Here is a 42545-nt window from a genome sequence, read left to right as displayed (position 1 = left end):
GGCGCCAGTGCCGCGCGGCGGCCTCCGCCGTGCTGCCGTCCGCCGTGCCGCTCCGTTCGGCCTGCCGGCCGGCCTCGGCGTGACCCTCCGCCACCCCCGGCGCCAGCGTCAGGGCGCGGGCGAGCGCCGCGGCGGCAGCCTCCGGCCGCTCCTGCCGGCGCTCGGCCATGGCCAGCAGCCGCCACGCGTCGTCGCGGCCGGGGCGCTGCTCCAGCGCCCAGCGGGCGAGGCCCGCCGTTTCGCCGGGGTCGCCCGCCTCCAGCCGCCCGACGGCCGCGGCCAGCACCTGGTTCAGCAGAAGCTCCAGATTGCCGGTGACCGCGGCGTCGGCGCAGCCCAGCGCCAGCAGCGCCCGGTAGAGCGCCGCCGCCAACCCCAGCCGCCCGGCCTTGTGGTGGTCGACCGCCTGCGCGAAGAGCGCGCGCCGCGCCGCCTCCGCCCCGGCGCGCAGCTCCGTCAGCATGGAAGCTGCGCCGTCAGCCGGGCGATCTGCTCCGCCCAGCTCCAGGACCGCATGCGGTCGGCGGCCGCGGCGCCGCGCCGGCGCGCCTCCGCCCGGTCGGTATGGATCGCCTCCAGCGCCGCGACCGCCTCGTCGGGGTCGGATTCGCCCCAGCCCTCGGTCCCCGGGCAGCGGTCCGTCGGGGGCACGGGCCCCTGGCGGAGCAACGGGTAGCAGGCCGTATCCCCGGCAGGATCGGCCGCCGCCGGATCCGGGGCGATCAGGTCGAGATGGCCGGTGTTGGCCGACAGCACGGTGGGCAGGCCGCAGGCCATGGCCTCCATGGCGACGAGGTTGGTGCCGCCCTCGCAACGGTTGGTGAAGAGAGCCGCGTCCGCCTCGCGCAGCAGCACCGGCAGATGCCGCTGCGGCACCAGACCGCAGTCGATGACGGAGCCGGGCGGCAGCCCGTTGGCCTGCGCCCAGCCGGCGATGTCCAGCCCGCCGCCGGGCAGGAGCGCCGGGTCGCCATCCACCAGACCGCCGGCCGCCATGCCGATGCCGAGCTGCGGGAAGGGGTTCTGCCAAGCGGTCAGCAGCAGCGCTTCGGGGTGGCGGGCGTGGAAGCGCCGGAAGGCGGTCAGCGCGATGTCCTGCCCCTTGCGGTGCTCCAGCTTGCCGCCGGCGAACACCACGAAGCGGTCGCCCAGCAGCCCGGCCTTCGGGGCAGGGTGGAACAGCGTTCCATCCACCCCCTGCGGGGCCAGAACCACATTGCCCAGCCCCAGCCCGCGCAGCACCGCGGCGTTCCAGCCGGAGCCGGCGACGACCCGGTCGTAGGCGGCGGCGCGCTCCAGCGCCGGGCGCGAGAGGGCGGTGTTCTCGAAGAAGACCACCCCCACCTCGTGGCGGCCGGCGAAGCGGGCGGGGACGATGGGCTGCATGTCGAAGGCGAGCCCGCGCAGCACCGTGGCGTCGAGCTTCAGGGCATGGCCGGGATGGGCGGCGGCCAGCGCGTCGAGCCGCCGCTGCTCGGCCAGCGCCGGGGCCAGCAGCCGGGCGTGCAGGGGCCCCAGGTCGAGATCCATCGGGGCGGCCAGGGGAACCGCCGGCCGCCGGCCGGGGCGGGCGCAGTCCAGCGCGAGGTTGAGCCCGAAGACCCCCCAGCCGTAGGCCCCGCCGATCCGCCAGTCGATCCCGATCATGCCGCCCTCCGGGCGGATGCCCGCGACGGCGGCACCGCCCACCGTATGGGAGCCTGAGGTGTCAACGTCCAGGGCCGTTGATCTCAGCCCTTTTCCGCTGCCAACGTGTGCGCCACCAGCGCGTTGGCGTGGCCATGGCCCATCGCGTGGTCGTTCTTCAACATGGCGACCAGTTCCATGTGCTTCGCGGGCAGGTGTCCGCGGATGATCGCCTGCCACTCCGCGATGGACTTTCCGTATTTCTTCTCGATGGACGGGAAGTAGGAAGCCGGTCCCTTCACCGGTTGATCAGCCATGGCCCGTGGTGCTCCACATTGTCCGGGGGCGGTTGGTCAGGCCAGCAGCGTATCCAGCACGCGGTCCAGGCTTTCCTCCCAGGGCGGCAGGGCGATGCCGAAGGCGGCCTGCAGCCGGCTGTTGTCGAGGCGGGAGTTGGCCGGGCGCGCGGCGGGGGTGGGGTAGTCGGCGGTGGTGATCGCGGTGAGCCGCGGGCGCCGGCCGGTCTTCTGGTCCAGCCGCTGGAAGATGCGCTCGGCGAAGCCGTGCCACGTGGTCACCCCGGCCCCTGTGCAGTGGTAGATGCCCCAGGGGACGGTGGCGGGGTTTTCCCGGATACGGGCGACGATGGCGAGGATGGCGGCGGCGAGGTCGCTTGCTGCGGTGGGGGCGCCGTGCTGGTCGGCGACCACCCGCATCTCGTCGCGCTCGGCGCCGAAGCGCAGCATGGTCTTCACGAAATTGGCGCCGTGCGACGCGTACACCCAGGACGTACGGAGGATGACGTGCTGCGCGCAGCCGGCGCACACGGCGATCTCGCCGGCCGCCTTGCTGGCGCCATAGACGCTGACCGGGCCGACCGGGTCGTCCTCGGTGTACGCCCCGTCCTTGCCGCCGTCGAAGACATAGTCGGTGGAGACGTGGATCAGCGGGATGCCGCGCCCGGCGCAGGCAGCGGCCAGCCGGCCGACACCGACGGCGTTGACCGCCCAGGCGGCGGCGCGCTCGCTCTCGGCTTTGTCGACCGCGGTGTAGGCGGTGGCGTTGACCACCAGATCGGGGGCGTGGCGCTCCACCGCCGCCTCCACGTCGCCCGCCCGCCCCATGTCGAAGTCGGGGTAGGCCTCGCCCGCCAGCTCGGTGCCGGCCGGCCAGGAGGCGGTCATCAGCTCGTGCCCGAGCTGGCCGGGCGTGCCGAGGATCAGGATCTTCATGCCGTGGCCTCCGCGCTGGTCAGGCCCAGCCGCTCGCCGCGGTAGGAGCCGTCCATCACCGCCTGCCACCAGGAGCGGTTCTCCAGATACCAGGCCACCGTCTTGCGCAGCCCGCTCTCGAAGCTCTCCTGCGGGCGCCAGCCCAGCTCGCGCTCGATCTTGCCGGCGTCGATGGCGTAGCGCTGGTCGTGGCCCGGCCGGTCGGTGACGAAGGTGATCAGCCGGTCGTGCGGCGCGCCCGCGGGGTTCATCTCGTCCAAGAGCGCGCAGATGCCGCGCACCACCGCGATGTTGGTGCGCTCGTTGAAGCCGCCGATGTTGTAGCTCTCGCCGATCCGGCCCCGCTCCAGCACCAGCCTGAGTGCGCGGGCGTGGTCCTCCACATAGAGCCAGTCGCGCACGTTGTCGCCCTTGCCGTAGACCGGCATCGGCTGGCCGTGCAGGCCCTTCAGGATGACCAGCGGGATCAGCTTCTCCGGGAAATGGTAGGGGCCGTAGTTGTTGGAGCAGTTGGTGACCACCACCGGCAGCCCGTAGGTCTCGTGCCACGCCCGCACCAGATGGTCGGACGACGCCTTGCTGGCCGAGTAGGGGGAGTTGGGGCTGTAGGGCGTGGTCTCCGTGAAGAAGCCCTCGGCCCCCAGCGAGCCGAACACCTCGTCGGTGGAGATGTGGTGGAAGCGGAAGGCGGCGCGCTCGGCCTCCGGCAGGTCCAGCCAGTAACCGCGGGCGGCCTCCAGCAGGCGGAAGGTGCCGACCACGTTGGTCTGGATGAAGGCACCGGGCCCGTCGATGGAGCGGTCGACGTGGGATTCGGCGGCCAGATGCATCACCGCGTCGGGCCGGTGCTGGGCGAACACCCGGCGCAGCTCCTCGCCGTCGCAGATGTCCACCTTCTCGAAGGCGTAGCGCGGGTTCCCTTCGGCCCCCGGCAGCGAGGCGGGGTTGGCCGCGTAGGTCAGCTTGTCGACGTTGACGACGTGGGCGTCGGTCTCCGCCAGCAGTTGCCGGATCACGGCCGACCCGATGAACCCGGCCCCGCCGGTGACGAGGATGCGCTTCATGGAAACCCCCTGGGAACCGGGATCAGGCGTGGTGGAACCAGTCGGGAAGATCGGCGAGACGAGGATGCAGTTTGTCCTTGTCGGACAGGCGCGCTTCCGCGGCCGCGACCGGCCAGTCGATGCCAAGGTCGGGGTCGTTCCACAGCAGCCCCTTGTCGTGCTCGGGGGAGTAGAAGTTGCTGACCTTGTAGAGGACCTCGGTGTCCGGCTCCAGCGTGCACAGCCCGTGCGCGAAGCCGATGGGGATCAGGATCTGGTTCCAGTCCGCCGCCGAGATGCGGGCCGACACGTGCCGCCCGTAGGTGGGGGAGCCGCGGCGGATATCGACCGCCACGTCCAGGATGGCGCCGCGCACCACCCGCACCAGCTTGACCTGGCCGAAGGGCTCGGTCTGGAAATGCAGGCCGCGGATGGTGCCGGGTTCCGCCGACAGCGAGTGGTTGTCCTGCACGAAGTCGAAATCCAGCCCCGCCGCCTGGAAGGCGCGCCGGCTGTACGTCTCCGAGAAGAAGCCGCGGTGGTCGCCGAACTTCCTGGGCCGGATGATCTTCACGTCGGGGATGGCGAGCGCTTCGATCTCCATGGGTCAGGCACCTTCCTTGGCGGGGTCTTCGACTGTGGTCGCTGCGGGCAGCCATGGCTTCGGCAGGCGGGGCGGGAACGCCAGGCTGAAATCGCCGGCGTCCAGGGTCAGGTTGGGGTTGTAGTAGGGATCGTTCAGCAGGGTGCGGCCCCAGCGCGCGTGCATGTGCCGGATCTCGCCCATGAAGCGGTTGATCTTGTCGGGCGCCATGTCGGACCCGCGGGATGCGGATTCCAGATGGTACAGCTCGGCGTGCGGGGTCCACACCACGAGGTGGCCCGCTTCCCGCACCTTCAGGCAGAGATCGACGTCGTTGAAGGCGACGGCGAGGTTCCCGGCGTCGAGCCCGCCCACCGCGTCGAACACCGACCGGCGCATGACCAGACAGGCGGCGGTCACCACCGACATGTCCTGCACCAGCCGCAGCCGGCCGAAATGGCCGGGATGCTCGCGCGGCAGGTGCTTGTGGATGTGGTTGGCGACCCCGTTGATGCCGGTCACCACGCCGGCGTGCTGGATGGTGTCGTCGCCGTAGTAGAGCTTGGCGCCGACGGCCCCCACTTCCGGCCGCACGGCGTGGCTGACCATCTCCTTCAGCCAGCCCGGCTCGATCACCTTGATGTCGTTGTTGATGAGGCCGATCAGCTCGCCCTTCGCGTGCTCCACGCCGAAGTTGTTGATGGCCGAGAAGTTGAAGGCTCCCTCGTAGCGCAGCACCCGCACCCGGGGCCGCCCCTCCAGCGCGGCGAACCACTCCAGCGTCGCCGGTTCCTCGCTGTTGTTGTCGAGGATCAGGACCTCCAGGTTCGGATAGTCGGTCCCGTCGAGCAGCCCGTCCACGCACTGGCGCAGCAGGTCGAGCTTGTCGCGCGTCGGCACCAGGAGGGAGACCAGCGGCAGCGGGTCGGGCAGCGGGTAGGCGATGCGCGAGTACCACTCCGCCCCCGGCGCCGGCTCGACGCGCGCCGGCACGCCGATCCGGTCGAAATGGTCCTGCAGGGCGCGGCGGGCGGCGTTCGTCGCCGTCGGCAGCGCCGTGGTGGAGAAGGAGGAGGAGGAGGAGAAGACGCGCCAGTGGTAGAGGATGTGCGGCACATGCCGGATCCGCGCCGCCTCGGTCTTCTCGACCGCGCGCAGCACCAGGTCGTAGTCCTGGCTGCCCTCGTAGCCCACCCGGAAGCCGCCGATCGCCTCCAGCAGCGTCCGGCGGAACACGCCGAGGTGGCTGATCATGTTCTGGCCGCAGAACAGGTCGTAGTTCCAGTCGGACTTGAAGTAGGGGTCGTAGCGGACGCCCGCCTCGTCGATCTTGTCCTCGTCGGAATAGAGGATGTCGAGGTCGGGGTGGTTCTCGATCTCCAGCGCCACGACGTAGAGCGCGTGCGGCGGCAGCTCGTCGTCATGGTCCATCAGGGCGACGAACTCGCCGGTGGCCAGCTCCAGCGCGGTGTTGCTGGCGGCCGAGATGTGGCCGTTGGCCGGGCGCCGCACGACCTTGATGCGCGGGTCGCGGCGGGCGTACTCCGCCAACGTCGCGGCGACGTGCGGGGCGGTGGAGGCGTCGTCGGCGATGCACAGCTCCCAGTGCGGGTAGAGCTGGTCGATCACCGTGTCCAGCGCGCGGCGCAGGTAGGGGTCCGGCGTGTTGTAGACCGGCATGACGATGGAGATCAGCGGCTTGCGGGTCAGCCGGGCGATGCCCTCGGCGATGGCCCCGCGGTCGTGCGGCGACAGCGTGTCGTAGAGCTGCACCCAGGTCGGGTAGTCGAGCGCCGCCCCCTTGGGCATCAGCTCCTGGACCAGCTTCTGCTTGGCCACCGCCAGCCCGTTCTCGCGCAGCAGCCGCATCGCCTCGCCCATGCGGCCGCGGTAGAGGCCGAGCGCGCGCCCCAGCACCTGGAGCTTGCCGATCTCGCGGACGGTGACGTTGTCGATGGCGAAGCGGGCGGGCCGGTCGGTCGGGTCGAACCGCAGCCCCTTGGTTTCGGCCGGCAGCAGCAGCACCGTCTCGACCGTTCCCGAGGCCACCGGAGGCAGGCGGATGGTGCCGCCCTCGCCGAAACCGTTGCCGGTGTCGATGTAGAGCAGCGGCGCCAGCGGCACCGAGGTTTCGGTCACGCGGAAGGACAGCAGGCACCAGCCGGTCGGCGGCCGTCCCTGGTCCGAGGCCAGCCGGAAGGCGGGGTCCACCCCGGTGCTCTCGAAGGCGCCGTCCGCCACCCGCACGTCGTGCAGCGGGGTCAGCATCATCCGGTGCAGCCGCGACCGGTGCAGCCGCCGCAGCCGCAGCGCCAGCCGGCCGAGCCGGCGCACCGGGGCCGACAGCTTCCAGGAGGTGGAGTGGTAGACCGCGTGGAGCTGCTGGTGGGCGTTGCGCAGCATCGTCTCCATGCCGGCCACGCCGGCGCGGAGGTTGTCGATCTCGCCCTGGAGGGCGTCGATGGTCCGGTCCCGCTCGGCCACCGCGCCCAGCGTCCGGCCCAACTCCCCGTTCAGCCCGGCGATGCTGGAGTCGCGGTCGGCGACCCAGCCTTGCAGGGTGGCGATGGAGCCGTCGCGCTCGGCGACCGTGGTCATCAGCCCGCGGATCTCGTCCATGCGTCCGGCGATCTCGCCCTGCAACGCGGCGATGGCGGAGTCGCGGTCGGCGATGCTGGAGTCGCGGTCGGCGACCCAGCCTTGCAGGGTGGCGATGGAGCCGTCGCGCTCGGCGACCGTGGTCATCAGCCCGCGGATCTCGTCCATGCGTCCGGCGATCTCGCCCTGCAACGCGGCGATGGCGGAGTCGCGGTCGGCGATGCTGGAGTCGCGGTCGGCGACCCAGCCTTGCAGGGTGGCGATGGAGCCGTCGCGCTCGGCGACCGTGGTCATCAGCCCGCGGATCTCGTCCAGCTTGCCGCGCACGCTGTCGTGCAGCCCGGCGATCTCGGCCCTCAGCGCCTCGATCTCCGCGGCGCGCTGCTGGGCCTGCTGGGTGTTGACCACCCCGCCGCCCAGCCGGTCGAAGAAGGCGCGGATCCCGCGCAGGCGGGGGCCGTTTTCCACCTGCGCCGCGAACAGCCAGCGCAGATCGTCCGGCAGCTCGTCGCCGACGCCCAGCACGCCCAGCCCGTTGGAGTGCAGGAAGGTGAAGTGGGGATGCTGCGCCGACAGCTCTTCCCACAGGCGCCAGACGCCGAAATCGTCCTTGCGCACGTTGGTGTCGTGGAACAGCACCACGCCGCGGCGGCTCAGCTTCGCCCGCCAGGTCTCGAAATCGTGGCGCACCGCCTCGTAGGTGTGCAGCCCGTCGATGTGCAGCAGGTCGATGGTGCCGTCGGAGAAATGCCCGGCCGCCTCGTCGAAGGTCATCCGCATCAGGCGGGAGAAGGCGCCGTAACGGGGATCGTGGAAATCCGCCAGCGCGCGGTGGACCTCGTCCCCGTAATAGCCGGCCTGCGGGTCGCCGGCCCAGGTGTCGACCGCGAAGCAGGCGGTCGGCAGCTCCAGATGCTTCACCGCCTGGCAGAAGGCCGCGTAGGAATTGCCGGTGTGGGTGCCCAGCTCCACGAAGGTACCGGGATTCAGCGCCCCGGTGATCCAGAAGGCGAAGGGCACATGCCCCAGCCAGGAGGGCGGGGCGACGATGAGATCCGGTACGAGGAGGCTGATCGGGCGCGAAAGGCGCGAAAGCGTGTCGGAATCCTGGTCCACCACGTGCAAATCCACCGAACGCCTCTCGCTCTTGCGGGGCCGCCCGCAAGGACGGCGGCCTCTTTTTTCCATGAGCCGGACGCGCGTGCGCCGCGGAAGCCCCGCCCGCGCCGCTTCCGGCCGCGGACAGGGATACGCCGTCCGGCCCGTCCAATGCAAGCCGGCCGCTCAGCCCCCTCCGGGTGCCGCGGCGGGAACCGTCACGCCCCCCGGTGGCTGCAGCTCGGTCACCGCGCCGTCCGCCGACAGGGCGAAGACGCGCACGGCCGTCCCCTCGAAACGGCCGGCGGGGACCGGCACCGCGAAGCCGGCGGCGGCGAAGCCGGGGGCGCCCAGCGCCGCGGCGACGTCCGGCCGCAGCCTCCCGGGCAGCGCGATCCCCACCACCCGGCCGCCGGCCACCGCCGCGACCAGGGCGGCCGGCTCCCGCCGGCCGAGGTCGGCGGCCCAGCCGGTGATCACGGGGGTGCCGTATTTCAGGAACATCACGCTGTCCGCCCAGCCGGTCAGCCGCGCGGCGTCCGGGGTCAGGGGCGGCTCGGTGCGCAGCGTGGCCCCCTCCAGCGTGGCGGCCATCACCCGGCGGCGCAGCTCGCGCGTCGCCCGCTCCCCCGCCGTTCCTTCCATCAGGGGCCGGGCGAAGGCGGCGTCCATGCGGCGGGCGACCGCCAGATAGGGGGCGATGTTGCGGGGGGAGACGGTGGGGCAGTAGAGCGGCCGGTCCTCGTCGCCGTCCTGCAGCCAGACGGCGAGACAGGTGGCGGCAGCGTGGTCGCGCGCGGCCGCCACCTGGTTCAGCCGCGAAAAGTCCCAGCGCGCCAGCGACGGTTCCAGCCGCCGGTCGGGCGAGTGCGGGTCGAGCGGGTGCAGACCGAGCAGGTGCAGGCCGAGGATCGCCACCGCCAGCGCCGCACCCGCGGCGAGCCGCAGCGCCGGGGCCGGCAACAGCCGCATCCAGGCGGCCATCAGGGCCGGCAGGGCCAGCACCACCGGGAAGGCGTAGCGGGGCGAGGCGCCGCAGCCCATGATCACCACCCCGCCGTCGCCGCACAGGTGGCTGCGGCCGACGGCGGTCGCCAGCGTCAGCAGGATGCTGCCGGCCAGCAGGGCGGACAGCACGAAGGCCGGGGCGGCCCCCCCGTCCCCATCCTCGTCCCCGTCCCCGTCCTCGTCGTCGTCGTCACCCCGGCGCAGCAGCGGCAGCAGCAGCGCCGGCACGGCGAAGGCCAGGAACAGCGCCGCCCCGACGGCCAGCCGCGCGTAGGGCGCCACCACGTCCGTCGGTGCGTCCGCCGGCACCCCGGCCGCCGCGGCGAAGGCGCCCAGCACGAAGAACCAGAAATCCTTCTCCCACGGCCACACCAGCGCCTGCTCGGTGTGGTTGGCGTAGGAGCCGATGAAGGTCAGGGCGAACATCAGCAGCGTCAGCGCCACGCCGCCCAGCACCGCCACCCGCACCCGCGGGTCGGCCAGCAGCGCCCGCGGGGTGAGCCGTCCGGCGGCCAGCGCTCCCAGCAGCGCCGCCCCCGCCGATCCCAGCAGATAGGAGGAGCCGAACACCCCGGTGCCGCCATAGCCCAGCAGCAGCAGCCCGGCCAGCCACCAGCGCCGCGCCGCCATGGCGTACAGGAAGCCGAACAGGCACAGGAAGATGAAGGGCTGCGCCAGCCCCATCGCCTGGTAATAGAAATATTCGGCGTTGGCGGTGCTGACCAGCAGCAGCCCGGCCGCCGCCACCGGCACCGCCTCGGCGGCGGAGCGCACGCACACCCGCAGCAGCAGCGCCGCGTAGAGCGCCAGCATGGCGCCGTAGACGATCCAGCCGAGCAGCCGGAAGCCCACGAAATCGACGCCGATCACCCGCCACAGCGCGTGCGTCAGCAGCTTGAACAGCGGGGCGACGTGGTCGCTGTCCTTGGCGAGCAGGCTGTGCAGGGTCAGCGGCTGCTGCACACCCTGCGCCTCGCCGAAGAAATAGCCCCAGTCGTCCCAGTAGGGGATGCCCGTGCTGACGTGCAGGTTCAGGCCGAACTCGCACAGATAGAGCACGACGGCGAGGCCGAGCAGGGCGCCCGCCAGCAGCCGCGCCGGAAAGGCGCCGCCCGCGCCGTCACGGTGCACCGCCCGCGCCGTCACGGCGTCCCCGCATCGATGGCGATGTCCAGCATGGGGATGCCGACCAGCCCGCGGACGACGTGGCTGGCGTGCACCTTGAAGAACAGGGCGTCGTCGATCCAGTGGTGCTGCACGTGGTCGGCCTGGGTGCCCTCGGCCAGCGCCACGGTCACCGCGAACTCGCCCGACGGCAGGTAGGGCATCTGGAAGCGGAAGCGGGCGGTGAAGCTGGCGCCGGCCGGCACGCTGATGGGGTCGAGCTGGTAGGTCAGGTGGGTGTTGTCGCCGAACAGGGTCTGGCCCAGCCGGTCCTTCACGTAGAAGCCGACGATCGGGCGGAACAGGTCGCGCTCGGCCCGGCAGGTCACCGCCAGCACCACCTCCTCGCCGCCCTCCAGCGCCGCCGGACGGCCGCCGCCGGCGTCCAGCAGGGCGACGCCGGTGATGCTGGCTCCGCGCTCCCCGAACCACGGGCCGCTCTCGTCGAAATCGAAGATCTCGATGGCGTTGCGGTGCTCCGACGCCTTCAGCAGCTCGGCCCGCGCGTCGGTCACCGGCTGGTCCGGCCCCTCGCGCCGGCTGCCGCCGATGCGGAAGCCCGCGGCGTCGTCGCGGGTGCCGTAGAGGTCGGCCAGATAGCGGTGGCAGACGTCCTTGGCCGGCCCCACCTCGCGCAGGGTGCCGCGGTCCAGCCACGCCACCCGGTCGCACAGGTTCACCACCTGGCCGGTGTCGTGCGACACGAAGAACAGCGTGCCGCGCTCCTTGAAGGCGCGGATGAAGCGCATGCATTTCTGGGTGAAGGCGGCGTCGCCCACCGACAGGATCTCGTCGACGATCAGGATGTCGGCGTCCACATGCGCCGCCACCGCGAAGGCGAGGCGGGCGTACATGCCGCTGGAGTAGAGCTTGACCGGGTGCTGGATGAAGTCGCCGATGCCGGCGAACTCGGCGATGGCCTGGAAGCGCTCGTCGATCTGCGCCGTCGACAGACCCAGCACGGAGGCCGCCAGATAGACGTTCTCGCGGCCGGTGAATTCCGGGTTGAAGCCGGCCCCCAGCTCCAGCAGCGCGGCGATCCGCCCGTTCACCGTCACCCGGCCCGAGGTCGGCGTCAGCGTGCCGCAGACGAGCTGCAGGAAGGTGGACTTGCCCGAGCCGTTGCGCCCGATGATGCCCACCGTCTCGCCGCGCCGGACCGTCAGGTCGACGCCGCGCAGCGCCCAGTATTCGTCGTAGTAGCGGCGGCGGCCGCGCACCAGCATCTGCTTCAGCCGGTCCTGCGGGCGCTTGAAGATGGCGTAGGCCTTGCCCAGCCCGACCGCCTCGATCACCGTCTCCCCAGGGACGATCCCGTCAGACGACATCGGCGAACCCCCGGCGGGTCTTCACGAAGAAGGTGTGGCCGAGCCACGCCCAGACCAGCGAGCCCAGGCAGACCAGCGTCCATTCCACCGGCGGCAGCCCGTGCCCCCAGAACATCACGTCCTTGGAGCGCTCCAGCAGGATCGCCAGCGGGTTGGCCAGGATCACCGCCTGCACCTCCGCCGGCACGGCGGAGACCGGGTAGAAGATCGGGCTGAGGAACATCATCACCGTGACCAGCACCGTGACCACCTGCCGCAGGTCGCGCAGGAACACCCCGGCCGCCGACAGCACCCAGGCGAGCCCCAGCGTGAACAGGCACAAGGGCAGCAACACCAGCGGCAGCAGCAGGACGGTGAGCGGCGGCGGCCCCATCACCACCAGCGAGAACACCGCCAGGATGACGAAGCCGATGGCGGCGTTGAACAGCGCCGACAGCAGCACGACCACCGGCATGATCTCCAGCGGGAAGACCACCTTCTTGATGTAGCTGAGATTCTCCAGCATCAGGCCGGGCGCCCGGTTGGCGCATTCGGCGAAGATGGTGAACAGCACCATGCCGGAGAACATCAGCACCGCGAACTCCGCCGTGCCGCCGCCGCCGCTGCCCCAGCGGGCGCGGAAGATCATCGTGAACATGAAGGTGTAGGCGGCCATCATGATCAGCGGGTTCAGCACGCTCCACAGCAGCCCCAGCGCGGAGCCGCGGTGGCGCGCCTCGATGTCGCGGCGGGCCAGCCGCCCGATCAGCGTGCGGTGGTGCCAGACGGTGAGGAGCGGGGCGAGCGGACCGGTGCCCGCGGCCAGGGGCCGTCCTGTGGATGCGATCGGCAAATCGAAGCGTGTCCCTGCTTGCGGCGGCGCGACCATAGCGCCGCCCTTCCGCCCGTTCAAGCGCTCCCCCTTGCCGCTCCCCCTTGCCTCTCTTGCCGTGGCGTCTGGGAATTGTATGGTGTCGGCCGCCCGATGGAGCGATCGGCAGCGGGCAACGGAGCGGCGATGAACGACGACACTTTGGTCCGGGCCGCGCGCCGCGATCCCGGTGCCGTCTGCGCCATCGCCCTGGAGCGGGCGCGGGCCGGCGAGCTGGAACTGGCGATCCGGCTCTGGCGCGCGGTGCTGGCGGCCAGCCCCGGCCATGCGGAGGCGGCGGCGCTGCTGCCGGACGCCATCGACCGGCTGCTCAGGGCGGGCTTCGGCCGCCACCGCGCCGGGCGCCCGGACGAGGCCGAGCCCTTCTACCGCGCGGTGCTCCGGAACGATCCCGGCAACGCCGACGCGCTGCACCTGCTGGCCCTGGTCGTGGCCCCCCGCGACGGCGTGGAGGCCGACGCCCTCTACCGGGCGGCCTTCGCCGCCCGGCCGGAGTTTCCCGAAGCGCTCCACAACCACGCCCGTTTCCTGACCGCCACCGGGCGGTACGATGCCGCGGTGGCGGTGCTGCGGCGCCTGCTGGCGATCGATCCGCAATGGCCGGACGGTTGCCATGCCCTCGGCATGGCGCTCAACGGCGCGGAGCGGGGCCGGGAGGCCGTTCCATGGTTCCGGCGCATGCTGGTCCTGGTCCCCGACCATGTGGAGGCGTGGCTCAGCATCGCCTCCTACGATGACCGTGCCGGCCGGATGGAGGAGGCGCTCGGTGCCTACCGCGGTGCGGTGGCCCTGCGGCCGGATCTGGAGATGCCGCATTTCATGCTGGCCCACGCGCTGCTGAAGCTGGGCCGTCCGGCCGAGGCCGCGGGGTCGCTCGGCCGTTGCGACCGGCTGGCACCGGGCGACCACCGCAACGCGCTGTCGCTGGGCATGGTGCTGGAGGCGCTGGAGGACTGGGACGGGGCGGAGGCCGCCTACGCGCTGGCCGTCCGGCTCTGCCCCAGCTCGGGCGAGAACTTCACCCTGCACGCGCTCCTGCGGCTGCGCCGCGCCTTCGACTGGCCGGAGAAGCCGCGGCTCGCCGCGTCGGGGGCCCGGGTGACGATGACCACGCTGGGGCGCAACGGCCGCTTCGGCAACTCGATCCTGCAATACGCCTTCCTGCGCCTGTACGCGGCGGAGCACGGGATGGCGTACGAGGTGCCGGAGTGGGTCGGCCGCTACCTGTTCGATGGCAACGACCCCTGGCCGTCGGCTCCGCTGTCGGTGCTGCACGAGGCGGACGCGCGCTTGGCGGATTCGCTGGCCCGGCGGATTCCGCTGGTCTACCGGAACTACAATCTGCTCGGGCATTTCTGCTACCCCACCGCGGCGATGGCGCGCCACCGCGGGCTGTTCCGCGACATGCTGGCGCCCAATCCGGTGCTGCGCCCGCGGCTCGACCACGCGATGGAGCGGCTGCGCGGGATGGGGCGCACGGTCGTCTCCGTCCATCTGCGGCGCGGCGACTTCGGCCAGGGGCCGTTCTGGATCGCGCCGGAGGCGTGGTACCAGGCGTGGCTGGAGGAGCATTGGGCCGGGCTCGACGCCCCCGTGCTCCACCTCGCCACCGACGAGCCGGCGCTGGCGGAGGCCTTCGGCCGCTACCGGCCGGTCGTGCCGGCCGATCTGGGCGTGTCGCTGCCGGGGGCGGACTTCTACCTGGATTTCCACATCCTGTCCTGCGCCGACGTGGTGCTGATCTCCAACAGCACCTTCTCCTTCACCGCCACCATGCTGAACGCCGCCCGCGACGGCGGGGAGGCGCGCCGCTTCCTGCGCCCCGACCGCGACCGCCGCTGCCTCGTCCCCTACGACCCCTGGGACGCCGACCCGCCCCAGCTCTTCCGCCCGTCGTGACGGCCGGGGGGCTCACCCCGGCAGGAAGGCGCCGTGCAACTCGCAGAAGCGGGTCGATACGGTGGCGGTGGGCAGCGCGTAGCCCAGCCAGTTGCGGCTTTGCAGGGCGAGCCCCGGATCGGCGGCCCGGCGCTCGTGGTCGGCCCGCGACAGGGCGGCGAAGCGCCGCTGGAATTCGCCGGGATGCCCCGCGGGGTCGGCCAGGAAGGCGATCATCTCCTCCGTGATCTCCACCAGCTCGTCCTCGCCCAGGGACTCCAGCCGGATGCCGGCCAGGTCGTAGTCGCGCCGGGTCACGAAATCGCAGACCCCACGTTCGAGGATCTCGGCGTAGGACAGCAGCCGCGGCCGTGGACCGCCGACATCGTAGCAGCGGCGGAAGGCGATCAGTTCCGGCCCGACATGGAGGTTGCAGAAATAGGGTGGGGCGTTGAGCGCCAGGACCGGCTTGCCCATGGCGCGGGCCAGCGAGCAGGGGCCCGACATGCTGGCGATCATGAAGTCGCAGCGGTCGATGGCGGCGGGTTCGAGCAGATGCCGGTAATGCTCGCTGAAGGGCGCGTCGATCACCCGCCCGCCGAGGTCGGGCAGGCGTGGCATCGTGCGGTCGCCGATCCGCACCACGTGGTAGCCGCGGCCGGTCAGGTGGCGGATCGTCCTCACATAGTCCCGGATGTCCAGGTTGCGGAAGTCGAAATGGGTGTCCCCGCCGTAATAGCCGGCGGTGCGGACATGCAGGACGACCAGCCGGGCGTCCTCCGGCACACCCATCCGGGCCAGGAGCCGGGTGCCCTCCGCGCGCTCGTCGTCGGTGAGCGCGAGGAAACGCGGCCGGTTGCCCGCCAGAAGGTGGTTGTGGAAGGTCCGGAAGAGCTGCAGGTAGGACCACAGGAGATAGGTCCGGTTGCCGCGTTTGGCGACGCCGATATCGAGATCGGACATCATGACCGTGATGCTGTCGGTCTCCACCACGCGGACATTGCGCATGCACAGCGCGAAGACGCTCTGGTTGATCCGCTCCACCGGCGTCAGCGGCGACACCACCAGGACGATCTCGTCGAAGGAGTCCTGGAACAGCGTCTTCAGGTAGAACAGCTCCTGGGTGATGTGGCCGATCGCCACGCTCCGGGCGAACAGATAGACGAGCGTCCTGGGCGCCGTCCCCGCGTCGGGCGGGAGGAGGGCGTCGATGTGGTTGAGGACCTGGGCCGCCGGCACCATCCCGGACAGGGTGTCGATGTCGGGCCTGTAGTACACGTTGACGAGTGCCCACGCCCTTTGCAGCGCCTCCCGGACCCGGCCCCGTGCGTGCTCCAGGGACACCAGCAGCTTGCAGACCGACGCCGAGCGCGGGTTGAGTGCCAGCGCCTGGCGGGCATAGTCTTCGGCCTTGTCGAGCAGGCCGAGCCGGGCGGCGGAGTCGGCCGCGTTGACGAAGACCGAGGGTTCCCGGAGGTCGCCCGCCAGCGCAGCCTCGAACGCCGCCAGCGCCTCCCGCAGGGCGCCGCGGTGGTGCAGGATCAGACCCAGCTCGAAATGGAAGACAGGATGCCCGTTGTCCTCTAATGCCCGCAGGCAGGCCGCCTCCGCCTCCGCCGGCCGGTTCAGTTCGACCAGAATCCTGATGAGCCGGCGGTGCGGTTCGATCAGCGCCGGTTCCAGTCGGCACAGCACGTCCAGCCGGATCACGGCGTCCGACGCGCGTCCTTCATCGCGGTCGCGGGTGGCCTCCTGGAGAATGGTCTGGGCTGTGGTCATGTGGTGGCCGCTGTGGACGTGGGGGGATCCTTGGAACGACAGGCTGGGTTCTAACCCGTGGCCTGGGGGTTTGAAAGTGGGGATGGAATTGGGTCGTCATCCCGGCGCGCTTGACACCCGGCCTTCCGGCGGAGGATCAGACGGCAGCGAACCGTCGGCGTCCGGCCCGGGCCGGCCCGCAGAACAACCGGAGACGAAGCCGATCATGGCCGACAAGGGCGTCCTCTACATCGTCTGGGGCGAGCAGGGGCGGGCGCTGATGAACCGCTCGCTGGCCTCGCTGCGTCAGTACCACCCCGACCTGCCGGTGCATGTCGCGACGCTGCCGGACGGGCTGGACCCGATGCAGGGCCTGTTGCAGAAGGCCCGGATGCTCGACCTGTCGCCCTTCGCCACGACGCTGTTCCTGGATGCCGACACGGTGGTGCTCGGCAACCTCGATTTCGGCTTCGCCCAGGCCGACCGGTTCGGGCTCGCCTGCTCCATCTGCGAATGCCCGTGGGCGCGGCGCTACGGCGGGCTGGACGGTGATATCGTCGAGTACAACACCGGGGTGGTCTTCTTCAGCCGCAGGGCCGCACCGGTGTTCGAGGCGTGGAAGACGCTGGCCCCCACCCTCGATTCGTCCTTCCTGCACGTGCCGCCGGGGCAGCGGGTCGTCGGCCGCATGCCCTACAACGACCAGGCGTCCTTCGCCAAGGCGGTGGACCGGACCGGTGTGCTGCCGGCGGTGCTGCCGCTCAACTGGAACTACCGGCCGCGCTGGCAGCATTCCTTCTTCGGGCCGCTGAAGATCTGGCACGACTACATGGACGTTCCGCCGGTGATCCGCGACACCAACGCCTATTACGAGACGCACGGCCGCGACGCCGTGATGCAGTGCGTGACGCTGCCGTTCGAGGCGCTGGCTCAGGGCGGCGGGGCGTCGTCGTAGAACCAGCCGAGCCGGCGGTAACGGTCGGGGTCGCGGCGGAGCGCGGCGGGGAAGCCGTCGTCGAGTGGCACCGCACGGAATTCCCCGCCGTAGCCGTGCGAGCCGTCCATCAGCGCGAAGATGCCGTGGCCGGAACGCAGGGCGGCGCGGATCGCCGCCGGGTCCTGCTCGGCCAGCCCGGTGTATTCGCTGTGCGCGTAGGAGCGCAGCTTGCCGATCACCTTCTCGATGCCGCCCAGCCAGGAGAAGTGCCAGCCGCAGCCGTAGAGCAGCGTGCCGTACTTGGCGATGGCCATGAAGCGGGCGAGGTCGGGGCCCATGGCGCGCAGCAGGCCGTAGGGCAGCGAGATCAGCTTGTGCCATTTGTAGCTGCAGCGGAAATCGACGAAGCCGCAGTAGTAATCGACCGACAGGCGGTTCAGCCGCCCGGCCAGCAGCGGCGAGCGGCGGATGGCGTCCACCGCCGCCGGACGCGGGATCTCGTCCACGTCGGTGACGAACACCACGTCGCCGTCCTCCGCCCGGCCCTCCAGCCCCTTCAGGATGGCGTCGCGCTGGTGCTTCTCGCGGTCCCACGGCGAGGGGCCGGGGGAGCCGTCGGCCACCACATGCACGATCTTGTCGGCGAAGCGCGCGAAGCGGGCGAGATTGTCCGTCAGCACCAGCGGCTTGGGCTTGCCCTGGAAGGTCCAGGGCGCCTCCACGATGACGAAGGCGTCGACGTGGTCGTAGAGCTCCTCCAGCCGCAGCTCCAGCAGGTCCAGCTCGTTGTAGAAGGTGAAGGCGTCGAACACGCGGGGCATGCGCGCCGGGGCGGCGCCGGGGGCCGGCGGCACCCCGACCAGCCGCGGGTCGGCGGCGAGCGCCCGGTTGTGGAGATCCATCGCTTCGTACAGGGCGATGTTGCCCCACTCGTCCGTGTGCTCCTTCTCGGTCATCGCCTCGGGGCGGCACAGCGCGCGGCGGCGGGCGAGCGCGTCGTGGAGCCGCCCGCGCACCGCGGCGTCGCCCGGCCGGAACAGCAGGGATTCGTGGTAGTAGGCGCAGGCGTCCTTGAGCCGGCCCTCCGCCATCAGCGCGTCGGCGCGGTCGGCGAAGGCGCCGGCGTAGCCGGCCTGGTCGGCGAAGGCCTCGCCCGGGCGGCCCAGGAGCGCCAGGGTCAGGCCGAGGTGGAAATGCGCCGGGGCGTGGTTGGGCTGCACGGTCAGCGCCGCGCGGAAGGCGTCCGCCGCCTCCTCCAGCCGGCCCTTCTCGCGCAGGATCAGGGCGCGCTGGTGGTGCGCCTCGCCGTCGGACACGCCGAGCTCGGCCGCCCGGGTGAAGGCCTCCAGCGCGGCGTTGTTGCGGCCGGCGTTGCGCAGCGCCTTGGCGTTGCGCAGGCGCAGCGCCACGTCGCCGGGCCGCAGATCCAGCGCCGCGCCATAGGCATCCGCCGCCCCGTCCCACACCCGCAGCGCTTCCAGGATCTGGCCCAGCTCGTCGTGCGCCTGGGCGTTGCCGGGGTTCAGCGCGGCGGCCTGGCGCAGGTCGTCCGCCGCCTCCGCCAGCCGGTTGGTCTGGCGGCGCAGCGCCGCCAGGGTCATGTGCAGCCGGTCGTTGCCGGGGGCGAGCGCCACGACGCGGTCGTAGGCGGCGATCGCCTCGTCGATGCGGCCCAGCTTCAGCAGGACGCCGGCAAGCTGGATGGCGACATTGGGATCGGTGGGGGCCAGCTCGCAGGCGCGGCGCAGCTCGGCCGCCGCCTCCTCGTTGCGGCCGAGTGCGCCCAGCGTGACGCCGAGCCCGCCGCGCGCCGGCGCGAAGTCGGGCAGCAGCTTCAGGCAGCCGCGGTAATGCTCCTCCGCCGCGGCCAGCGCCCCCTGGCCCTTCAGCGCGTTGCCGAGGTTGTAGCGGGCGTGCGCCATCGCCGGGTCGAGGTCGATGGCGCGGCGCATCAGCTCGATCGCCTGCACCGCGTTGCCGGCGTTGGCGAGGATCAGCCCCAGCAGGTGCAGCGCGTCGGGGTGGTCGGGCTGGGCGTCGAGGATGCAGCGGTAAAGCCCGCCCGCCTCCGCCAGCCGTCCCGACTGGTGGTACCGAACGGCGAGGGACAAGGTTTCCTGGACGGTAGCCATGCGGGCCGGCCGGTCTCCGATGGGGAAGGACGCGACGGGTATATCTGCCCCGAAGGATTCATGGGAATAAGAAAAAAGGGCGCAGGCCGCGGCGCCGGAAAATCGATTGTCGGCTCTCCCGGCCCCCATGTAGGGTGCGATGGCGGTTGCGGAACACCGGCCCGCCCGCGGCCGCGGACGAAGACGGCGTGAAGCACGGTTCCAGGACGGAGCGAGACCGGGTGTCGCGGGACAGGGCATGGCGCTCGTAACTCTTGCCAGCACCGGCACCACCATGACGGTGTCGTCGACCACCGACACGCTGGTGGGCAACGCCGGGACCGACGTCATCACCCTCTCGTCCGGCGGCAGCACGATCACCCTGTCCGGGCTGGAGACGCTGACCGGCGGCGCCGGCACCGACATCGTGCTGATCGGCAGCACCGGCACCACCATGCTGGTGCAGCGGGCGGTGGAGATCCTGGTCGGCGGCACCGGCACCGACGTCATCACACTCGGCTCCGCCGGCACCACCATCCTGCTGCGCGGGCTGGAGAGCCTGACCGGCGGGGCCGGGACCGACGCCGTCATCATCGGCGACACCGGCACCAGCATGACCGTGAGCCTGCTGGAAAGCCTGACCGGCGGGGCCGGCACCGACCTGATCCTGCTCGCCACCGGCGGCGCCACCCTGACCGTTGGTCTGATCGAGATGCTGGTGGGCGATGTCGGCACCGACCTCGTCACCCTGGCGTCGGCCGGCGGCACCGTCACCGTGCGCGGGCTGGAGACGCTGGCCGGTGGCGCCGGCTCGGACGTGGTGTTCACCGGCGACACCGGCACCACCATGACGGTCTCCACCGCCGTCGAGATTCTGGTCGGCGGCACCGGCACCGACGTGATCACGCTGGGTTCCGGCGGCACCACCACCCTGCTGCGCGGTCTGGAGACGCTGACCGGCGGGGCCGGCAGCGACCTCGTCCTCGTCGGCGACACCGGCACCAGCATGACGGTCTCGGCGCTGGAGATCCTGGTGGGCGGCGGCGGCATCGACGCGATCACGCTCGACCCGGCCGGGTCCACCATCCTGCTGCGCGGTCTGGAGACGCTGACCGGCGGGGCCGGCACCGACGCCATCACCGTCGGCGACACCGGCACCACCATGACCGTGGCCCTGCTGGAGACGTTGACCGGCGGCGCCGGCACCGACCTGATCTTCCTGGCCGACACCGGCACCACCGTGACCATCGGGCTGGTGGAGATGCTGGTCGGCGGGGCGGGGGCCGACCGGGTGACGCTGGGGCCGTCCGGCAGCACCATCCTGCTGCGCGGGCTGGAGACTCTGGCCGGCGGGGCGGGCACGGACTGGGTGTTCATCGGCGACACCGGCACCACCATGACGGTCTCCACCGGCGTCGAGATCCTGGTGGGCGGGGCCGGCACCGACGTGGTGACGCTGGCGGACGCCGGCGTCACGCTGCTGCTGCGCGGGATCGAGACGCTGGCCGGCGGCACCGGGACCGACGTGGTGACGCTGGGCGACACCGACAACACGCTGTCGGCGGGGGCCGTGGACACGTTGGCGGGTGGCGCCGGCATCGACGTGGTCGCCTTCACCAGCGGCCCCGGCAACCGCTTCCAGGGCAACGGCGGGGCCGACGTGGTCACCTTCCAGACCGGCGCCTTTCCCGCCAGCGACCTGGACCGGGTGGTCTTCGCCGGGCTCGACGACGGGGCGGCGGCGGGGGCATCGACCGGCTACGACCAGATCCAGAACTTCCGCAGCGGCACCGACCAGCTGCTGGTGGCGGGGGTCCTGCGCGGGCTGATCGACGACAACAACGACGCCGCACTCGCCACCGCCACCCGTGCCACAGACGGCATCGATCTGCTGACCGACGAGGCGGTGGTGCTGGGCACCACCATCAGCACCCTGGCCGACAGCGGCCTCGCCAACATCCGCACGGCGATCGGGCGCATGGCGAACGCCACCCCCGGCGCCGATGTGCTGGTGGTCGCCGGCAACGGCACCCACACCGGGGTCTATGTGGTGGTGGAGGGCGACGGCGACGGCGTGGTGGCGGCCTCGGAGATCCGGCTGCTCGGCCTGTTCGTCAGCGCCACCATCGCCACCGGCGACCTGGGCACCGGCTGAGGGGCGGGGGCGGTGCCGTTTCCCGTCGTCCTGCTCTGCGGCCCGGCCGAGGTGCGCTGGCTGTCGGAGGTGCTGGCCCACCAGAACCCTGACCTGACGGTCGCCGCGGTGCCAGACGCGGCGGCGCTGGCCGCGCACGCCGCGACCGCCGCGCCCGGCACCCGGCTGATCGCCTTCTGCACCGGCAGCGTGGTGCCGGTGGCTGTTCTGGAGCGGCTGGGGGCGCCCGCCTACAACGTCCACCCGGCGTCCCCCGCCTATCCCGGCCGCCACCCCGTCCCCTTCGCGCTCTACGACGGCGCGGAGCGTTTCGGCGCCACCGCCCATGTGATGGTGGAGCGGGTCGATTCCGGCCCCATCGTCGGCGCGGTGGAGTTCGCGGTGCCGGCCGGTGCCGACCATGGCTGGCTGGCGGAGCGCACCTACCGGGCGGCGGTGCGGCTGTTCCTGGCGCTGGCCCCGGCGCTCGCCCGGCCGGAACCGCTGAACCCCGTGGCCCTGTCCTGGGGGCCGCGGCGCTGCTCGCAGCGGGCGCTGGAGGCGCTGTGCGCCCTGCCGCCGGACATCGATGCGGCGGAGCTGGAGCGCCGGGCGCGCGCCATCCGCGCCGCACCCGACGCCCGCCTGCACCTGACCCTGCACGGGCGGCGCTTCGAGATGGCGGGGTGAGCCGGCGCGGGCGCCGGCCCCGCGCTTGGCGCTTGCCAGCCGCTCCCGGCGGTTGCTATCGACCCGCCTTGGCCGGGCTTCGTCCGCCGCGGCCGGGAAGGGTCCGTCCATGAAGAAGCAGAAGCACCGCCCCGTCCGCAAGGCGCGCCCCGCCCCGGTGCCGGCCGCCCCGGTGCCGGCCGCATCCGTTCCCGCTCCGGCCCCCGGTCACGCGGACACCGCCTTCCAGGCGGCCTTCGCGGCGCACCGGGAGGGGCGGCTGGACGCGGCGGAGGCCGGCTACCGCACCGTGCTGGGCACGGTGGCGGGCCACCCGCACGCGCTCAACAACCTGGCCATCCTGCTGAAGGCGACCCGCCGCCACGCGGAATCGGAGGCGCTCTACCGGCAGGGGATCGCCGCCGATCCGGAGGCGACCCATCTGCGCAGCAACCTCGGCTGCCTGTACGCCGAGCTTGGCCGCGACGCCGAGGCGGCGGACACCCTGCGCCGGGCGCTGGCGCTGCGGCCGGACTATCCGGACGCGCTGTTCAACCTGGGCAACGTGCTGCGCGCGCTGGGCCGGCGCGACGAGGCGATGGCCGCCTACGCCCGCGCGCTCCTGATCCGCCCGGACATGGCGGAGGCGTTGGCCAACAAGGGCGACCTGCACAAGGAGCGGGCGGAGCTGGGCACTGCCATCGAGTTGTTCATGGCGGCGTTGAAGCGCCGCCCCGACCTCGCCGCCCCCTACAACAACCTGGGCGAGGCGCTGAAGGAGCAGGGGCGGCTCGACGAGGCCATCGTGGTCCTGCAGAAGGGGGTGGAGCAGCACCCGGCGGAGGTGCCGATGCACTCCAACCTGCTGTTCGCCCTCAACTACATGCCGAACCTGCCGCCCGACCTGATCGCGCGCACGCACCGCCATTGGGGGGAGCGGCACGCCGACCCGCTGCCGCCTATCACCCCGGCCGTCCCGCAGGACCCCGATCCCGACCGCCGGCTGCGCGTCGGCTACCTGTCGCCCGATTTCTGCACCCATTCCTGCGCCTATTTCAGCGAACCGCTGATCCGCGCCCACGACCGCGCCGCGGTCGAGGTGTTCTGCTACCACAGCTCGCGCCGGCGCGACGTCACCACCCGCCGCTTCCAGGAGCTCGCCGACCACTGGCGCGACGTCGCCGGGATGGAGGACGCGGCGGTGGCGGCGCTGATCGCGCGGGACCGCATCGACATCCTGGTCGACCTCGCCGGCCACACCTGCGACGGCCGGCTGCTGGTGCTGGCGCGGCGGCCGGCGCCGGTGCAGGCGACCTGGCTCGGCTATCCCAACAGCACCGGCATGCGGGCGGTGGATTTCCGTCTGACCGACGCGGTGGCCGACCCGCCCGGCGCCCACGACCGCTGGTACACGGAGCGGCTGGTGCGGTTGCCGCAGGGCTTCCTGGCCTTCCAGCCGGTGATCGCCGCCGAGGCGCTGGAGACGCCGCCCTCGGCGGCGGCGGGGCACGTCACCTTCGGTTCCTTCAACAACACCTCCAAGGTGACGCCGGAGGTGGTGCGGGTGTGGGCCGCCATCCTGCACCGGGTGCCGGGCGCGCGGCTGCTGCTGAAGAGCCGGCAGCTCGGCGACACCTTCACCCGCGACCGGCTGGCGGCGCGCTTCGCCGCCCACGGCATCGGTCCCGACCGGCTGGAGCTGCTGGCCCGCATCGACCCGGTGGCCAATCACCTGCGCGCCTACGACCGCATCGACATCGGGCTCGACCCCTTCCCCTACAACGGCACCACCACCACCTGCGAGGCGCTGTGGATGGGGGTGCCGGTGGTGACGCTGGCCGGGGTCGGGCACGTCGCCCGCGTCGGCGCCAGCCTGCTCACCCAGTGCGGCCTGCCCGGGCTGATCGCCACCGACGAGGCCGGCTATGTGGAGACGGCGGCGGCGCTGGCCGGCGACCCGGCGCGGCTGGCCGGTCTCAGGCGCGGCATGCGGGCGCGGCTGGCCGCCTCGCCGCTCACCGACTACACCGGCTTCGCCCGCCGGATGGAGGCCGCCTACCGCGCCATGTGGCGCGACCGGCTGGGGCGGGGGGGATGAAGCGGGGGCGTCGGGACGGAGGCCGGGATGCGGATGTGGCAACGGCGGGGCCGGCGCGGGGGGCACCGCATGGCGGTTGAACGCCGTTGGCAAGCCCGATAGGGTGCCGCGCGAAAGCCGCGGGGGTGGTACACCCGGGCGCGGCGCAGCGAGGTGGTGCCGTGGCGGATGACAGACTGGCCCTGACGTGGCAGCTCAGCGAGGTTCATGGCTGGGGGCTGGTGGGGGTCCACACCTGCCTGTATCTGGTTGATCGCGGCACGCCGCCGCTGCTGCTGGTCAAGCCGGGGCTGTCCTCGCTGCGCCCGCAGAACCAGGCGGCGCTGCGCGGGCTGGAGGACGGCTTCGCGCGGGTCGAGGCCATCGCCGCCCGCAACCCCGGCAAGGTGCTGCACCTGGAAGGCTTCACCGTGCTGCACGCGCTGGGCAACGGCTTCCTGCCCGGACCGCCGTCGGAGACCTACCGCGGCGACCGCAATATCGGCGTCATCGCCTTCGAGGACACCCGCTTCGACGCGGCCATTCTCGCGCGGGCCGGCAGCTACGACCGGCTGATCGTGCATTCCGCCTACAACCGGCGCCTGCTGGAGGAGCGCGGCTTCACCAACGTCGGCGTGGCGCTGCAGGGCGTCGACCCCAGCGAGATGGGACCGCTGGAGCCGCAGCGCCGCTTCGGCGACCGCTTCGTCGTGTTCTCCGGCGGCAAGATGGAGTTCCGCAAGGCGCAGGACCTCGTGCTGGCCGCCTTCCGCCGCTTCCACGCGCGCCATCCGGAGGCGCTGCTGGTCACCGCCTGGCACAACCCCTGGCCCCACACCGCCGCCTCCATCGCCGAGTCGCCGCACACCCCGGTGCGGCCGGAGGTGGGCAAGGACGGCCGCCTGCGCATCCGCGACTGGGCGGTGGCCAACGGGCTGCCGGCCGAGGCCTTCCTGGATCTGGGCTTCCTGACCCGGCCGCAGATCGCCGGGGTGATGGCCGACTGCCACGCCGCCCTGTTCCCCAACCGCTGCGAGGGGGCGACCAACCTGGTGGCGATGGAGGCGATGGCCTGCGGCGTGCCGGTGGTGCTGTCGGCCAACACCGGTCACATGGACCTGATCCGCGACGGGGTGTGCCTGACGCTCGACCGCCAGGACCCGGTGCCCGACCGCGACGGCAGCCGGGTCGGCTGGGGCGAATCCTCGGTGGACGAGCTGGTGGAGCGGCTGGAGCAGCTCCACGCCGACCGCGCGGCGGCCGAGGCGCGGGCGCGCCGCGCCATCGACTTCATCCGCGGCGAGCGCACCTGGCGCGCCTTCGCGGAAGCTTTCGTCGCCGCGGTGTCGTGATCGATCCCGCTTCCGCCGCGGTGAAGGGAAGGGATATGGGCAGCGTCCACGGCATCCAGACCTGGACCAATCCGTGACTGCGGGAGCCCCCGGTCGACACCACCCCCCCCTACCATCCCTTTTGAAGGACATCGTCGATGGATGCCAACGACCTGCACAACGCGATCATCAAAGGCCTTTACGCCTTCTGGCGCCATCCGGAGGTGCGGCAGCGTTTCTTCTGCAACGACATGCTCGACATCGAGTTGCACCGCCGCGCCGCGATCGAGACCGCCGACTACATCTACGAGCGGCTGCCCGGTACCTTGCGCTTCCCCGACAAGTGGCCGTTGTTCGACCATTGCCTGAAGCGGATCCCGACCACCGGGCTGGTGCTGGAGTTCGGCGTCTACCGGGGACAGTCGATCAACCACATCGCCCGCCGGCTGCCGGGGCGTCCGGTCTACGGATTCGACAGCTTCGAAGGAATCGACGAGGACTTCCACGGCACCGACCTGGCCAAGGGCGGGCTGTCGCTGGGCGGCGTCATGCCGTCGGTGGAGGCCAACGTCACCCTGGTCAAGGGATGGTTCAACGAGACCCTGCCCGGCTTCCTGGAACGCAATCCCGGCCCGGTCGCCTTCATCAACATCGACTCCGACACCTACGCCTCGACCCGCACGGTGCTGGAGCTGTGCCGGTCGCGTTTCGTACCGGGGACGGTCATCAATTTCGACGAGTACTTCAACTACCCGTTCTGGCGGATGAACGAGTGGAAGGCGTTCCAGGAGTTCGTCGCGACCTACGGGGTGCGCTACGAGTATCTGGGCTATGCCGGCCAGCAGGCCGCCGTGCGCATCCTGGCGATGGGCGGCTGAAGCCGCCAGCTCAGGCTTCCCGGATGCGCGCCGCTTCGGCCGCCCAGCGGGCGGCGCGCTGCGCGTCGCCGGCGTTCCGGAAGTGGTTCGCCAGGCTGTCGCAGGTGGGCAGGAAACCGGGATCCAGCCGGTGCGCCTCCTCCAGGCTGGCGACGCCGCCCGCCGTGTCGCCGGTCTGGATCTGCGCCACCCCCAGATGGTGGAGGAGCCGCGCGTTGCGCACCCCCGCCCGCATCAGGGTGACGTAGGCGTTGCGGGCCTGGACGATCCGCCCTGCACGGTGGACGCGCTCCGCCTCCTCCTGGAGGGGGCCGGAGGCGAGCGCCTTGTCGCCGACGATCAGCCGGTCCTTCAGCGGCACGTCGGCCAGCTCCGCCTCGTACTCCGCCCCCATCGCCGCGACCAGCGGCGTGAAGTCGTGGTCGCAGTGGCGCCGGCACCAGGACAGGAACTCCGCGTGGCTGGCCTTCAGGATCCACAGCCAGGTGAAGCGGATGTCGCCCGGCTCGTTGACCCAGGAGAGCGCCGGCTTCAGCGAGCGCACCCCGAAGCGGCGCACGTCCAGGCAGACGAGGTTGCCGGCGATCGCCCGCTCGCTCGCCTCGATGAGATCCGGGGAGCTGTCGAGCGCGCCCGCCATCGGCATCGCGAATCGGCGGCGGAGCGCCGACAGCAGGATGTGCTGCTCGGGCACCAGCACGCGGGCGTCGCGCTCCGCCTGCGGCAGCGCCAGAAGCGCGTCGCGCGGCGGCACCAGCGGGATGTCCCACAGCCGTCGCATGTCCCCGACCAGCCCGAAGGAGCAGAAATCCTGCACGAAGAAGCAGTAGGAGCGGCGCGGGCTGCGGGCGCTGGTGGTCACCACCCGCTCCTCCAGCGCGCGCAGCGGGCCGGGGATGCCCCGCCAGCGGGCGGCGTGATCGAGGAAACCGGCGTGCTCCAGCACCATGTCGGTGCGCAGCTTCAGCGCGTAGGGCCGACCCGCCAGCGCCAGCCCGTTGCGGGTGGAGACGATCTGGCGGTTCAGGTTGGTGTTGGTGATGTTGGTGCGCCGTTCCACCTCGGGGCTGAGCACCCCGGCGATATCGACGGCACCGGGATCCTCGTTGAGCAGCACCGTGTCCACCCGGACGGCATGGGCGGCGAAGTCCGGCCCGGCCTTCCACACGGACAGCACGACCTCCGCCCCCGGCAGCACGCGGGCGACGCTGTCCAGCACCTGCGGGGTCTGGTCGGGGTGCCAGGGGCCCTGGACGACGACGGTGACGTCGCGTGGGGAGATCGCCGGCGTTTGCATGGACGTCGGGCCCATCGGGTCAGACCCGGCGGATGGTGACGCTGCCGTCGGGGTTGGGATCGAAGCTGTAGCGCCCGCCCTCCCGGCTCAGCCGCAGGAAGGTCTCCAGGATGGTGCGCGCCTGCGCCACCGCCGCCTCTTCCGCGGTCTTGGACAGGAACAGGGCGGGGTGCACCACGTCCGGGGCGCCGGGCACCAGCCCCTCGCCCCGCGCCGCCGCCAGCCGCGGGCTGGCCGCCTGCCCCTCGGCGTCGGCGAACAGCAGGCAGTTCTGGCGGTACCAGTATTCCACCGTGTCGTCCTCCCAGACGGCGGGGCGGATCACGTCGAACACCTCGTAGCCGCGGGCGGCGAATTTAGGGATCCAGTAGCTGGGCCAGCGCTCGTTGACGTGGTGGGTGCCGCCCTGGCGCGGCACCGCGGCGGAGAACAGCACCGTGTGCCCGTGCCGGCACAGGCTCTCCACGAAGCGGTCGGCGGCCCCGTCCGGCAGATGCTCGGCCACCTCCAGCGACATCACCAGATCGAAGCGGCGGCCGAGGTCGAGCGGCACGGCGAGGTCATGCGGGCGGAAGCGGGCGGGGTCGATGCGCAGCCGGTCGCGCGGCACATAGTCGCCGTCCACCCCCTGGATGTCGGTCACCCCCCGCGCGGCGAAGACCGACAGGAAGGTGCCGACGCCGCAGCCCACGTCGAGCACCGAGCGGACATCGACCCACTCCTGCACCACCGGCACGATGCGTTGCGCCGAGCGCTGGGAGCCGTCGGCCTGGACGGCGTAGAAGGTGGGATCGTAGGGGGTGTCGCTCATGCGGTCGATCCGGGTTGGTCAGCGGGGCGTGCGTGCGGGAAGGCGTGGTGACCGTGCCCGATGACATCACGCCGGGTCTGGTCGTCCAGGTTGATGGCCAGGTTGATGGCCAGGTCGAAGCCCGGGTCCCCGATGATGTTCAGGCGGAAGGTCTGCACCGGACGGCGGTCCAAACGAGGCACCGCGGCGGGTGCGGTGCGCCCTTCTTAAGGGCCGCCGCCGCGGGCGTCCAGCGTCAAGGGTAGGGTCTCGTGCCGCCCCCCGTCACCGCTCCCGTCAGCCGGCCGCCGCCAGGACGCCGACCTCCGCCGCTTCCGCCGCGTACCAGCGGTGGGTGCGGGTCAGGGCCTCCTCCCAGGGGGTGGCCGGTTCCCAGCCCAGCGCCTCGCGGGCGCGGGCGATGTCGAGCACGATGCGCGGCACATCGACACGCCGACCCGGCCGGTGCACCACCTCCGGTGGGCGGGCGCCATGGGTGCGCCGCAGACGGGTGATGCCGTCGATCACCTCGGTCAGGGAGCGGCCGGCGCCGCTGCCGATGTTGACCACCCGGTGCGCCACGACCGGCAGCCGGGCGGCCCGCACCAGCGCGTCCACCACGTCGCCGATGTAGACGTAGTCGCGCACCACCGAGCCGTCGCCCCACACCTCCAGCGGCCGGCCCTCGACCGCGGCGGTCATGAAGGCGGCGATCACCCCCTGCTGGCGGCGCACCCGCTGGCGCTCGCCGAACACGTTGGCGATGCGCAGCACCCGGTAGTCCAGCCCGTGCAGGTGGCGGTGCAGCGCCAGATACTTCTCGAAGGCCAGCTTGACGATGCCGTAGGAGCAGAGCGGTTCGGTCGGCGCCGTCTCCGGCACCGGGCCGTCGCCGGTCAGGCCGTAGACCGTGCCGCCGGACGACGCGAAGACCACCCGCCCGACCCCGGCCTCGCGCACCGCCTCCAGCAGCCCGACGCCGCCGGCCAGATCCGCCTGCAGCTCGGTCACCGGATCGGTGCCGGCACCGGCCGGGGCGGTGGAGCCCACCAGATGCACCGCCACCCGGCAGCCCTCCAGCGCCCGGCGCAGCAGCGCGCGGTCGCCAAGGTCGCCGCGGATCCAGGAAACACCCGGAACGCCGGCCAGCTCCGCCGGCCGCTCGCCGCGGCCGAAACCGATGGTGTCCCAGCCCTCCGCGGCCAGCGCCGCGCACAGATGCGTCCCGATGAAACCGCCGGCGCCCAGGACCAGGATGCGTGTCGTCATGTGAATGGGGGAACCTCGCTGTGACCGCCGGCCCGACGGCCGCATTTCGTCTGTGGAAATCGCCGGTGAAGCATACTATGCACGCCTTCGCGACCCTGCACCGCCATTCCCATTCGAGGACGTCCAATGCCCGTCGACCGGAGCTTTTCCTTCCAGCCGGTGAACCTGCAGGTTCCGCGAGCCTATGTGGAAATCTATAACAGATTCCAAAGCCGCACGATGATTCCCGGCAACCGCTACATCGAGAACATCATGCTGGCCGACCATGTCGGCCGCGGCGTGCCGGGCGACTTCGTGGAGTGCGGGACCTGGCGCGGCGGCATGGCCTGCGGGCTGATGGCGGTGTCGGAGGCCGCGGGCAACGCGCCGGACCGCCGGTTCCACTTCTTCGACAGCTTCGAGGGGCTGCCCCCCGCCGACGCCGAGAAGGACGGCACCGCCGCCGTCGATTACCAGAAGGACCCGGACGCCCCCGGCCACTTCAACAACTGCTCGGCCGACTACGAGGGCTTCGCCGCCCTGGTCCACGCCCAGGGCGTGGCGCCGGAGCGCATCCACATCCACCGCGGCTGGTTCCAGGACACGGTCGGTCATTATGCCGGCGGCCCCATCTCGGTGCTGCGGCTGGACGGCGACTGGTACGAGAGCACCATGACCTGCCTGGAGGCGCTCTACCCCCTGGTCAGCCCCGGCGGCGCCATCATCATCGACGATTACGACGACTGGGACGGCTGCTCGCTGGCCGTGCACGACTATCTCAGCCGCCACCGCCTGCCCGCCCGCATCCACCGCACGGTGCTGTCCCGCGTGGCGTTCCTGATCAAGGTGGCGGAGTAAGGCGGGTGTCGGGAAAGCGGGCGGGATGATGCCCGCCCGTCAGGCGGCCCGCCCTGCGGCGAGCGCGCGGGCCACCCCTTCGGGGTCATGGCCGATCGCGGTCAGGTAGCTCGTCGCGGTGGCGTCGGGCTCGCGCCGTCCCTGTTCCCATTCCTGGAGGGTGCGCAGGGGAATGCCGTAGCGGTCGGCGAAGGCCTGCTGGTTCATCCCGAGCCTGCGCCGCACCCGCCGCGCCAGCGGTGGGCGTGCCATGGCGGCCAGATCGGTGTCGGTGAGCGGCGGGTTGTCGGGATCGGAAGCGTCGATCATGCCGGGAACTCCCTGGGGGAAAGGGGATCACCCCCGCATCCGGATGTAATACCGGCGAGCGCTCGAACGGACCTCTTCAAGCGCTCGCCGGCCGCCGCGACCGCGGCGGCGCGCCCACATGGGCGCGGAAAGCCTGCGTGGCGTTTGAACGCAATACGGCAAGCCAAGTCATTGGCTTGCCGGTATAATGGTCGGTTTCGTGGCGGTCGGCCGGACGGACCGAGATGAACCGGATCCGATCCGCCCGCTTGGTGAAGACGACGACATGGACCGTGCCGGCGACCATGCCGAGGGCGGTGCAGCGGACCTCCCCGCAATCCATCGAGCGGTCCTCCCGTTCGATCAGATTTGGATCGGCCAGGGCATCCACGCCGAGGGCCGGGGGAACGCCATGTTTGCGCAGATTCACGGCGTTCTTGGCAGGATCGAATTCTAATCCGGTCACGCAGGGTTTCCCGGTGCGACCTGGCGGATTCTACGTCATTGACGTATTTTGGCCAGGGAAAACCGCCGCGACTCCGTGTCCGTGCCTCACCCCGCCGTGATGCCGAGGATGCGGCGGTCCTCCGCCGTCAGGTAGCGGCCCATGTCGTAGAGCAGGGCGTACCGGTGGTAGGTGGCCATGTTGATCTCGGCGCAGGTCAGGTGGATGATCCCCACCGTCTCGTAGGGCGGGTAGCCCACCACCACCTTGCCGCTGGACTGGGCGCGCAGGATGAAGCCGCCATGGCCCTGGTAGTTGTGGCCGGCGCTCAGCGGGATGAAGGACTCGGTCTGGTAGAGCAGGTAGTTGAGCGCCAGCTGCTCGGACGCCGGCTTGTCGCCGGGAATGTCGAAGTTGCGGCCGAAGGCGGCGACCAGCTGCGGGTACCACATCTCCCAGATCGGGCTGTCGCGGTGCATGGCGAACAGCCCGCAGCTCAGCAGCGGCCGGACGAAGTAGCTGTTGGCGATCTCCGGCCCGTAGAGGTTCAGGTAGCCGCGCCGGATCGCCTGCAGATGCTCGAAGGTCTTCTTGAACTCCGACTGGTAGCTGTAGTCGAGGCAGGGCGTGATCACCGTGCGGTCGGGGAGGCGCAGCCCGATGTCGATGTAGTCCTGGAGGAAGGAGCGTTCCTGCACCCAGATGTCGGAATCGATGTGGACGTACAGCTCGTGGCCCGGAACCAGCTTCGGGATCAGCGGCCGGCACAGCAACGAGCCGTAATGCGGCTTGATCTGGGCGTCGGCCGGGAAGCGGTAGTGGTCGCGGTAGTCGAAGCGGACGACGTTCACCCGGTGCTCCGCGCACCAGGCGCGGTCGGCGTCGGTGCAGCCGATGTCGATCAGCGTCAGCGAGGTGTCGGCGTCCGGCCAGCCATGGTCGGCCAGCGACAGCACCAGCCCCTTGGCCAGCGGGAAATAGCGGTCGTTGCAGGAGAAGACGAAGGCGACCTTGGTCATGAGGCTTTTCCGGTGGCGGCGAAACGGGCGAGCTCGCGCTCGACGCGGGCGAAGACCGGGTCCCAGTCCTCGTCGCGTCCCTGGCGGAACAGCCGCATGGAGGGGTACCAGGGCGTATGCTCCCCGTCCGCCTCGGTTCCGTAGATCCAGTAGGGCACGTACTGCACCAGGTTCCAGACCGGCCGGCCCAGCGAGCCGGCGAGATGGGCGACCGAGCTGTCGGTCATGACGATCAGGTCCAGCCGCTCCAGCACCGCGGCGGTGTCGGCGAAATCGTCGAAATGCGGCCCCAGCGGCGTCACCAGGGCGCTGGTGCCGAGCTCGGCGAGCTGGGCTTCCGGCGGCCCCTTCTGCAGGCTGAACAGCCGCACCCCGGGCACCCCGGCGAAGCGCAGGAAGCGGTCCAGGGTGGTGGCGCGGCGCGCGTTGTCGGCGAAGGTGACGCGGCCCGACCACACGATGCCGACCTTGCGGCGCCCGTCCGGCGGCCCGACCAGCCGCAGCGCCTTCTCGCGCGAGGCGTCCGGCACATGGATGGGGACCGGCGGCGGCAGGCTGGCCGTGGTGGCGCCGAGCAGCCAGGGCAGGCTCATCAGCGAGGCGTGCGCGTCATAGGCGGGGAAGGGCGCGCCGGCGGGGATGGTGCCGTCCACCGGCAGCTCGGACAGCAGCCGGCGCTGCTCGGCGTGGCATTCCATCACGATGCGCCCACCCCCCGATCCACCACTGCCCGGCCCGTCCGCCAGCCGGCGCAGGAGCGGCACGAAGCGGGCGGCCAGCAGGGCGTCGCCGAAGCCCTGCTCGGTGGACAGGAACAGCGTGCGCCCCGCCAGCGGGCGGCCGTCCCAGGGGGTGCCGGGCACCGGCCGGTTGCGGTAGCTGGGGATCCGCCGGCGCACCTCGTAGGCCGGCAGCCCGCGGGCGTAGTCGCCGGTCTGGAGCAGGGTGAGGGCGCGTTCCCACTCCCCGGTCACATGGTCCGGGGCCATCCGCAGCAGCCGGTCCAGCGCCCGCAGCGCGCCGGCGAAGTCCGCCGACTTGCGGCAGCCGATCGCCTGGTTGAACAGCATGGTCGGCTCGCCCGGAGCCAGTGCCGACGCGCGGGCGTGCGCCGCCACCGCCCGGTCGTGCCGGCCCAGCTCGGTCAGCACATTGCCCAGGTTGGACCAGATGCCGGCCTGGGTGGGGGCGTGCTCCAGCGCCCGGAACTGGCAGGCGGCGGCGGCCTCCGACCGGCCGGCGCGGCGCAGCAGCACGCCGAGCGCGCTCCAGGCGCCGCCATCCTGCGGGTTGGCGGCGATCAGCCGCTCCACCGTGGGGATGTCGATGCCGGTCATGCGCCGGCCGACGGCACGGGTTCACGCAGGCCGCGCGCCAGCTCGGTCGCGCGCTGCAGATCCTCCGACGACAGGGTGCCGGCGATGGCGTTCAGGCTGGCGGTGACGCGGTTCAGCTCCTCGCCCGGCGGCAGGGCGGAGGCCGCCTGGCTGAGCAGCATGTACGCCTGGGTGGTGTCCTGCGGCACGCCGCGTCCGTCGGCGTACATCTGGCCCAGATGCACCTGCGCCGTGCTGTTGCCCTGCGCCGCCGCCTGCTGGAACCAGCGGGCCGCCTCGGCGTGGCTCTGCGGCAGGCCGTGGCCGTTGGCGTGGAGCAGGCCGAGATTGACCTGGGCGGTGGCGTTGCCGCGCTCGGCCGCCTTGCGGAACCAGGTGGCGGCCTCCTCGAAATCCTGCATGACGCCCTGGCTGTTGACGTACATGAGGCCGAGGTTGACCTGCGCCGCCACGTTGCCCAGCGTCGCCGCCTTGCGGTACCAGATCACCGATTCGGCGAAGTCCTGCCGGCCGGCGACGCCGTTGGCGAAGATGAAGCCCAGATTGAACTGCGCCGAGGTGTTGCCCTGCTCCGCCGCCTTGCGGAACCACTCGATCACCTTGCTGTAGTCGCGCGGCACGCCCTGGCCGTTGGCGTAGAGCAGCCCCAGATTGACCTGGGCGGCGGCGTTGCCCTGCTCGGCGGCGGCGGCGTACCAGCGGGCCGCCTCCTCGTAGCTGCGCTCCACCCCCTGGCCGTTGGCGTACATCAGGCCGAGGTTGAGCTGGGCGATGACGTGGCCCTGGTCGGCCGCCTTGCGGTACCAGTCCAGCGCCGCGGCCGGGTCGCGCTCCACCCCCTCGCCGGTGGCGTACAGGCTGCCGATGTGGAACTGGGCGGCGGCGTTGTCCTGCCCGGCGGCGGCGGTCAGCCAGCGCAGCCCCTCCGCCGCGTCGCGCGGCACACCCTGGCCGATCACATGCATCATGCCGAGGTTGGTCTGCGAGGGCGCGTGTCCCAGATCGGCCGCCCGGCGGTACCAGCGGACGGCCTCCGCCTGGTCCTGCGCCACGCCCAGCCCGTTGGGGTGCAGCAGCTCCAGGTTGGCCTGTGCGGCGGCCGGGTTGCGCGACGCCGCGCGCTTGTGCCAGCGCACGGCGGGGTCGTTGTCGTTGGGGGCCGCGGCCCCGCTGGCGAGCAGCAGCCCGTACTGGAACAGCGCCTCCGCATGGTCCTGCTCGGCGGCGCGGCGCAGCCAGGCGGCGGCATCGCCGGAGTCGCGCATGACGCCCAGACCGGAGCCGTACATCATGCCCAGATGGTACTGCGCCTCGGCGTTGCCGGCCTCGGCGAGCGGCAGGAAATGGGAGAAGGCGGTGGGGAAATCGCCCTGGGAATAGGCCTCCAGCGCGGCCTTCAGGTTGCCCCGGCCGCGGCGGGCGGGGGTCGGCTTGCGGCTCCGGAACAGGCTCATGGTTCGCGCAGACCCTCGTCGAAGCTGCGCAGGATCGGCCGCAGCAGGTACCGGATGATGCTCCGCCGCCCGACCTTGATCTCGGCCGACAGCGGCATGCCGGGGATTAGGCGGAAGGTCGCCGGCATGTTGGTGAGGTCCATGTCGGTGATCTCGATGCGGGCGCGGTAGAAGGGCTCGCCGCCTTCCTTCGGGGTGAAGGCGTCGCTGGAGATCACCCGGACGACGCCGTGCGCCACCCCGTGCTCCATGTAGCTGAAGGCCGACAGCTTGATCTGGACCTCGTCGCCGACGGCGACGTTGCCGATCTGGCGGGCCTCGACGTTGGCCTCCACCTCCAGCGGGCTGTCGGCCGGCACCAGGCGGAACAGCGCCTCGCCGTCCTTGATGACGGAGCCGACCGAGCGCTCGGCCACCTCCAGCACCACCGCGTCCACCGGGGTGGTGAGCTGCACCATCTCCTTGCGGCGCTGCGCCTTGATCCGCTGCTCGGACAGGCTGTTGCGCTCGTCGCGCTTGGTCACCAGCTCCTGCACCGTCTCGCTGTCGCGGCGGCGCTGGTAGACGGCGCGCTCCGCCTCGATCCCCTCCAGCTCGTGCCGGCTTTCGGTCAGGTTGTTCTCCAGCTTGGTCAGCTCCCGCTCCATGCTGATGCGGGTGCTGCGCGCGATCAGCGAGTTGAGCCGGCTGCCGGTCTTGTTCTGCTCCAGCTCGACCCGCATGTCCTCGACCTCGCGGGTGATCTTGAGGTTCTGCTGGAGCTGCTCGCGCTCGCGGGTGATGGCGGCGATGGAGGCGCGGGCGCGGGCCGCGCGCTCGTCGTAGAGGCGCATCTGGGCGGCGTACTCGGTCTGCCGCTCCTTCCAGATGGCGGACTGGAGCTGCTCGTACTCGCTGGGGTTGGGCGGCAGGACGAAAGCGGTCTTGGCCTGCTCCGCCTCCAGCCGGGCGACGGCGGCGTTCAGGCTGGCGATGCGCGCCTCGATCTGGTCCAGGTCGGCGACGGCGAAGGTGGGGTCGAGCCGGGCCAGCACGGTGCCGGCCCTGACCACGTCGCCCACCTTGGCCTCGATGGAGCGGATGGTGGCCGGCTCCAGCGGCTGCACGACGATGTTGGGGGCGGTGGAGATGATGGTGCCGGTGGCGGAGACGATGCGGTCGAGCTGGGTCAGCGACATCCAGACGATGGCGGCGATGACGAAGGCGGCCAGCGACATCAGCGTCGCGCGCGCGGCCAGCGGGTCCGGCCGCGTCTCGATCTCCATGGTGTCGAGCTGGAACTCGTTCACCACGCGGGCGACGTCCCGCTTCTTGTCGGGCACGGCCGGCACGGCCGGCCGCTTGGCGGTCTGGATGGCGACCGGCAGTTGGGCGCTCACGCTTCGACCCCCTTCAGGTGGCGGTTCTGCTGGTACCAGAGCTGCTGGTAAATGGAGCAGCGGTCCAGGAGCTGCTGGTGGCGGCCGACATCCACCACCCGGCCGCGGTCGAGCGCCAGGATGTTGTGCGCCGGCACCAGCGAGGACAGGCGGTGCGAGATGATGATCAGCGTGCGGCCCTGGGCGATGCTCATCAGGTTGGCCTGCACGATGGCCTCGCTCTCGGCGTCGAGCGCGCTGGTCGCCTCGTCCAGGATCAGGATGGGCGGGTCGAGCAGCAGCGCGCGGGCGATGGCGAGGCGCTGGCGCTGGCCGCCCGACAGGTTGGAGGACCCCTCCTCCAGCATGGTGTCGAAGCCGCGCGGCAGCCGCTCGATGAACTCGTCGGCACCGGCCAGCCGGGCGGCGCGGAACACCTCCTCCAGCGTGGCGTTCGGCTTGCCGGCGGCGATGTTCTCGCGGATGGTGCCGGTGAACAGGAAATTCTCCTGCAGCACCACGCCGATCGAGGAGCGGAGGTGGTCGAGGTCGATCTCGCGCAGGTCGTGCCCGTCGATCTTGATCAGCCCCTCCTGCGGCGAATGCAGCCGCTGCAGGAGCCGGGTGACCGTGGTCTTGCCCGAGCCGGAGCGGCCCATGATGCCGAAGATCGTGCCCTGCGGGATGGTGAAGGAGATGTCGTCCAGCGCCGGCGCCGTGCCGGGGGCGTAGCGGAAGCGGACGTTCTGGAACTCCACCTGGCCCTTCAGCGGGGTGCGCAGGCCGGTGCCGGTGCGGCCCTGCTCGCTCTTGTGGTTCATGATGGTGCCCAGCATGCCCACCGCGATCGACACCTCCTGGAAGGCCGGGATGATCTGCGAGAACTGGACGAGCGGCTGGGTCACCCGCTGGGTCAGGATGTTGAAGGCGATCAGCGCCCCCATGGTCATCTCGTTCTCCAGCACCAGCCAGGAGCCGACGCCGATGACCGCCACCTGCATCATCTTTTCCAGCGGGTGGATGAAGGACTGGATGAAGATCGTCAGCTTGGCGGTCTCGAACCGCTTGGTGACGGTGTGGGCGACGCGGCGGTCCCAGTTCTTGCGCTGGCGGGCGTCCAGCGCCAGCGACTTGACCGTGCGCATGCCCTGGATGTTCTCGACCAGGAAGGACTGCTGGCGCACCTCCGCCTCGTACACCCCCTGCAGCCGCCGTTTCAGGATCGGGATCACCGAGGCGGCGCCGATGCAGATCACCAGCGAGAAGCCCAGCACGATGGCGCTCAGCAGCGGGCTGTAGAAGAACAGCAGCGGCAGGAACACGAAGAGCGTCAGCCCGTCCAGCACCGTCATGAACACCTGCCCGGTCAGGAACGAGCGGATGCGGTCGGTCTGGTACATGTTCTTCAGCGTCATGCCGGAGGCCGTGCGCTCGAAGAAGTCCATGGGCAGGCTGATCAGCTTGTTGAAGGTCTTGGTGTTGATGCGCGCGTCGATCTTGTTGGTGACGAACAGCACCATGTACTGGCGCAGGTAGTTGAACAGCGTCTCGAACCCCACGACGCAGACCATGCCGATGGCCAGCACGTACAGCGTGTCGAGGCTGCGGTGCACGACGACGCGGTCGAAGACGAGCTGGATGAACACCGGGAACGCCACCGTCAGCGCCGACAGCATCAGCGAGGCGATGGCGATGTCGCGGAACAGGCGGCGGTGCCGCACGATCTCGGGAATGAACCAGCTGAGCCCGAAGGGCCGCTCCTCCGCCTCGGTGGCGAGGCCGCGCTTGACGAAGACGACGGTGCCGTCCCAGGCGCCGGTGAAACGGTGCTCGTCCAGCGTCAGCACGCCGGCGTCCTCGGCCAGCGGATCCTGCAGCAGCACCAGCCGGGTGCTGCCGCGGGTGCCGGTGCCGACCGCCAGCATCATGTTGCCGTTCTTCAGCCGCACCAGCACCGGGAAGGCGTCGCCCAGCCCGAACAGGTCGTCCCACGACAGCGTCGCCGTCTTGGCGCGCATCCCGATCTCGCGCGCGATGCGCAGCAGGAAGGGAAGCGGCGGCTCCTCGTTGCCGAGCACGAAGTCATGGATCAGCCGCTCGGCCGAGGTGTCGACGCCGTGGTGCCGGGCCACGGTCGCCAGACAGCGGACCGCGGTTTGGGCGCATGCGGCTTCGAAGCTCATGGCATCAGTCTTTCTTCAAACATGGCGCGTCCTACCGCCAATGGCCGGTATGCATTACCGCATCCGGATGAGACGGTCCATGCCGGGAAACCGGCGCGCCGCACCGGTCCAACGGATGCCACGGGCGGCCACCGCACGGGCGGCGGCCCGCGGCCGGCGGGCGGCGCCTCGTCCGGGCGGGGGGGACGCTAGCCATTTTGCGCCGTCCTGTCACCGGCTTTCCAGGGGCGCTGCGGGGCGGGGCGGGCATATTTCCGTTGAAGCCCATGCCGCCGCTTGGCAATGTCCGCACCGGTCTCGCGGCACGGAGCCAGCACCACCCATGGACATGTCCGTTTCCAAGCCGTCGGCGTTGACGGCCTATCTCGACCGCTCGATCGACGTCCTCCAGCGCCTGCGCGACGCCGGCGCGGACGATCGCGTCGAGGCGGCGGCGGCGCTGGTGACGGCGGCGCTGGGGGCCGGCCGGGCGTTGCTGGTCTGCGGCAACGGCGGCTCGGCCTCCGACGCCCAGCACATCACCGGCGAGCTGGTCGGCCGCTTCCTGAAGGAGCGGCGCGGGCTGAAGGCGATCTGCCTGTCCTCCAACGCCGCGGTGCTGACAGCCTGGGCCAACGATTACGATTACGAAACGGTCTTCTCCCGCCAGGTGGAGGCCTATGGCGAGCCGGGCGGCGTGCTGCTCGGCATCAGCACGTCCGGCAACTCCGCCAACGTGGTGAAGGCCTTCGAGGCGGCGCGCGCCGCCGGCATGGCCACCGTCGCGCTGACCGGCGAGGGCGGGGGCAAGCTGGCGGCGCTGTCCGACGTGCTGCTCGACGTGCCGTCGCGCCACACGCCGCTGATCCAGCAGGCGCACATCTGCCTCTACCACTTCCTGTGCGAGCAGGTGGAGGCGCGGCTGGCGGCCGCGTGAGGAAGCGGGGATGAACGACCTGTCCAGCGCCACGGCGCGCGCCCGTCTCGTCGTCAACGTCGAGATGGACGACCGCACCGTCCTGTTCCCCGACGGCAAGTTCCTGACCCACGTCGCCATCGCCGAGGATGCCGGCGGCGGCATCCGGCTGGACGCGGTGTTCCTGTTCAACGAGAGCCGCACCGAGGCGACCATCGCGTCGATCGAGGCGGAGGACGCGCGCGAGCTGGGCCGGGCGCTGCTGGAGGCGGTGTTCCAGGGCCGCACCCAGCATGTGCTGTCGGAGACCGCGCGCATCGCGGTCGTCTTCAACCCCAACGGCTTCGTGCTGCGCTTCGGCGAGGAGCGGGCGTTGCGGGAACTGTTCATCGCCTCGCCGGCGATCGTGCGGCTGGCCCAGGGGGTGCTGCGCATGGTCGACCGGGTGTGCGCCCTGCCGCCGCATTGAGGCTTGCCGCCACACCGGGGCCTGCCGCCACACCGGGACGGTTCCCGTCGGGGCCCTCGTCCGATCACCTCCCTCCATCACCGGGCAGCCGCAACATGCCGACCATCCCTGAAGCCCTGGCCCTGGCGGTCGAGCATCACCGCGCCGGCCGCCTCGACGTGGCGGGTGCGGTCTATCGCCGCATCCTCGAGGTCGATGCCCGCAACATCGACGCGCTGCACCTGCTGGGGCTGGTCGAGCGCGCCATCGGCAACGCGGCGGCGGCGGTCGGGCTGATCGGCCGCGCCATCGCCGCCGGGGCCGGCATCGCCGAGATCTTCGGCAATTACGGCAACGCGCTGCAGGCGGCCGGCGAGACCGAGCGCGCGGCGGCGGCGCACCGCCGGGCGCTGGCCTTGACGCCCGGATCCGCCGCCGCCTGCCGCAACCTGGGCACCCTGCTGTGCGGGCGCGGCGGGCCGGGCGACTGGCCGGAGGCGGCGGCCGTCCTGCGCCGCGCCATCCGGCTGGAGCCGGGCGATGTCGGCGCCCATCACGACCTGGGGCTGGCGCTCCGCCAGGCCGAGCGGGTGGACGAGGCGGTCGAGGCGTACAGCCGCGCGCTGGCGCTGCGCGCCGATTTCCCGGCCGTGCACATGAGCCTGGGCAACGCGCTGCTCGAGCAGGGGCGGATCGGGGCGGCGGTCGCCGCCTTCCGCCGCGGGCTGGCCCTGCTGCCGGCGGGACCGGAGCTGTACTACAACCAGGGCAACGCCCTGCACGCCGGCGGGCGGGGGGAGGAGGCGCTGGCCGCCTACCGCCGCGCCGCCCGGTTCGGCCTGCACAACGGGCTGGTGCGGGCCGGCGTCGTGCTGCGGCTGCTCGGCCGCCCGGCGGAGGCGGAGACGGAGCTGCGCCAGGCGCTCGTCCATCCCGGCGTGGAGGTGGAGACGGCGCTGGACACGCTGGCCGACATCATGGCTGGCAACGGCCGGACGACTGACGCGCGCGCCTTCTTCACCGGCCTGATGGAGCGGCCGCTGGGCGACGGCCGGGTGCACCCCGGCGAATGCCTGACGGCGCTGGCCTCCCTCGACCTGCACGAGGGGCGGCCGCAGGACGCCGCCGCCCGGCTCGCCCGCGTGCGCGGCGACAGCAGCCGCTTCTTCACCATCAAGTCGCTGGCGGCGCTGGATTCCACGTTGGCCGCACTGGGCGTACGGCTGACGCGTACGCCCAACCCCGACCCGTCGCGCCCGCGCCTCACCTCCTCCACCCTCGCCACACACGGGCGCTTCGCCCACAACGCGCTGGAGTATGTGCTGGTCCGCCTGTACGCGGAGAGCCGGGGCTGCGTGCTGGAAACGCCGGACTGGGTCGGCGGCCGCTTCTTCGACCTGGACGACCCGCCGCAGAGCGGCCCGCTCGCCCCCATGAACTTCCCGCGCCGCATCCTCAACGACCTGCTGACCGGGCGGGGCAACCACGCGCCGGTGGCGGACCGCGACATCCTGTCGCCGCTCTTCCTCTTCGAGCACCGGGCGGAATGGCGGGAGCGGGTGCAGTCCTGGCTGAAGCCGCGGCCGGTGTGGAGGCCCTTCCTGGACCCCGCCATGCAGCGGCTGCGGGCGCTGGGCGACACGGTGGTGGCGATCCACATCCGGCGCGGCGACTTCGTGCAGTACCGCTACCCGATCACCGAGACCGCCTGGTACGTGGAGTGGCTGCGCGCGCTGTGGCCGACGCTTCACCGGCCGGTGCTCTATCTGGCGAGCGACGACCTGGCCGGGGTCAAGGCCGACTTCGCGGAGTTCGCCCCGGTGGCGCTGCCCGACGTGATCCGGCCCTGGCCGGGGCTGGAGTATCTCCAGGACTTCCACGTGCTGAGCCAGGCCGACGTGGTGGGGATCAGCGCCTCCAGCGGCTTCAGCCTGCTGGCGGCGCGGCTCAACACCACCGCGCGGATCTTCGTCGAGCCCGACGTTCCCGCCCGCCGCATCCGCCCGCTGATACCCTGGACCTGATACCAATTCGCATTGATCGTGACCGATCAATGCCCCTCAGACGCCGGGCGGCCCGCATCCGCGGGCCTTGGCTTCGCGGGCATGGGCTTGGCAGGGGCCTCGACGGCCCAACCAGGCTCCGATGAGTGCTACTCATCGAAGCCTGGTATTCGCTCCGCTCACCCCGCCGCCGGGCTCCGGCGCAGCAGGCGCAGGGTCACCGGCAGGCCCGGCAGGCTGGTGAGGATGGTGAGCAGCCGCACCAGCAGCCCGTAGGCGACCGCGTCCTCCGCCGTCCAGCCGGCGGCCTGGGTCAGGCACAGGGTGAACAGCGCCTCCTGCACGCCCAGCCCGTTGATCGACAGGGGTGCTATCTGCGCCGCCAGCACCACCACCAGCAGCCCCCAGGCGGTGGCGTAGGGGAAATCCGGCACCAGCGGGCGCGCCAGCACCATCAGCGCCGCCGCCCCCAGCCCCAGCATGGCGAGGCTGAGCGCCGCCGCCGCGGCGGCCAGCCCCGGCCGGCGCAGCAGCCCGCCCAGCTCGGCCAGCAGCCGGCGCCCGCGCGTCCAGGCCCGGGCGGTCGCCTCGGGCCAGC

Annotated in this window: 34 protein-coding genes and 1 pseudogene; 11 read left to right on the top strand and 24 right to left on the bottom strand. The window is 71.7% G+C overall.

Annotated elements, in window-relative coordinates; all coding sequences use genetic code 11:
• The 10 genes and pseudogenes from HL658_RS34795 to HL658_RS34750 all read right to left on the bottom strand — a co-directional run.
• Window positions 1-463, bottom strand: a pseudogene (locus HL658_RS34795) (hypothetical protein); the annotation flags it as partial.
• Complete coding sequence (locus HL658_RS34790) at window positions 457-1647, bottom strand: glycosyltransferase (RefSeq protein ID WP_180286764.1); 1191 nt, start codon at window positions 1645-1647, stop codon at window positions 457-459. The pseudogene HL658_RS34795 and the gene HL658_RS34790, both read right to left, overlap by 7 nt.
• Before the next feature lie 83 nt (window positions 1648-1730).
• Window positions 1731-1943 (bottom strand): DUF4287 domain-containing protein, encoded by a 213-nt coding sequence (locus HL658_RS34785; protein WP_180286763.1) that lies wholly within the window; start codon window positions 1941-1943, stop codon window positions 1731-1733.
• Between the two features lie 36 nt (window positions 1944-1979).
• Complete coding sequence (gene rfbD, locus HL658_RS34780) at window positions 1980-2858, bottom strand: dTDP-4-dehydrorhamnose reductase (protein ID WP_180286762.1); 879 nt, start codon at window positions 2856-2858, stop codon at window positions 1980-1982.
• On the bottom strand, window positions 2855-3922 hold the full coding sequence (gene rfbB / locus HL658_RS34775) for a dTDP-glucose 4,6-dehydratase (protein ID WP_180286761.1): 1068 nt from the start codon (window positions 3920-3922) through the stop codon (window positions 2855-2857). Before rfbB ends, rfbD begins: the two co-directional genes overlap by 4 nt.
• A 22-nt stretch (window positions 3923-3944) precedes the next feature.
• Window positions 3945-4505 (bottom strand): dTDP-4-dehydrorhamnose 3,5-epimerase, encoded by a 561-nt coding sequence (gene rfbC, locus HL658_RS34770; RefSeq protein WP_180286760.1) that lies wholly within the window; start codon window positions 4503-4505, stop codon window positions 3945-3947.
• Between the two features lie 3 nt (window positions 4506-4508).
• Complete coding sequence (locus tag HL658_RS34765; protein ID WP_180287727.1) at window positions 4509-8198, bottom strand: glycosyltransferase; 3690 nt, start codon at window positions 8196-8198, stop codon at window positions 4509-4511.
• A gap of 168 nt (window positions 8199-8366) precedes the next feature.
• Window positions 8367-10334, bottom strand: a complete 1968-nt coding sequence (locus HL658_RS34760; RefSeq protein WP_180286758.1) for a hypothetical protein — start codon at window positions 10332-10334, stop codon at window positions 8367-8369.
• Window positions 10331-11680, bottom strand: a complete 1350-nt coding sequence (locus HL658_RS34755; protein ID WP_180286757.1) for an ABC transporter ATP-binding protein — start codon at window positions 11678-11680, stop codon at window positions 10331-10333. Before HL658_RS34755 ends, HL658_RS34760 begins: the two co-directional genes overlap by 4 nt.
• Complete coding sequence (locus tag HL658_RS34750) at window positions 11670-12512, bottom strand: ABC transporter permease (protein WP_246338256.1); 843 nt, start codon at window positions 12510-12512, stop codon at window positions 11670-11672. The genes HL658_RS34755 and HL658_RS34750 overlap by 11 nt, the downstream gene beginning before the upstream one ends.
• 165 nt (window positions 12513-12677) lie before the next feature.
• Between HL658_RS34750 and HL658_RS34745 the strand changes: the two genes are divergently transcribed.
• Window positions 12678-14450, top strand: coding sequence for a tetratricopeptide repeat protein (locus HL658_RS34745; RefSeq protein ID WP_180286755.1), 1773 nt, complete (start codon window positions 12678-12680; stop codon window positions 14448-14450).
• Window positions 14451-14462: 12 nt separating this feature from the next.
• Here the strand turns inward: HL658_RS34745 and HL658_RS34740 are convergent, their stop codons facing one another.
• Complete coding sequence (locus HL658_RS34740; RefSeq protein ID WP_180286754.1) at window positions 14463-16208, bottom strand: TIGR04372 family glycosyltransferase; 1746 nt, start codon at window positions 16206-16208, stop codon at window positions 14463-14465.
• 205 nt (window positions 16209-16413) lie between these two features.
• Between HL658_RS34740 and HL658_RS34735 the strand changes: the two genes are divergently transcribed.
• The gene (locus HL658_RS34735; RefSeq protein ID WP_180286753.1) at window positions 16414-17142 is read left to right on the top strand and encodes a hypothetical protein; all 729 of its coding nucleotides are present in this window, start codon (window positions 16414-16416) and stop codon (window positions 17140-17142) included.
• Here HL658_RS34735 and HL658_RS34730 read toward each other — a convergent pair.
• Window positions 17118-19256 (bottom strand): tetratricopeptide repeat protein, encoded by a 2139-nt coding sequence (locus HL658_RS34730; RefSeq protein ID WP_180286752.1) that lies wholly within the window; start codon window positions 19254-19256, stop codon window positions 17118-17120. The two genes, HL658_RS34735 and HL658_RS34730, sit on opposite strands and share 25 nt — an antisense overlap.
• Window positions 19257-19494: 238 nt before the next feature.
• Here HL658_RS34730 and HL658_RS34725 point away from each other — a divergent pair, with 238 nt between their 5' ends.
• From HL658_RS34725 to HL658_RS34705, 5 genes are all read left to right on the top strand, one after another.
• Window positions 19495-21390 (top strand): beta strand repeat-containing protein, encoded by a 1896-nt coding sequence (locus HL658_RS34725; protein WP_180287726.1) that lies wholly within the window; start codon window positions 19495-19497, stop codon window positions 21388-21390.
• A gap of 12 nt (window positions 21391-21402) precedes the next feature.
• Complete coding sequence (locus tag HL658_RS34720; protein ID WP_180286750.1) at window positions 21403-22059, top strand: formyltransferase family protein; 657 nt, start codon at window positions 21403-21405, stop codon at window positions 22057-22059.
• Window positions 22060-22168: 109 nt separating this feature from the next.
• Window positions 22169-24136 carry an O-linked N-acetylglucosamine transferase, SPINDLY family protein gene (locus tag HL658_RS34715; protein WP_180286749.1) on the top strand — a complete coding sequence of 656 codons (1968 nt, stop codon included), beginning with the start codon at window positions 22169-22171 and terminating at the stop codon, window positions 24134-24136.
• Between the two features lie 161 nt (window positions 24137-24297).
• Complete coding sequence (locus HL658_RS34710) at window positions 24298-25467, top strand: glycosyltransferase (RefSeq protein WP_180286748.1); 1170 nt, start codon at window positions 24298-24300, stop codon at window positions 25465-25467.
• A 137-nt stretch (window positions 25468-25604) separates the two neighbouring features.
• Window positions 25605-26324, top strand: coding sequence for a class I SAM-dependent methyltransferase (locus HL658_RS34705; RefSeq protein WP_180286747.1), 720 nt, complete (start codon window positions 25605-25607; stop codon window positions 26322-26324).
• A 10-nt stretch (window positions 26325-26334) separates the two neighbouring features.
• Here the strand turns inward: HL658_RS34705 and HL658_RS34700 are convergent, their stop codons facing one another.
• From HL658_RS34700 to HL658_RS34685, 4 genes are all read right to left on the bottom strand, one after another.
• Window positions 26335-27621: a WavE lipopolysaccharide synthesis family protein gene (locus HL658_RS34700; protein WP_180286746.1), complete on the bottom strand. Its 1287-nt coding sequence runs from the start codon at window positions 27619-27621 to the stop codon at window positions 26335-26337.
• A gap of 19 nt (window positions 27622-27640) precedes the next feature.
• Window positions 27641-28432, bottom strand: coding sequence for a class I SAM-dependent methyltransferase (locus tag HL658_RS34695; RefSeq protein ID WP_180286745.1), 792 nt, complete (start codon window positions 28430-28432; stop codon window positions 27641-27643).
• Complete coding sequence (locus HL658_RS34690; RefSeq protein ID WP_180286744.1) at window positions 28429-28590, bottom strand: hypothetical protein; 162 nt, start codon at window positions 28588-28590, stop codon at window positions 28429-28431. Before HL658_RS34690 ends, HL658_RS34695 begins: the two co-directional genes overlap by 4 nt.
• A 118-nt stretch (window positions 28591-28708) precedes the next feature.
• Window positions 28709-29680, bottom strand: coding sequence for an NAD-dependent epimerase/dehydratase family protein (locus tag HL658_RS34685; protein ID WP_180286743.1), 972 nt, complete (start codon window positions 29678-29680; stop codon window positions 28709-28711).
• Between the two features lie 219 nt (window positions 29681-29899).
• Between HL658_RS34685 and HL658_RS34680 the strand changes: the two genes are divergently transcribed.
• Window positions 29900-30517, top strand: a complete 618-nt coding sequence (locus HL658_RS34680; RefSeq protein ID WP_180286742.1) for a TylF/MycF/NovP-related O-methyltransferase — start codon at window positions 29900-29902, stop codon at window positions 30515-30517.
• A gap of 39 nt (window positions 30518-30556) precedes the next feature.
• Here the strand turns inward: HL658_RS34680 and HL658_RS34675 are convergent, their stop codons facing one another.
• The 7 genes from HL658_RS34675 to HL658_RS34645 form a co-directional block, all read right to left on the bottom strand.
• Window positions 30557-30826, bottom strand: coding sequence for a helix-turn-helix domain-containing protein (locus HL658_RS34675; RefSeq protein ID WP_180286741.1), 270 nt, complete (start codon window positions 30824-30826; stop codon window positions 30557-30559).
• Between the two features lie 76 nt (window positions 30827-30902).
• Window positions 30903-31271 carry a BrnT family toxin gene (locus tag HL658_RS34670; RefSeq protein ID WP_180286740.1) on the bottom strand — a complete coding sequence of 123 codons (369 nt, stop codon included), beginning with the start codon at window positions 31269-31271 and terminating at the stop codon, window positions 30903-30905.
• An 86-nt stretch (window positions 31272-31357) separates the two neighbouring features.
• Complete coding sequence (locus HL658_RS34665) at window positions 31358-32269, bottom strand: hypothetical protein (protein ID WP_180286739.1); 912 nt, start codon at window positions 32267-32269, stop codon at window positions 31358-31360.
• Complete coding sequence (locus tag HL658_RS34660; RefSeq protein WP_180286738.1) at window positions 32266-33606, bottom strand: tetratricopeptide repeat protein; 1341 nt, start codon at window positions 33604-33606, stop codon at window positions 32266-32268. The genes HL658_RS34665 and HL658_RS34660 overlap by 4 nt, the downstream gene beginning before the upstream one ends.
• Complete coding sequence (locus HL658_RS34655) at window positions 33603-35060, bottom strand: tetratricopeptide repeat protein (RefSeq protein WP_180286737.1); 1458 nt, start codon at window positions 35058-35060, stop codon at window positions 33603-33605. Before HL658_RS34655 ends, HL658_RS34660 begins: the two co-directional genes overlap by 4 nt.
• Window positions 35057-36439, bottom strand: a complete 1383-nt coding sequence (locus HL658_RS34650) for an HlyD family type I secretion periplasmic adaptor subunit (RefSeq protein WP_180286736.1) — start codon at window positions 36437-36439, stop codon at window positions 35057-35059. Before HL658_RS34650 ends, HL658_RS34655 begins: the two co-directional genes overlap by 4 nt.
• Window positions 36436-38601 (bottom strand): peptidase domain-containing ABC transporter, encoded by a 2166-nt coding sequence (locus HL658_RS34645; RefSeq protein ID WP_180286735.1) that lies wholly within the window; start codon window positions 38599-38601, stop codon window positions 36436-36438. Before HL658_RS34645 ends, HL658_RS34650 begins: the two co-directional genes overlap by 4 nt.
• A gap of 322 nt (window positions 38602-38923) precedes the next feature.
• Here HL658_RS34645 and HL658_RS34640 point away from each other — a divergent pair, with 322 nt between their 5' ends.
• From HL658_RS34640 to HL658_RS34630, 3 genes are all read left to right on the top strand, one after another.
• Entirely contained in the window at window positions 38924-39517 is a 594-nt protein-coding gene (locus HL658_RS34640) for a D-sedoheptulose-7-phosphate isomerase (RefSeq protein WP_246338254.1), read from the top strand.
• Window positions 39518-39527: 10 nt separating this feature from the next.
• Window positions 39528-39965, top strand: coding sequence for a hypothetical protein (locus HL658_RS34635; RefSeq protein ID WP_180286734.1), 438 nt, complete (start codon window positions 39528-39530; stop codon window positions 39963-39965).
• Window positions 39966-40060: 95 nt separating this feature from the next.
• On the top strand, window positions 40061-41968 hold the full coding sequence (locus tag HL658_RS34630; RefSeq protein ID WP_180286733.1) for a tetratricopeptide repeat protein: 1908 nt from the start codon (window positions 40061-40063) through the stop codon (window positions 41966-41968).
• 158 nt (window positions 41969-42126) lie between these two features.
• Here the strand turns inward: HL658_RS34630 and HL658_RS34625 are convergent.
• A partial coding sequence (locus HL658_RS34625) for a lysylphosphatidylglycerol synthase domain-containing protein (RefSeq protein WP_180287725.1) occupies window positions 42127-42545 on the bottom strand: 419 nt, incomplete at its 5' end.

This window comes from Azospirillum oleiclasticum (assembly GCF_013423485.1).
GTDB classification, from domain to species: domain Bacteria; phylum Pseudomonadota; class Alphaproteobacteria; order Azospirillales; family Azospirillaceae; genus Azospirillum; species Azospirillum oleiclasticum.
The sequence above is the reverse complement of the archived record's forward strand: the minus strand, read 5'-3'. Positions and strand labels throughout refer to the sequence as shown.

Coding starts and splice junctions, on each gene's coding strand:
- HL658_RS34740 (WP_180286754.1), bottom strand. CDS start 16,208: ATGACCACAGCCCAGACCATTCTCCAGGAGGCCACCCGCGACCGCGAT.
- HL658_RS34755 (WP_180286757.1), bottom strand. CDS start 11,680: ATGTCGTCTGACGGGATCGTCCCTGGGGAGACGGTGATCGAGGCGGTC.
- HL658_RS34745 (WP_180286755.1), top strand. CDS start 12,678: ATGAACGACGACACTTTGGTCCGGGCCGCGCGCCGCGATCCCGGTGCC.
- HL658_RS34685 (WP_180286743.1), bottom strand. CDS start 29,680: ATGACGACACGCATCCTGGTCCTGGGCGCCGGCGGTTTCATCGGGACG.
- HL658_RS34660 (WP_180286738.1), bottom strand. CDS start 33,606: ATGACCGGCATCGACATCCCCACGGTGGAGCGGCTGATCGCCGCCAAC.
- HL658_RS34635 (WP_180286734.1), top strand. CDS start 39,528: ATGAACGACCTGTCCAGCGCCACGGCGCGCGCCCGTCTCGTCGTCAAC.
- rfbB (WP_180286761.1), bottom strand. CDS start 3,922: ATGAAGCGCATCCTCGTCACCGGCGGGGCCGGGTTCATCGGGTCGGCC.
- HL658_RS34735 (WP_180286753.1), top strand. CDS start 16,414: ATGGCCGACAAGGGCGTCCTCTACATCGTCTGGGGCGAGCAGGGGCGG.
- HL658_RS34675 (WP_180286741.1), bottom strand. CDS start 30,826: ATGATCGACGCTTCCGATCCCGACAACCCGCCGCTCACCGACACCGAT.
- HL658_RS34630 (WP_180286733.1), top strand. CDS start 40,061: ATGCCGACCATCCCTGAAGCCCTGGCCCTGGCGGTCGAGCATCACCGC.
- HL658_RS34640 (WP_246338254.1), top strand. CDS start 38,924: ATGGACATGTCCGTTTCCAAGCCGTCGGCGTTGACGGCCTATCTCGAC.
- HL658_RS34655 (WP_180286737.1), bottom strand. CDS start 35,060: ATGAGCCTGTTCCGGAGCCGCAAGCCGACCCCCGCCCGCCGCGGCCGG.
- HL658_RS34695 (WP_180286745.1), bottom strand. CDS start 28,432: ATGAGCGACACCCCCTACGATCCCACCTTCTACGCCGTCCAGGCCGAC.
- rfbD (WP_180286762.1), bottom strand. CDS start 2,858: ATGAAGATCCTGATCCTCGGCACGCCCGGCCAGCTCGGGCACGAGCTG.
- HL658_RS34730 (WP_180286752.1), bottom strand. CDS start 19,256: ATGGCTACCGTCCAGGAAACCTTGTCCCTCGCCGTTCGGTACCACCAG.
- HL658_RS34785 (WP_180286763.1), bottom strand. CDS start 1,943: ATGGCTGATCAACCGGTGAAGGGACCGGCTTCCTACTTCCCGTCCATC.
- HL658_RS34715 (WP_180286749.1), top strand. CDS start 22,169: ATGAAGAAGCAGAAGCACCGCCCCGTCCGCAAGGCGCGCCCCGCCCCG.
- HL658_RS34700 (WP_180286746.1), bottom strand. CDS start 27,621: ATGCAAACGCCGGCGATCTCCCCACGCGACGTCACCGTCGTCGTCCAG.
- HL658_RS34665 (WP_180286739.1), bottom strand. CDS start 32,269: ATGACCAAGGTCGCCTTCGTCTTCTCCTGCAACGACCGCTATTTCCCG.
- rfbC (WP_180286760.1), bottom strand. CDS start 4,505: ATGGAGATCGAAGCGCTCGCCATCCCCGACGTGAAGATCATCCGGCCC.
- HL658_RS34680 (WP_180286742.1), top strand. CDS start 29,900: ATGATTCCCGGCAACCGCTACATCGAGAACATCATGCTGGCCGACCAT.
- HL658_RS34790 (WP_180286764.1), bottom strand. CDS start 1,647: ATGATCGGGATCGACTGGCGGATCGGCGGGGCCTACGGCTGGGGGGTC.
- HL658_RS34645 (WP_180286735.1), bottom strand. CDS start 38,601: ATGAGCTTCGAAGCCGCATGCGCCCAAACCGCGGTCCGCTGTCTGGCG.
- HL658_RS34725 (WP_180287726.1), top strand. CDS start 19,495: ATGGCGCTCGTAACTCTTGCCAGCACCGGCACCACCATGACGGTGTCG.
- HL658_RS34705 (WP_180286747.1), top strand. CDS start 25,605: ATGGATGCCAACGACCTGCACAACGCGATCATCAAAGGCCTTTACGCC.